Annotated in this window: 56 protein-coding genes and 3 tRNA genes (1 of these 59 running past the window's edge); 30 read left to right on the top strand and 29 right to left on the bottom strand. The window is 50.6% G+C overall.

The genetic code is table 11. From position 1 onward, the window contains the following. The 6 genes from ccrA to PsAD37_RS00540 all read left to right on the top strand — a co-directional run. On the top strand, positions 1 to 457 hold the end of the coding sequence (gene ccrA, locus PsAD37_RS00565) for a crotonyl-CoA carboxylase/reductase (RefSeq protein WP_063294523.1). 839 nt of this gene lie to the left of the window's left edge; 457 of the gene's 1296 nt are visible here — the last part of the coding sequence; its start codon lies off the left edge, out of view; the stop codon is at positions 455 to 457. Between the two features lie 576 nt (positions 458 to 1033). Beyond that, positions 1034 to 2059 (top strand): ABC transporter substrate-binding protein, encoded by a 1026-nt coding sequence (locus PsAD37_RS00560; protein WP_063294497.1) that lies wholly within the window; start codon positions 1034 to 1036, stop codon positions 2057 to 2059. Between the two features lie 108 nt (positions 2060 to 2167). Further along, positions 2168 to 3025, top strand: a complete 858-nt coding sequence (locus tag PsAD37_RS00555) for a proline/glycine betaine ABC transporter permease (RefSeq protein ID WP_084407617.1) — start codon at positions 2168 to 2170, stop codon at positions 3023 to 3025. An 11-nt stretch (positions 3026 to 3036) separates the two neighbouring features. Further along, positions 3037 to 4302, top strand: a complete 1266-nt coding sequence (locus PsAD37_RS00550) for a glycine betaine/L-proline ABC transporter ATP-binding protein (protein ID WP_063294495.1) — start codon at positions 3037 to 3039, stop codon at positions 4300 to 4302. A gap of 145 nt (positions 4303 to 4447) precedes the next feature. Continuing rightward, a complete protein-coding gene (locus tag PsAD37_RS00545) occupies positions 4448 to 4960 on the top strand; it encodes a CAP domain-containing protein (protein WP_063294494.1) in 513 nt (170 codons plus the stop codon). A 108-nt stretch (positions 4961 to 5068) separates the two neighbouring features. Further along, the gene (locus PsAD37_RS00540; RefSeq protein ID WP_063294493.1) at positions 5069 to 6712 is read left to right on the top strand and encodes an AMP-binding protein; all 1644 of its coding nucleotides are present in this window, start codon (positions 5069 to 5071) and stop codon (positions 6710 to 6712) included. Positions 6713 to 6716: 4 nt separating this feature from the next. On the opposite strand, the gene PsAD37_RS00535 is transcribed toward PsAD37_RS00540, so the two are convergent. Both PsAD37_RS00535 and PsAD37_RS00530 read right to left on the bottom strand, forming a co-directional pair. Further along, entirely contained in the window at positions 6717 to 7844 is a 1128-nt protein-coding gene (locus PsAD37_RS00535) for a GNAT family N-acetyltransferase (RefSeq protein ID WP_063294492.1), read from the bottom strand. Then, positions 7831 to 9252, bottom strand: a complete 1422-nt coding sequence (locus PsAD37_RS00530) for a lipopolysaccharide biosynthesis protein (RefSeq protein ID WP_063294491.1) — start codon at positions 9250 to 9252, stop codon at positions 7831 to 7833. Before PsAD37_RS00530 ends, PsAD37_RS00535 begins: the two co-directional genes overlap by 14 nt. A 224-nt stretch (positions 9253 to 9476) precedes the next feature. Between PsAD37_RS00530 and PsAD37_RS00525 the strand changes: the two genes are divergently transcribed. Further along, complete coding sequence (locus PsAD37_RS00525) at positions 9477 to 9704, top strand: hypothetical protein (protein WP_063294490.1); 228 nt, start codon at positions 9477 to 9479, stop codon at positions 9702 to 9704. Further along, positions 9694 to 10053 carry a TfoX/Sxy family protein gene (locus tag PsAD37_RS00520; RefSeq protein WP_063294489.1) on the top strand — a complete coding sequence of 120 codons (360 nt, stop codon included), beginning with the start codon at positions 9694 to 9696 and terminating at the stop codon, positions 10051 to 10053. Before PsAD37_RS00525 ends, PsAD37_RS00520 begins: the two co-directional genes overlap by 11 nt. A gap of 77 nt (positions 10054 to 10130) precedes the next feature. Here the strand turns inward: PsAD37_RS00520 and PsAD37_RS00515 are convergent, their stop codons facing one another. Then, on the bottom strand, positions 10131 to 10559 hold the full coding sequence (locus PsAD37_RS00515; protein WP_063294488.1) for a hypothetical protein: 429 nt from the start codon (positions 10557 to 10559) through the stop codon (positions 10131 to 10133). Positions 10560 to 11132: 573 nt separating this feature from the next. Then, positions 11133 to 11612: a YchJ family protein gene (locus PsAD37_RS00510; RefSeq protein WP_208991599.1), complete on the bottom strand. Its 480-nt coding sequence runs from the start codon at positions 11610 to 11612 to the stop codon at positions 11133 to 11135. Positions 11613 to 11714: 102 nt separating this feature from the next. Between PsAD37_RS00510 and PsAD37_RS00505 the strand changes: the two genes are divergently transcribed. Then, positions 11715 to 12827 (top strand): NAD(P)/FAD-dependent oxidoreductase, encoded by a 1113-nt coding sequence (locus PsAD37_RS00505; RefSeq protein ID WP_063294522.1) that lies wholly within the window; start codon positions 11715 to 11717, stop codon positions 12825 to 12827. Between the two features lie 75 nt (positions 12828 to 12902). On the opposite strand, the gene PsAD37_RS00500 is transcribed toward PsAD37_RS00505, so the two are convergent. Both PsAD37_RS00500 and PsAD37_RS00495 read right to left on the bottom strand, forming a co-directional pair. Further along, a tRNA-Gly gene (locus tag PsAD37_RS00500) sits at positions 12903 to 12977 on the bottom strand. 48 nt (positions 12978 to 13025) lie between these two features. Next, positions 13026 to 13100, bottom strand: a tRNA-Gly gene (locus PsAD37_RS00495). Positions 13101 to 13875: 775 nt separating this feature from the next. Between PsAD37_RS00495 and PsAD37_RS00490 the strand changes: the two genes are divergently transcribed. From PsAD37_RS00490 to PsAD37_RS00470, 5 genes are all read left to right on the top strand, one after another. Next, positions 13876 to 14940, top strand: a complete 1065-nt coding sequence (locus tag PsAD37_RS00490) for a cytochrome-c peroxidase (RefSeq protein WP_063294486.1) — start codon at positions 13876 to 13878, stop codon at positions 14938 to 14940. A 141-nt stretch (positions 14941 to 15081) separates the two neighbouring features. Then, entirely contained in the window at positions 15082 to 15609 is a 528-nt protein-coding gene (locus tag PsAD37_RS00485; protein WP_063294485.1) for a prolyl-tRNA synthetase associated domain-containing protein, read from the top strand. Positions 15610 to 15729: 120 nt separating this feature from the next. Beyond that, a complete protein-coding gene (trxA, locus tag PsAD37_RS00480; protein ID WP_063294484.1) occupies positions 15730 to 16728 on the top strand; it encodes a thioredoxin in 999 nt (332 codons plus the stop codon). A 43-nt stretch (positions 16729 to 16771) separates the two neighbouring features. Beyond that, a complete protein-coding gene (locus PsAD37_RS00475) occupies positions 16772 to 17452 on the top strand; it encodes an LON peptidase substrate-binding domain-containing protein (RefSeq protein WP_063294483.1) in 681 nt (226 codons plus the stop codon). A gap of 33 nt (positions 17453 to 17485) precedes the next feature. Then, on the top strand, positions 17486 to 17677 hold the full coding sequence (locus tag PsAD37_RS00470) for a Trm112 family protein (RefSeq protein WP_057463533.1): 192 nt from the start codon (positions 17486 to 17488) through the stop codon (positions 17675 to 17677). Positions 17678 to 17742: 65 nt separating this feature from the next. Here the strand turns inward: PsAD37_RS00470 and PsAD37_RS00465 are convergent, their stop codons facing one another. The 3 genes from PsAD37_RS00465 to PsAD37_RS00455 form a co-directional block, all read right to left on the bottom strand. Beyond that, a complete protein-coding gene (locus PsAD37_RS00465) occupies positions 17743 to 18063 on the bottom strand; it encodes a DUF167 family protein (protein WP_063294482.1) in 321 nt (106 codons plus the stop codon). Positions 18064 to 18066: 3 nt separating this feature from the next. Then, positions 18067 to 18357: a YggT family protein gene (locus tag PsAD37_RS00460; RefSeq protein WP_057463531.1), complete on the bottom strand. Its 291-nt coding sequence runs from the start codon at positions 18355 to 18357 to the stop codon at positions 18067 to 18069. A gap of 245 nt (positions 18358 to 18602) precedes the next feature. Continuing rightward, a complete protein-coding gene (locus tag PsAD37_RS00455) occupies positions 18603 to 19721 on the bottom strand; it encodes an FAD-binding oxidoreductase (RefSeq protein WP_063294481.1) in 1119 nt (372 codons plus the stop codon). Positions 19722 to 19790: 69 nt separating this feature from the next. On the opposite strand from PsAD37_RS00455, the gene mnmD reads away from it, so the two are divergent. Further along, positions 19791 to 20492 carry a tRNA (5-methylaminomethyl-2-thiouridine)(34)-methyltransferase MnmD gene (gene mnmD, locus PsAD37_RS00450; RefSeq protein ID WP_063294480.1) on the top strand — a complete coding sequence of 234 codons (702 nt, stop codon included), beginning with the start codon at positions 19791 to 19793 and terminating at the stop codon, positions 20490 to 20492. 4 nt (positions 20493 to 20496) lie between these two features. Here the strand turns inward: mnmD and PsAD37_RS00445 are convergent, their stop codons facing one another. Further along, entirely contained in the window at positions 20497 to 21912 is a 1416-nt protein-coding gene (locus PsAD37_RS00445) for an L-serine ammonia-lyase (RefSeq protein ID WP_063294521.1), read from the bottom strand. 440 nt (positions 21913 to 22352) lie between these two features. Between PsAD37_RS00445 and PsAD37_RS00440 the strand changes: the two genes are divergently transcribed. Both PsAD37_RS00440 and PsAD37_RS00435 read left to right on the top strand, forming a co-directional pair. After that, positions 22353 to 23135 (top strand): MipA/OmpV family protein, encoded by a 783-nt coding sequence (locus PsAD37_RS00440; RefSeq protein WP_063294479.1) that lies wholly within the window; start codon positions 22353 to 22355, stop codon positions 23133 to 23135. A gap of 313 nt (positions 23136 to 23448) precedes the next feature. Continuing rightward, positions 23449 to 23883, top strand: coding sequence for a L,D-transpeptidase (locus tag PsAD37_RS00435; protein WP_063294478.1), 435 nt, complete (start codon positions 23449 to 23451; stop codon positions 23881 to 23883). Positions 23884 to 24454: 571 nt separating this feature from the next. On the opposite strand, the gene PsAD37_RS00430 is transcribed toward PsAD37_RS00435, so the two are convergent. Both PsAD37_RS00430 and PsAD37_RS00425 read right to left on the bottom strand, forming a co-directional pair. Beyond that, positions 24455 to 25495 (bottom strand): patatin-like phospholipase family protein, encoded by a 1041-nt coding sequence (locus PsAD37_RS00430; RefSeq protein WP_063294477.1) that lies wholly within the window; start codon positions 25493 to 25495, stop codon positions 24455 to 24457. A gap of 53 nt (positions 25496 to 25548) precedes the next feature. Next, positions 25549 to 26331, bottom strand: coding sequence for a 3-hydroxybutyrate dehydrogenase (locus PsAD37_RS00425; RefSeq protein ID WP_063286084.1), 783 nt, complete (start codon positions 26329 to 26331; stop codon positions 25549 to 25551). A gap of 371 nt (positions 26332 to 26702) precedes the next feature. Between PsAD37_RS00425 and ispG the strand changes: the two genes are divergently transcribed. The 3 genes from ispG to PsAD37_RS00410 are packed head-to-tail and all read left to right on the top strand — an operon-like array spanning position 26703 to position 29637. Then, a complete protein-coding gene (ispG, locus tag PsAD37_RS00420; protein WP_063294476.1) occupies positions 26703 to 27980 on the top strand; it encodes a flavodoxin-dependent (E)-4-hydroxy-3-methylbut-2-enyl-diphosphate synthase in 1278 nt (425 codons plus the stop codon). After that, on the top strand, positions 27981 to 28898 hold the full coding sequence (gene pdxY, locus PsAD37_RS00415; protein WP_063294475.1) for a pyridoxal kinase: 918 nt from the start codon (positions 27981 to 27983) through the stop codon (positions 28896 to 28898). It begins immediately after the preceding gene. Next, entirely contained in the window at positions 28891 to 29637 is a 747-nt protein-coding gene (locus PsAD37_RS00410) for a DUF429 domain-containing protein (RefSeq protein ID WP_063294474.1), read from the top strand. The genes pdxY and PsAD37_RS00410 overlap by 8 nt, the downstream gene beginning before the upstream one ends. On the opposite strand, the gene PsAD37_RS00405 is transcribed toward PsAD37_RS00410, so the two are convergent. From PsAD37_RS00405 to PsAD37_RS00390, 4 genes are all read right to left on the bottom strand, one after another. Beyond that, on the bottom strand, positions 29634 to 30458 hold the full coding sequence (locus PsAD37_RS00405; protein ID WP_063294473.1) for an FkbM family methyltransferase: 825 nt from the start codon (positions 30456 to 30458) through the stop codon (positions 29634 to 29636). The two genes, PsAD37_RS00410 and PsAD37_RS00405, sit on opposite strands and share 4 nt — an antisense overlap. Positions 30459 to 30532: 74 nt before the next feature. Further along, complete coding sequence (locus tag PsAD37_RS00400) at positions 30533 to 31702, bottom strand: murein L,D-transpeptidase family protein (RefSeq protein ID WP_063294472.1); 1170 nt, start codon at positions 31700 to 31702, stop codon at positions 30533 to 30535. 242 nt (positions 31703 to 31944) lie between these two features. Then, positions 31945 to 32901 carry an acetyl-CoA carboxylase carboxyltransferase subunit alpha gene (locus tag PsAD37_RS00395; protein ID WP_063294471.1) on the bottom strand — a complete coding sequence of 319 codons (957 nt, stop codon included), beginning with the start codon at positions 32899 to 32901 and terminating at the stop codon, positions 31945 to 31947. Positions 32902 to 33078: 177 nt separating this feature from the next. Beyond that, positions 33079 to 33942: a DUF3108 domain-containing protein gene (locus PsAD37_RS00390; RefSeq protein ID WP_082827102.1), complete on the bottom strand. Its 864-nt coding sequence runs from the start codon at positions 33940 to 33942 to the stop codon at positions 33079 to 33081. Positions 33943 to 34281: 339 nt separating this feature from the next. On the opposite strand from PsAD37_RS00390, the gene rpmB reads away from it, so the two are divergent. Both rpmB and PsAD37_RS00380 read left to right on the top strand, forming a co-directional pair. Beyond that, entirely contained in the window at positions 34282 to 34569 is a 288-nt protein-coding gene (gene rpmB / locus PsAD37_RS00385; protein WP_057463517.1) for a 50S ribosomal protein L28, read from the top strand. A gap of 69 nt (positions 34570 to 34638) precedes the next feature. After that, on the top strand, positions 34639 to 35241 hold the full coding sequence (locus tag PsAD37_RS00380; RefSeq protein WP_063294470.1) for a VUT family protein: 603 nt from the start codon (positions 34639 to 34641) through the stop codon (positions 35239 to 35241). A 104-nt stretch (positions 35242 to 35345) separates the two neighbouring features. Here PsAD37_RS00380 and PsAD37_RS00375 read toward each other — a convergent pair whose 3' ends face one another. From PsAD37_RS00375 to PsAD37_RS00360, 4 genes are all read right to left on the bottom strand, one after another. Next, a complete protein-coding gene (locus PsAD37_RS00375) occupies positions 35346 to 36467 on the bottom strand; it encodes an esterase-like activity of phytase family protein (protein WP_063294469.1) in 1122 nt (373 codons plus the stop codon). Further along, positions 36464 to 38353, bottom strand: a complete 1890-nt coding sequence (gene cobT / locus PsAD37_RS00370; RefSeq protein WP_063294468.1) for a cobaltochelatase subunit CobT — start codon at positions 38351 to 38353, stop codon at positions 36464 to 36466. The genes PsAD37_RS00375 and cobT overlap by 4 nt, the downstream gene beginning before the upstream one ends. 10 nt (positions 38354 to 38363) lie before the next feature. Continuing rightward, positions 38364 to 39350, bottom strand: a complete 987-nt coding sequence (gene cobS, locus PsAD37_RS00365) for a cobaltochelatase subunit CobS (RefSeq protein WP_063294467.1) — start codon at positions 39348 to 39350, stop codon at positions 38364 to 38366. A gap of 86 nt (positions 39351 to 39436) precedes the next feature. Beyond that, the gene (locus tag PsAD37_RS00360) at positions 39437 to 40057 is read right to left on the bottom strand and encodes a J domain-containing protein (RefSeq protein WP_063294466.1); all 621 of its coding nucleotides are present in this window, start codon (positions 40055 to 40057) and stop codon (positions 39437 to 39439) included. Between the two features lie 131 nt (positions 40058 to 40188). Between PsAD37_RS00360 and PsAD37_RS00355 the strand changes: the two genes are divergently transcribed. After that, positions 40189 to 40452: a BolA family transcriptional regulator gene (locus PsAD37_RS00355; protein WP_057463511.1), complete on the top strand. Its 264-nt coding sequence runs from the start codon at positions 40189 to 40191 to the stop codon at positions 40450 to 40452. 182 nt (positions 40453 to 40634) lie between these two features. Here PsAD37_RS00355 and PsAD37_RS00350 read toward each other — a convergent pair whose 3' ends face one another. The 3 genes from PsAD37_RS00350 to PsAD37_RS00340 are packed head-to-tail and all read right to left on the bottom strand — an operon-like array spanning position 40635 to position 43674. Continuing rightward, the gene (locus PsAD37_RS00350) at positions 40635 to 41933 is read right to left on the bottom strand and encodes an HlyC/CorC family transporter (protein ID WP_057463510.1); all 1299 of its coding nucleotides are present in this window, start codon (positions 41931 to 41933) and stop codon (positions 40635 to 40637) included. Then, entirely contained in the window at positions 41930 to 43054 is a 1125-nt protein-coding gene (gene aroB / locus PsAD37_RS00345) for a 3-dehydroquinate synthase (RefSeq protein WP_063294465.1), read from the bottom strand. The genes PsAD37_RS00350 and aroB overlap by 4 nt, the downstream gene beginning before the upstream one ends. Then, positions 43051 to 43674, bottom strand: a complete 624-nt coding sequence (locus PsAD37_RS00340; protein ID WP_153039655.1) for a shikimate kinase — start codon at positions 43672 to 43674, stop codon at positions 43051 to 43053. The genes aroB and PsAD37_RS00340 overlap by 4 nt, the downstream gene beginning before the upstream one ends. 299 nt (positions 43675 to 43973) lie before the next feature. Between PsAD37_RS00340 and PsAD37_RS28245 the strand changes: the two genes are divergently transcribed. After that, positions 43974 to 44114 (top strand): hypothetical protein, encoded by a 141-nt coding sequence (locus PsAD37_RS28245; RefSeq protein WP_167550253.1) that lies wholly within the window; start codon positions 43974 to 43976, stop codon positions 44112 to 44114. Positions 44115 to 44121: 7 nt separating this feature from the next. After that, complete coding sequence (locus tag PsAD37_RS00335) at positions 44122 to 45045, top strand: site-specific tyrosine recombinase XerD (protein WP_063294463.1); 924 nt, start codon at positions 44122 to 44124, stop codon at positions 45043 to 45045. Between the two features lie 69 nt (positions 45046 to 45114). Here the strand turns inward: PsAD37_RS00335 and PsAD37_RS00330 are convergent. Continuing rightward, positions 45115 to 45199 (bottom strand) — tRNA-Leu (locus tag PsAD37_RS00330). Positions 45200 to 45462: 263 nt separating this feature from the next. Between PsAD37_RS00330 and PsAD37_RS00325 the strand changes: the two genes are divergently transcribed. Beyond that, a complete protein-coding gene (locus PsAD37_RS00325) occupies positions 45463 to 46041 on the top strand; it encodes a YqaA family protein (protein ID WP_063294462.1) in 579 nt (192 codons plus the stop codon). 113 nt (positions 46042 to 46154) lie between these two features. Then, positions 46155 to 46682 (top strand): disulfide bond formation protein B, encoded by a 528-nt coding sequence (locus tag PsAD37_RS00320; protein ID WP_063291163.1) that lies wholly within the window; start codon positions 46155 to 46157, stop codon positions 46680 to 46682. A gap of 86 nt (positions 46683 to 46768) precedes the next feature. Here PsAD37_RS00320 and ppa read toward each other — a convergent pair whose 3' ends face one another. Beyond that, entirely contained in the window at positions 46769 to 47305 is a 537-nt protein-coding gene (ppa, locus tag PsAD37_RS00315; RefSeq protein ID WP_057463505.1) for an inorganic diphosphatase, read from the bottom strand. 135 nt (positions 47306 to 47440) lie between these two features. Between ppa and PsAD37_RS00310 the strand changes: the two genes are divergently transcribed. The 3 genes from PsAD37_RS00310 to PsAD37_RS00300 all read left to right on the top strand — a co-directional run bounded on the left by PsAD37_RS00310 (position 47441) and on the right by PsAD37_RS00300 (position 51349). After that, positions 47441 to 48037, top strand: a complete 597-nt coding sequence (locus tag PsAD37_RS00310; protein ID WP_063294461.1) for a hypothetical protein — start codon at positions 47441 to 47443, stop codon at positions 48035 to 48037. Positions 48038 to 48508: 471 nt separating this feature from the next. Then, on the top strand, positions 48509 to 48913 hold the full coding sequence (locus PsAD37_RS00305) for a DUF2794 domain-containing protein (RefSeq protein WP_063294460.1): 405 nt from the start codon (positions 48509 to 48511) through the stop codon (positions 48911 to 48913). A gap of 270 nt (positions 48914 to 49183) precedes the next feature. After that, positions 49184 to 51349 (top strand): hypothetical protein, encoded by a 2166-nt coding sequence (locus PsAD37_RS00300; protein WP_063294459.1) that lies wholly within the window; start codon positions 49184 to 49186, stop codon positions 51347 to 51349. Between the two features lie 271 nt (positions 51350 to 51620). Here the strand turns inward: PsAD37_RS00300 and PsAD37_RS00295 are convergent, their stop codons facing one another. From PsAD37_RS00295 to PsAD37_RS00280, 4 genes are all read right to left on the bottom strand, one after another. Further along, on the bottom strand, positions 51621 to 52745 hold the full coding sequence (locus tag PsAD37_RS00295) for a cystathionine gamma-lyase (protein ID WP_063294458.1): 1125 nt from the start codon (positions 52743 to 52745) through the stop codon (positions 51621 to 51623). A 232-nt stretch (positions 52746 to 52977) separates the two neighbouring features. Next, a complete protein-coding gene (locus PsAD37_RS00290) occupies positions 52978 to 54258 on the bottom strand; it encodes an MFS transporter (protein ID WP_063294457.1) in 1281 nt (426 codons plus the stop codon). A 109-nt stretch (positions 54259 to 54367) separates the two neighbouring features. Next, entirely contained in the window at positions 54368 to 55225 is an 858-nt protein-coding gene (locus tag PsAD37_RS00285) for a CPBP family intramembrane glutamic endopeptidase (RefSeq protein WP_063294456.1), read from the bottom strand. Between the two features lie 183 nt (positions 55226 to 55408). Then, a complete protein-coding gene (locus PsAD37_RS00280; RefSeq protein ID WP_063294455.1) occupies positions 55409 to 55777 on the bottom strand; it encodes a group 1 truncated hemoglobin in 369 nt (122 codons plus the stop codon). Between the last annotated feature and the right edge of the window lie 439 nt (positions 55778 to 56216).

Genomic DNA, 56216 nt, shown 5'->3' with positions numbered 1-56216 from the left:
GTATGATACGTGGACCAAGGAAGCGCGTAAGTTTGGTAAGGCGATCTGGAACATTACCGGTAAGGGTAATGACGTTGATATGGTGTTCGAGCATCCAGGTGAAGCAACGTTTCCGGTATCAACACTGGTTGCCAAACGTGGTGGTATGGTTGTGTTTTGTGCGGGTACCTCCGGCTTCAATCTGACCATGGATGCTCGCTACGTATGGATGCGCCAGAAGCGTATTCAGGGTTCGCATTTCGCGCATTTGAAGCAGGCGAGTGAGGCGAACAAGTTCGTGATTGATCGCCGTATCGACCCTTGTATGAGTGAAGTGTTCTCATGGGACCAGATTCCGCAGGCTCATATGAAGATGTGGAAGAACCAGCATGCCCCAGGAAACATGGCGGTTTTGGTATGTGCACCAAAGACTGGTTTACGCTCACTTGAGGATGTTATTGAAGCCACTGAAAGCTAAGTAGGATCACGAAAGGAAGTTGGCGCTTTTATGCTGTCAACTTCCCGGTTTCCTTAAGTTTCTCACTTATATTTTTTTATTGAACGATGATTCAATATTATTAAATGAGCGCAGATTTTCTCTGCGCTTTTCTTTTTGTAATCTACGTGATTATTCGACATCATTTGACGTTATTTTTTTATTTCAATTTACTGTGAAATTACCTGAATTTTCCGTGGGGATTACCTGTAAAAGAAAGTTTAAAATAGTAGTTTTGCTTCAGTAAATTTTTTTTCTCTTATTTTGCGTTTTAAATGGTGGTACTAGGGAGTTGTGAAAGCTTTATAACTTCATATTCAGTGTATTCACATAGTATATCTTTTTATATTTATTTTCGGAAAATATCTTGAGCAGATGTCTAAGTTGACAGAAAATTGAATTTATCTATTTTTAACGGTGCAGTTGATGTGCTCAACCTAGTGTGTCCTGCAATTGCTGAGTTTTTGACTTAGCATTACGGCCAGAACGACAAGCTGTCCTTGGCGGCTTTTCTCTCTGACCGAACAAAAAGTATGTTTTGGTTGTTTGGAGGCATCCGTGTTGAATTTTAAATCTGCTCTCGCTGCATGCGTAGTTGCATTCCCTTTTGCTGTGTCTACAGCAGAAGCTGCAGATCCTGTTTGTGAAGTTGACCGTCCTATCGTGTTTGCTGGTTTGGATTGGGACTCCAATGCTTTTCACAACTCTGTAGCTCAGTTCATTGCTGAAAAAGGGTACGGCTGTGAAACGGATGTCATCCCAGGCTCCACTATTCCGCTTCTGAACGGTATGGCGCGTGGCGATATCGATGTGACCATGGAAATCTGGCCAGACAACGTGACTGAAGCTCTTGCTGAAGGCAAAGCGAAGAACCAGTTTGTTGATCTTGGCGTGAACTTCCCTGATGCGACACAGGCTTGGTTTATTCCAAAATATCTGGTTGAAGGCGATGACGCGCCCGCAAAAGGTCTGAAGTCTGTATCTGACCTGCCAAAGTACAAAGACGTGTTTTCTGACCCAGAAGAGCCAGAAAAAGGTCGCTTCTACAACTGTATCGCTGGTTGGGGCTGTGAGGTCATCAACTCCAAAAAGCTCAACGCTTATGGCTTGCTTGATAGCTTTGTGAACTTCCGTCCTGGTACAGGTGCAGCGCTTGCAGCTGCGATTGAATCAAACGTTCGTCGTAAGAAGCCAATCGTGTTTTATTACTGGGGTCCAACCTGGGTCATGGGTAAGGTTGCTGATGATCTGATTCAGCTGGAAGAGCCTACCTACAGCAAAGAAGCTTGGGATAAGCTGTCTGCAGAGACAGATCCATCCAAAGTGACCGAGGCGGTTGCGTATCCTCTGTCTGCGACGCACGTCTTCGTCAACACAGAGTTCCATACTTCTGCGCCTAAACTGGTTGAGTTCCTGACTGCTTATGAAACCACCAGTAATGACGTTTCCAAAGCTCTTGCTTACATGCAGGACACTGGCGGAACCACAGATGATGCTGCTGCTGAGTTCCTGAAAAACAACGAAGAACTCTGGACCGGTTGGGTTCCAGCTGATGTCGCTGAGCGTGTGAAATCTGCTCTGTAATATCAAAGACAGCTGACTGTTTTTGAAAATTAGCGAATGAAAAGTGATCACGGAACTTGTTTCCGTGATCCTTGCTATGAAGAATAAGAGGATCACATGGCTTTCGACGTGTTTCCCAACTTTGGGAAACCTATCCGGACTTCCACAAACCATCTGGTTGATTTTCTCGTCGTGAATTACGGCGATGGATTTGAGGCCTTTTCCAACTCCATCCTATTTTTGCTGGTGCGGTTAGAGCGACTTCTCCGAGGTGCCGACCCTATCGTTATTTTGATCTGCATCGGCCTGATTACCTTTGCTGCGAGCCGCCGGTGGGGGCTTAGCCTGGTTATGATGGGGGCCATGTGGTTCATCGGCACATTGGGGCTTTGGGAAAAGTCTATGCAAACAGTGGCGATCTTGCTCGTTGCCGTGCTGATCTCCGTGGTGATCGGCGTGCCGCTTGGCGTTATTTCTGCTCGTTCAAACCGTTTCAGAGCTTTGCTCAATCCGGTATTGGATTTGATGCAGACTATTCCAAGCTTTGTTTATCTTATTCCTGCGGCCATGCTGTTTGGTCTGGGTAAGGTGCCAGCTATTCTGGCGACTGTGATTTATGCTGCTCCTCCGCTTATTCGACTGACGGATCTTGGCATCCGTTATGTGGATGAAGAGGTTGTTGAGGCGAGCCGGGCCTTTGGTGCGACGCGCTGGCAGATCCTTAAGGGCGTTCAAATCCCACTTGCGCTGCCTTCCATCATGCAGGGTATTAACCAGACTATGATGATGGCGTTGGCTATGGTGGTGATTGCGTCCATGATTGGCGCACGCGGCGTGGGCGAAACCGTTCTGCTTGGGTTGCAACGTAATGATGCAGGACAAGGTTTGCTCGGCGGCTTAGCGATTGTTGTTCTTGCCGTTGTGTTTGACCGTATCACACAATCAGCCGGACAACGGATGCAGGCGCATCGCAAGATAACAGGGTGAGGCGCTAACACATGGCATTGATCGAAGTACAAAACATTACCAAGATTTTTGGCAAGGCGCCTGGCAAGGAGCTTGCCAAGGTCAAAAACGGTGTGGGCAAAGATCAGCTGCTTGCTGAAACTGACCATACTCTTGGCCTGCATGATGTCTCCCTTAGCATCGAGAAGGGCGAGATTTTTGTGATCATGGGCCTTTCCGGTTCTGGTAAGTCTACGCTTATTCGTCACTTTAACCGCTTGATTGACCCAACAGACGGGCACATTCTGGTTGATGGCGAGGATGTTATGGCTCTTTCTGATAAAGAACTGGAAGACTTCCGCCGTCATCGTATGTCGATGGTGTTTCAACGCTTTGGCCTGATGCCGCATCGGACAGTACTTCAGAACGTTGCTTACGGTCTTGAAGTGCAGGGCATTACAAAAGCAGACCGCGAGACTACTGCTCGTGAGTGGATTGAAACGGTTGGGCTTGGTGGTTTTGAACACCAGTACCCGAGCCAACTTTCCGGTGGCATGCAGCAGCGTGTTGGTCTTGCCCGTGCGCTTGCAACAGATGCTGATATTCTGCTGATGGATGAAGCGTTTTCTGCACTTGATCCGTTGATCCGCTCTCAGATGCAGGATCAGTTGGTGGAGCTGCAGGAGAAGCTGCATAAGACCATCGTGTTTATCACGCATGATCTGGATGAAGCTTTGCGTATTGGTGACAAGATCGCGATTCTTAAGGACGGTGTGCTGTCACAAGTTGGTACGCCGCCAGAAATCCTGCTTGAACCAGCTGATGATTATGTGCGGGCGTTTGTGCGTGACGTGAACCGTGCTCGCGTGTTGACCGTTGATACCGTTATGCAGCCACCTGCTGTGCGTATTACCCATGACAACATGGAAAAGGCGCTGGCCGATATGCGTCGTCATGACGAAGACTTTGGTTATGTGGTTGAGGACAAAGAATTCCGCGGCATCGTTACGCAAGAAGGTCTTGCAGAGGAAGTTGCTAAGCCAGGTGATAGTCCATCCCTTTATGCTTTTGCTGATGACAGCAACGCAGTAGAGCTGGAAAGCACTTTGGAAGAAGCTCTTCCAACAACATTGGAAGCAGATTATCCAGTTCCAGTTGTTTGTGAGGATGGACATCTCATGGGCGTGTTGAGCCCAGAAGAGATGGGTAGCGTGCTGACACCTCCAGAAGAGCAAACCGATGCTGAGACTGAAGGTGCTGAAGAGAAGAATGAGACGGCTGAAACAGCCAAGCCTCATGCTTTGAAAGAAGCGTCCTAACGTTTTTACCAAGAAGTTTGAAAGGCCGGCTTTGTCCGGCCTTTTTTAATTCACTTATACGTGTGCTTTTAGTTTGAGCTTGGTTTGCCTCATTTAGTCGGTAGTGTGTCCGAGAGATTCGAAATTTGCCGAAAAGTGATTTTGTATGAAGACGTTTCGTAGTGGGAGTATTGCTCTGGTTCTTGCTGTTGGACTGATGCTCACTGGTTGTGTCAGCCCTGATGAAACGCCAAGCTACTATCAGAACTTAGAGAGCCACTCTGCGCAGATTGATGCGAGTGTTGTGGCCTCAATGATCTCCAGCTATCGTTCTCAATCAGATTTATCGCCGGTTACGGTTGATCCAGCTTTGATGCGTGTTGCTCAGGCACAGGCAGATGGAATGGCTCGTGCAGAGGATGTTAACGCTGCGCGCAAGGGCGATCTTAAGCTCGCTGTCTTGATGAAGGGGGCCGGGCAGGGTGATGCTCATGCGGTGGGTAATCTCAGCGCTGGTTATCGCCGATGGGCCGAAGCCTTTTCCGGCTGGCGTGACTCGCCAAAACATAATGCAGTGATGCTGGATGCAAACGGAACGCGCATTGGTATTGCAACGGCTTATGCGCCTCGGTCAAAATACAAGGTTTTCTGGAGCCTTGTCGTAGTCGGACCGCGTTAACCCACTTTCCTTTGGAGGCTAAAAGAGCGACCAAAGGCCAGTATCTCGTTGTGCGCTGCAGCGATAAACTCTCTTCACTAATGAATTTGGGTTTAGGGGATTTCTGGTGTGCTGCCACCACTGACTTCATACGAGGAATTGCGAGCTGAGTTTCGCTGGACTATTCCTGCGCGCTATAACATTGCGCATGATGCTTGTGATCGTTGGGCGGATGTTGAGCCTAAGCGCACGGCTTTGCTGCATGTGCTGTCTTCTGGTGGTGTTGAAGCGTGGAGCTATGGTCAGCTCAAAGGAAATTCCTGCCAGCTTGCAAACTCGCTGCAGTCTTTGGGTGTAGCCCCGCGCGACCGTGTGGCATTGTTGCTGCCGCAAGCGCCTGAAACTGCCATCTCTCATCTTGCGATTTATCGGCTCGGAGCTATCGCAGTTCCATTGGCTGCTTTGTTTGGTCCAGATGCGCTAAGATACCGGCTGGAGAACGCTGGTGCGAAAGTGGTGATTACCAATCAGGCAGGACTTGAGAAACTTTCTGCACTTCGTGAGCAGCTCCCGCTTCTTGAGCATGTCATTTGTGTCGACGGTGCTGGGGATAGAGCTGTTGGTTTCTGGAACTTGCTTGAACAAGGCTCTGACAGCTTTGAGAGCTATGCGACTAGCCCTGATGATCCAGCTTTGATGATTTACACCTCAGGCACAACAGGACAGCCTAAAGGCGCGCTGCTGGCGCACCGCGTGTTACTTGGGCATTTGCCGGGTATACAAATGGCACATGAGATGCTGCCGCAGGCTGGAGATGCATTTTGGACACCTGCTGACTGGGCTTGGGCGGGAGGTTTACTGAATGCATTGCTGCCTTCGCTGAAGTTCGGGGTGCCAGTGGTAACTGCCCGGATCGACAAGTTTGATCCGGAAGGTGCATTTGACTTGATGGCTCGACATGGCGTTCGTAACGCGTTCATTCCACCTACTGCACTCAAGATGATGCGAAGTGTTGACCATCGTAAGTATTCTGAAAAACTCCAGCTACGTTCTGTTTGCTCAGCGGGAGAAGCATTGGGACGTGAAGCATTTGCTTGGTGTCATGAAGCGCTCGGTGTTGCGCCAAACGAGATGTACGGTCAGACTGAGTGCAATCTCGTGCTGGGCTCTGGGGCGGGGATAGGAGTTTCACGTGCGGGCGCAATTGGTAAAGCTGTGCCGGGACATGATGTTGCCGTTATCCGACCAGATGGATCTGTTTGCGAACCAGAAGAGCAAGGCGAGATTGCAGTTCGGCGTGGTACGCCTGTTATGTTTCTGGGGTATTGGCGGAAACCTGAGGCCGATCAGAGCAAGTTCCTTGGTGGTTGGATGCTGACAGGTGACCAAGGTGTTGTTGACATGGATGGATATGTCAACTTCGTCGGTCGCAATGATGATGTCATTACTTCAGCTGGTTATCGCATTGGGCCGACTGAGATTGAGGATTGCTTGATCAAACATGAGGCGGTTGGACTGGCTGCTGTGGTCGGTAAGCCAGATCCGATACGGACGGAGATTGTGAAGGCTTATGTTGTTCTGAAAGATGGCTTCGAGCCAAGTGAAGGCTTGGTTGATGACATTCGCCAATATGTGCGGGTGGGGCTTTCTGCTCATGAATATCCGCGGGAGATTGAGTTTGTTTCTGAAATGCCTTTGACGACCAGCGGAAAGGTTATTCGCCGGATTTTACGAAATAGAGCGCAGGAAGAGGCTGAGCTGGTTGAAGGCTAGGCTACTATTTTCGACCAAGCAGTTTCTTAATTTTGCCCTTTAACGCCAATTTTGCACGAGCTCCTGCTTGCGCCTCCCACATTGCAAAGCGTGCAATTGGGCCTGTGCCAATAAAAAGCGTGGCATATGGGAACCTTGAGGTCCAGGCTTTGTTTGCCATCTGATTATCCGGTGTGGAGAGGGAGTCGGCACCTGAGAACGCGGGATCTTCGAGAAGTTTTTGAGTGCTGAAATAGATGAGAAGCTGACCGGGGGAGAATTTTGCGAGGTTCTCGTCGAAGGTTGTTTTCCAGCCAAATATGCGGCCCTGTTCACGGAGCAAGATGTTGGTCGCAATCAGCTTATCGTCGAGCCGCAAGTGGCCAATACGAATGTTATCTGCTTCGCCTGACTTTGATACCAGCTCACGCGTGAAAGAGGCATCAGACGCTCTGGAAAGGAGTGCCGTGCCTTGCTTGCCTTTCCAGCCAGCTGCCTCGAGTTTCAGAAAGTCTTCAAGGCCTGCCTGAATGTCCTCTGAGGTTTCCAGCATACTAAAGGAAAGCGATCCTTCTTTTTCCAGCCGGCGCTGGTTTTTAAAGGCACCTTTCCATGAGGACCGTTTTTTGAGGGCGTCAAAATCGGCGTGACCTTCACTGCCAGATAGTTGGAAGGCGCGATCTTCTCTAGAAGCAACTTGTTTCTCCCATCCGTGGGCTTTAAGCGTGCGCTCAAGGCATTCATAGGTGGGCCCATCGGTTCCATGGAAAGGGAGAATTAGCGTCTTAGTCCAGCTCAAGTTACAGGCGGTTTCGAGCAGTTTGTTGAGTGTTGCTGGCGTCGCTTCCTCAGAAAGCAGCAGAGTGCCGAGTGGCCCATAATCGCCTGCTAAAGTGCTCGGCAGCTTGAAGAGTAGGCCGCGTCTTACCCTTATGACCGGCAGTGCCGCGAGCGCTTTTGTGCCGGAAGGATCGAGTGCCAATAACAGCTTGATTGAGCCGTTTGCCTTGTGTGCGTTGAATGCACTGACGAAACTGCTGGAGAAGAACGGGTTGGGCTCCAGTGCCTGTTGAGACAGTTGTCGCCACAGGTGTTCCGCTGTTTTATCTTTGCCGGGTGTCAGCAGTTTTATCGTGGTGCTATCCTGCTTCATTGACTGGAGTTTCCCGTCTCTTCAATGGCAAAATGAATGTGTGCAACCCAAGGCGTTTGTAGGCAACGTGATAAAGAATGCATGCTTCAAAAAATATGACCAATGTGGTCGCCAGAGCGGCTCCATACAGGCCCAGTGTTGGAATAAGTGCTGTGTTGAGAATAAGGTTCACTACAAAGACACTGGCATAGATCTTGGCGCAGGTGTTCTGATGTCCTGATAGGGTCAGTAATGCGTCAACCGGGCCAACGGATGCGCGTGCCAATACACCAACGACAAGGATGTAGAGGATTGGTGTGCCTTGAGCAAAGTCCTCTCCAAACAAGGAGAGCAGGAATGGTCCAATTGCCATAACAAAACCGGCCATGAGCAGTGTTGGCCAGAAGGTCATTTTAGCAGCGCTGGCTACGAAATCCTTGAGGCCATCTCTGTCTCCAGAATGGTAGAGGCGGGCCATGCGCGGTGCGCTTGCGGCGCGTACCGCGTAATAAACAAAATGCATCAGTGCGAGGGTGCGTGATGCTGCGAAATAAATTCCGACTTGGTCTGGCGGGAGCCAAAGGCCGATTAAGATGACATCAGAGCTGGTGATGAGCTGGAAGAAGCCATCAACTGCCAGCATGGGAACCGATACAAGCAGCCATGACTTTATTTGCAGTTTACGTGGAGCAGCGTGGCGGACTTTGTTCAGCGAGACTTCCATCATAATTGTCTGAAAGAAGGTGATCGTCCAGACGGCTGCTATGGTGACGATGCAAGCTGTGACGGCTGTTGGCGGATAGCCCAGCATCAGTGCAATCAACATGAATGCGAGCACTAGAAGGGGGCGGCCTATAAAATCTGGCAGCATTGCCTTGAGCTGCCAGTCTTGCGCACGGGCAATGCCTTCCAGCATGCCCGTGTAGGTGTGCATGGGCAGGCAGATTGCGATGAGATAAAGCGGCAGGATGTATGCATTGCCAATGAAATCAGAGAAAGTCCAGGCAATGGCTACGCCAATTACTGCAATGGTTGTTGAGCTAAGCAATACAAGGAAACGGGCACTGAAGAGCAAGCCATTGAGGAGCTCGTATTGCTTCTTCTCCAGATACTCTGGAATGAAACGCAGAAGCGAAACAGAAAACCCAAGCCCTGAGAAAACGCTCAGTATGATGACGACCGTCCAGACAACAATGAAGATGCCGTATTCCGAAGCGCCCATCCAGCGGGCTAAAAAGACCTGCATGATGTAGGCGAGTGCCGCGCTTCCGATGCGTACTGCAAAAACAATTAGCGCAGAGCGCTGCGCTCCTCCAGCTTCGCCTTTGCTGAAGAGAATGTCGAATAGTTTTTCCAAAATCGGCAGCAGTTTTGCATGGGTGCTGTAGGGCAAAAGCACTGCTGACCATTTGAGGAGGAGTTCTTGCACGCGGTACGCCTTAATTATTTCTGGTCAATTATTACTAGTATGAAAATTAATATTTTCGGAATGCTGTTCTGTGGTGTTGTCGTGTTGATTTGTCCCTGTGTTAAAACAGAGGCTTAGCTGGATCTTGAAGTTTTTGAGATTCTTGTTTTAATACTCTCGCAGTTTTTGATGCTTGACTCCTGTGCGATTTGACGGAATCAATATAAGAACATATAGAGAACAAAATGAAATTTACCGAGAGTGATATGAACGCGAAAACATCGCAAATTGCAGAGCTGCGCCGCCGCCTCGCGGTGTTAGAGGGACGCCTCCCTTCTGCCGTGCAGCTTGCGCCGGTCCCTGCATCCGCCCAAACTGAGCAGGGACCGGCTCCTCTTGGTGAGGTGCTGACTGTATTAGTCTGTAAAATGGCTAAGACAATCACGCTGGAAGGGTGCTCTAGTGGCTTATGATGAGGAACTTGGTGATTGGCTTCGTGAGGAGTTGGAAGGCATTATGGGGATTTCGGAGAAGCGGATGATGGGTGGGCTGTGCTTTTTTCTGGATGGGAACATGCTGGCCGGGGCGCACCGTATTAAGAGTGAAGAGGCTCGCTTTATGTTTCGTGTTGGAAAAGACAATGAAGCGGAAGCGCTCGGCCGAGAGGGGGCTGAGATTGTTGAGCTTGGTGGTCGCCGAATGGGAGGATTGGTGTTTGTGGCTGCTGAGGTGTGTGATCAGGCGGCGCTTAGAGAATGGATTTCGCTCAGTATGAGTTTTGTCGCTGGACTGCCAGCCAAACAGTTGAAAGGAAAAGGCTGACGCAGGTTGATCATAATCTGATCGCCTTCAATGTCAGCGCCTTCATATGAGCGTCACAGCTTTGTCGGTTGCTGATCTTATAGACGCGGGTCTTCGCAAATTTGGGCGTCGCCCTTTAGTACTTTTTTGATTTCGTTGAAGGCTCGTTTCATGGTCGTGCCCTTGACCCAGCCAACGACCAACAACCGTAACCCGGGGTTCTTAGGGTGTTTCCCAGCGATGACTTTAACAGCCCAGTATCGCCGTCCTCCAAAGCCTGGTTCAACGAGTTTGTAGGCGCGGAACTGCAAGTACTGGATTTCTGAAAGATCTTTCTTAGAGAAATTTTGTAATATTGTTGTGCAATCTTGGTTGGGTTTGCTAATTAATACTAAAGATCCATCATTTAGGTGGAGCTCCTTAGTAGATTCATAAATTTCACACCCAGATCCTACAGTATTAGGTGTGTTCTGTATTATTGATCGCCACTTCATAAACTCCGCTCTGTTAGCGTGAACTACGTTCATTTAGTTACTTCCTAGCCGATACTCATATTTGTGTGACATACACATATGTGTAGATACTTTGAAATGGTTTTTTTCTAATTTTAATAAATTTGGATGTAACGAAGTTTGTCTGAATCTTGTCGGTATTCGACTAAACCGTTACGCAAAGGGCCTTTTCCCTGCGGAATGCGGCTATTAATGAAGCAACCTAAAGGTGTGGGAAACTCGTGCTGGTGTACTGGGAACGTCGCGGAAATATAGGGAAACGACGTTTTCATTTATTGGCATCTTATGCTACCAACTGTTGTAAAATATCTTGGCAAGCCTCAGTTTTGGTTCGGTCATTGGTATGATGAGCTGAGGGAAGGCTTGTGCGCCGTCTGAAGATGAGCAGTCCGAGACCGCTGTTTTTAGGCGTTGGCAGAGCAATTTGCAGACTTGGGTGGGTATTGAAGTTGGCTTGCAGGGCTGAGCTTACGCCCTTGCTTGCATCGGGGAGATGGTCGCTGCCGATGGAGGCGCAGAGAAGTTGACGGTAGCTCTTATCGCGAGCCCGTTTTTATGATCGGCCTTTTCTGGATCAGGCTGTAAGGTTCAGAGGCGGGCGCCTTCTTCCATTGGTTCAACGTAATACCAATGGCCTTTACGTTTTTTGAATAGGCTCAGTTCTCTCTGTTCTCCGACTTGGCCATGGGCAAGGTATTTGGCGCAGAAGAGGACGCTGCCTTTTGCATTGCCTAGCTGCCCCTTATCAGTGTCCAGAATCTCGAGCCCTATCCATTGAGTTTGAGCAGCATATTCTGCGACCTCAATTGAGTTGAAAGTTTTTTGGTAGCGGGGCCACAATGTGTCTTTCAGGTAATCAATGCTTTTTGTGGCATAAGCGCTGTAACGTGAGCGCATGAGCTGCTCTGCAGTTTCAGGCAGGGCCTTGCCTTCCAGAAAAGGCTGGCAACAGATTTCAAAGTCTTTTCCTGACTTGCAAGGGCAAGGTGTTGTCATCGAATACCATCCTATAGAGCTTGGAAGGCAGCTAAACGACAATTTTGAAGCCAGGTCAAGAAGGGCAAACAAGCTCCTCCAAGAGTGATTAAAGTTCGCCTTACTGGTTCAACGCTCCAACAGCGTCTTTTGCATAAGCTTGCAACAACAAGCCCTGTGTACGGTAGGATGGCAATGCAAAGAGGACGCATTCTGATTGTTGGGGCAGGGCCCAGTGGGCTGACTGCCGCAATTGAGCTGAAGCGGCGCGGCTTTACGCCTCGTATCATTGATAAGAACTCGCGCCCTCACGCTCAATCTCGCGCACTTGCCATTAATCCCCGAACCCTCCAAATCCTGCAGCCATCTGGAGTGACAGACAAACTGTTGCATAAGGGATGGCGGATGAACCATGTCCACTTTCGTGGGCCAAGCGATGAGCTTTTGGAAGTTGATCTCTCAGATTTAGATGGGCCATTTAATTTTATGCTGGCCCTGCCGCAATATGAGACTGAAACTGTTCTTGAACGACATCTGACAGAGCTGGGAGTACCGGTTGAGCGGGAGTGTGAACTGGTCAAGCTGGAGCAGGAGGATGAGGTCGTCACTGCAGTTATACAAACTAGTAGCGGTGATGAGGAGGTGTTTCACCCACCCATGGTGATTAGTGCAGATGGCGCGCATTCAATTGTTCGCTCACAAATAGGGCTCACCTTTTCCGGTAGTTCGTATCCGCAAGATTGGGGGTTGGCCGATGTGGAGTTGGAGCCGACCCTGACGATGGATGGGCCGACGATGTTTGACAGGTCACCAAATATCTTCGGTGTCATTCCATTTTCTGCGACACGGGCGCGCATTGTTGCCGATCACTCTGATCCACTTGAGACTATGCCGCCGATTTTGAAAGTTATCAAAGTCAATTGGAAGTCTTCTTTCCGGATCTCTCACCGACTGGCCAATCTCTATCAGAAAGGGCGGGTCTTTCTGGTGGGAGATGCTGCGCATGTGCACTCTCCCTTTGGAGGTAGAGGGATGAACTTAGGGATTGAGGATGCTGCGTGGCTGGCGTGGCAAGTTTCTACCGGGCATACGCATCAATATATGTTGGATCGACGACCTGTTGCCGCGGAGGTTTTGAAAACAGTTGATACCGGCACACGGTTTTTGGCGTCAAACAACACAGCGATCCGTCTGTTCAGGCAAAAGTTTCTACCGGTGTTGGGACGCACAGATTATTTCCAGGCCCGGTTCATGAATATCATGTCTGCTGAAAACACACCATTTCCTCCTTGGCTTGAAGAGGAATAATTTGCTTAAGGCTTTGAAAGGGATGGAGAAGTGCAGATAACAAAAAACCGCCTTGCGGCGGTTGTTTTGTTTTTTTGGAGCGGGCGAGGCGATTCGAACGCCCGACCCTAACCTTGGCAAGGTTATGCTCTACCCCTGAGCTACGCCCGCATATCCAAAAAATTCCAACTTCGCGAAAACTCAGTTTCTTAGAGAAACTGGAGCGGGCGATGAGATTCGAACTCACGACCCTAACCTTGGCAAGGTTATGCTCTACCCCTGAGCTACGCCCGCATCTGTTTCGCTAGAGCCGTTTGTTGCGGCCCCGTCGGTGAGGTGGGAGCTATATGACAAAAGCTCGGGGTGAATGCAACAAGGAATTTGAAATTCATTGTGGGGTTTCCCAAAGCTTGTGGGTGTGGAGGTTGTGAGGTATCTCATAAAAAATGTTATATAACAATAAGATAGATTGTTTTATGGAGTTGTTCGATCGTTGTGGAAATAATTGCACTCGAGTAAAATAACCTATGTGATTTTGTCCGAGGCAGTGGATGGGATGCATGAAAAAGAAACAGGTTCCCTCATATATCTCAATAAGATCAGGATTTTTTTAAATCACATTCAGAATGGACATTAGCGAGGATGGCTAAGAACAACATTCAGACGTCGTCAGGATCACAATTTGTAATTGGGGGCAGTATGTCGCAGTCGTGCATTAGTATATTCTAAGAGAACGTTTTGAGGGAGAAGTACATGCCCTTGAGAAACATAAGTTGCACACGGCCAAAGCCCTCAATTTTTTGTCTATATTAGAGTTATTCTAAGTGTAGGGAAGGCTGCTTCGTGTATGTCCCCTAATTATAATTTGCAACTTTTATAGTATTAATAAGTATTGTTAGAATTCATATTTCAAGTATTTTTTGTATATCTAAATATATTCGATGGTATCTACGCGTTATAACCTGACGAAAATTTTGATATTACCATAGTAAATGTCAAGCGGTTGCATCAATGTGCTTTTGTTTGTAGTGGTTCTAAACTCCATTATCTCGTGATGATGGAGGATTTCATGCGAGCAATAATTAAGACATTGATTGGCGCATCTGTTTTCAGCATGGCTGTTCAGGGAGGAGCTTTTGCTCAATCTGAGTTGCTGGAAGAGGCGCGTTCTTACTTCAAGCCGATCCCGCACGCTGTACCTAGTGTTAAAAACAACACGATTACCCGCGAAAAAATTGATCTTGGGCGTCAGCTCTTCTTTGATCCGCGATTGTCGCTTTCGGGATTGCTGTCGTGCAACAGCTGCCACAATCTCGGCATGGGTGGGGATGATAATCTGGAAACATCCATCGGCCATGGATGGCAAAAGGGGCCTCGTAACGCACCCACCGTGTTGAATGCTGTGTTCAACCTTGCCCAGTTTTGGGATGGTCGTGCAGAAGATTTGAAAGAGCAAGCCAAAGGCCCGGTGCAAGCTGGTGTTGAAATGGCCAGCACGCCAGAGCGGGTTGAAGCTGTTCTGAACAGTATGCCGGGATACACCGAGCAGTTTTCAAGAGCATTCCCGGGTGAGGAATTGCCGGCGAACTTCGACAATATGGCGAAGGCAATTGAAGCGTATGAGGCTACTTTGATTACGCCTGCTTCCAAGTTTGATCTGTTCCTTGAGGGCAATGAAAACGCTCTCAATGCGCAGGAAAAGCAGGGACTGCAGGTATTTATGGACACCGGGTGTGCCGCTTGTCATGGCGGTGTGAACATTGGTGGTGAGGGGTACTATCCATTCGGCGTGGTTGAAAAGCCGGGTGCAGATATTCTTCCAGTCAACGACAAAGGCCGGTTTGCTGTTACTCAAACTGCCGAGGAGGAATACGTTTTCCGTGCTTCACCGCTGCGCAATATCGATCTGACTGCTCCTTACTTCCATTCTGGCAAGGTTTGGGATTTGAAGCAGGCGGTTTCTATTATGGCCAGTTCTCAGCTTGGCGCTGAGCTGAGTGAAGAAGATATTGATGCAATTACTGTTTTCCTGAAGACCCTTACAGGAGAGCAGCCAAGCGTGGAGTATCCAATTCTGCCAGTTCGGACCAACACAACACCACTCCCTGATCCGTCAGCCATGACGGCTCACTAAGCAAACTATTCGCCCTCGGTTTGCTAGAGGCAGGCGGCTCTTATGGATCGCTTGCCTTTTTCTATAGGTGGCTTAAAACGGTGCAGTATTTATGTGGCAAACACTTGGTTTGCCTCAGAGACTTGGGAGAGGTCGTTCTACATGCCAGCAAGCCGTTCGCAACTGATATCTTTTTTGGAAGACTTGAACATACCGGTTTCTACAATTGATCATGAACCGGTTTTTACGGTTGCTGAATCGGCTGATCTGCACGACCGCATTCCAGGCGGGCACACTAAGAATCTCTTCCTTAAAGACAAAAAGGGAAATCTCTTTTTGGTCGTGGCCCTTCATGATACTACGATAGATCTGAAGAAGATTTCGAGCATCATTGGTGCATCTGGTCGTGTTTCTTTCGGCAAAGCTGATCTGCTTGAAGAGGTGCTGGGTGTTACTCCAGGGTCCGTCACGCCGTTCTCTCTGATCAATGATCGGGAAGCACAATGCGTGTCAGTGGTGTTTGATGCAGATATGATGGAGCAGGAGGTTTTGAACTTCCATCCGTTGCTAAATAATGCTTCAACGGCGATTTCAGCGGAAGGTCTGATGGTGTTTGCCAAGGCATGTGGGCATGATGTCAATGTGCTTGCGGTTTCTGCGGAGGCGCAGAAAGTCACTGAAGATCTATAAAAACTGGGTGATCGCCAATTGTAATTGGTCTCATCTAAGACCATTTTAGGCAGCAGTTAGAGATTTTGATATGAGGAGCGCTGATATGAGCAGCTCCCGGTTCAGTAAAGGGTCAAAATAATGAGTGGATCCGGTTATTCCGTAGGTGGCAGCTTTGGTGGCTCCCTTGGCGGTGGATATGGAGGGGGTTACCAGACCAACACACAGGCTGGTGCGGCATCTCCATCCGCAGCTCCAGCAGTTAATGCTGCTGACTTGATTGTTGATACGACCACTCAGACCTTTGTGCAGGACGTTATTGAGGGCTCCCGTAATCAGGTGGTTCTTGTTGACTTCTGGGCGCCGTGGTGTGGTCCTTGTAAGCAGCTTACACCGACGCTTGAGAAAGTCGTCAAGGAAGCGAATGGTGCTCTCAAGCTGGTGAAGATGAACATCGAAGATTATCCGGAAGTTGCCGGTCAGATGGGTGTTCAGTCGATCCCTGCAGTGTTTGCGTTTAAAGGTGGCCAGCCTGTTGACGGGTTTATGGGTGCGCAGACCGAAGGTGAAATTAAAAAGTTTCTCGATCGTATTGGCGTAAACATTGGTCCAAGTGATCTGGAAGTGATGCTTGAGAAGGCTGATGAGCTTCGTGATGCTGAAGGGTATCCAGAAGCTGCGCAGCTTTACGGTAGCGCGCTTTCTATCGACGCTGGCAACGTGCAGGCGTTGTGTGGGCTTGCTATGTGCTATCTGGCGCTTGGTGAGAAAGACCATGCAAAACAGATGCTCGATATGATTCCGGAAGATGAGCAGAACTCCCAGCATTTTGCAGCAGCGAAGGCTGCGCTTGAACTCGCCGAGCAATCTGAAGGGCTTGATGACCTTGCAGAGTTGCGTGAGCGTGTAGAAGCCAATGCTGATGATCATCAGGCTCGTTTTGATCTTGCGCTCGCTTTGGGCGGTAAAGGGGACAAGACTGGTGCTGTTGATGAGCTGATTGAGATTATTCGCCGTGACCGTGAGTGGAATGAAGATGGCGCGCGCAAGCAGTTGCTGCAATTTTTTGAAGCATGGGGCTTTAAAGATGCGGGTTCTGCTTATGGTCGCCGTAAACTCTCCTCAATTTTATTCTCGTAATCTTGGCCTAATGATAAGAGCGGAGAGCACTTAAGTGGCCTCGATGACTGTTGGAAATGCGACCTACGCAGGTCTGGATGATCTGCCGCAGGTTGTGCCGTTGTTTGTTTTGCCGGGAGCTATCTTGCTCCCGCGCTCCCACATGCCTCTCAATGTATTTGAGCCGCGCTATACGTCGATGATCGACAGTGCTTTGCGTACTGATCGCATGATTGGGGTAATTCAGCCGCAGTTTGAAACTAGTGATGAAGAGTTGGCCGGTAGGCCAAAACTTTGCACTGTTGGCTGTATGGGGCGCATTACAGGGTTTCAGGAAAGTGGTGATGGACGCTATCTGATTACATTGTCTGGCGTTTCTCGCTTTGTGTTTCGTGGTGAGCTGGAAGAGCGTGCCCCATTCCGTCGTGGTCATGTTGATGCGACCCGCTTTGCTGGTGATTTGACGACCGGTATCGGAGAAGATGATGTCGATCGAGATCTGCTGCTTTCAACGCTCAAAGAATACTTGAGTGTGAATGACCTTGAAGCGGACTGGGATAGCGTCAATTCTGCCTCGACCGAGGTATTGGTCAATGCATTGTGTATGATGAGTCCTTATGGACCAAAAGAGAAGCAGGCTCTGTTGGAAACAGAGAATCTGAAAGTGCGCGCGGATACGCTCATTGCGCTGGCTGAAGTTGAGTTGGCACGTGGCAATGGTGGTACTGGCAGCACGCTTCAGTGATGCAGGTAACGACAAAAGATGAATGAGGGCTCTATGAGCGAATTTGAAGCGCCACAGCTGGACCGTCGGCTTTTGGAGCTGTTGGTTTGTCCTGTGACGAAGACAACGCTTGAGTACAATCCTGAGAACCAGGAGCTGGTCTCCCGCGCTGCGAAGCTGGCCTATCCAATTCGGAATGGAATTCCGATTATGTTGGAAGAAGAAGCGCGCAAGCTTGAAGACTAAAACGTATCCCTGAGAGCTGAATTTGGTTTTCTGATCAGGGTACGCGCAGAATTTATCTTTGAAGGCTAGGAGAGATGATCTTCTAGCCTTTTTTGCAGCTCTTGTGGTTCGCTGTAAACACGTAGTGTTTTTATGCGGGCGGTGGAACCTGCAATCACTTCTGCTAATGATTTGGGAACAGAGAGTGCTTTCGCAAAAAGGGCTGCAACGGCTTTGTTTGCAGCGCCTTTTTCTGGCACTGCGCGAACGCGCGCCATCACGAGTGGTCGGTCATCGGACTGCTCGCCTATCTTTTCAATTTGATCTTTGGAGGATCTGGGGGTGAGGCGGACGGTAATGAGAATTCCGTCAGCCTGCAGTTTCCAAGGGCGTTCTTGTTCAGCCACTACTTAAAATACGTAGGGATAAACGTAGAGGCCGATGATGCGCTCAATAAGGAAAATGCCGAGCAGCAGCACAATCGGAGAAAGATCCAATCCACCCATTGCTGGTAGGAACCGGCGGATAGGGCGCAGGAGCGGTTCGGTCAGATTGTAAAGTGTCTGCCCGATCATCGCGATGAACTGATTGTTTGAGTTCACCACGTTGAACGCATAGAGCCAGGAGAAGATCACATTCGCAATAATGACCCACGTGTAAAGATTTAGGATGATGAAAACGACATCAAGAATAGCGCGCATGGACTGGTTAAACTCCAAGTTTGCGAAGATGAACTAGCTGAATTGCTTCCCTGAAGACAGAGCTTGGGAAACAGAGTTGTTCCTCATGTAACTTTGAACTGAGGCACCTGCAAGGTCCAGCATGCCTCATTTTTCTATATTTTGAGCTAATTTCACGAAGTGGTACCTGAAAAAGTACCAATTAGCAGGGGGCGTTTGCCCTGAAACTGATAGGGCAAACAATTTTTGTTCTTATCTCGCATGCTTTAGCCAAAATGGAAGGCTGGCTTAAAGCTCTCTGGCAAGTGGATTGTCTGGTCTTGTTCAGGGAACATTTCCTGCATGAGGCAGGCGGCTATGCGGTGAGAAATGGCATAGGAAATTTTGAAGCCACCAGTTGCCACCCATGTTTTGTCTTTGCCTGGAATGAGGCCGACCAAAGGGTCTCGTTTCTTACATTTTGGGCGGATGCCTGCCCATCGGGTGAGGATCGGTGCGTCTTTCAATGAAGGGCAAAAGCCAACTGCCTTGGAGAGCATGGTCTGAATGTCTGCTTCTACTGGCTCTTTACTGGTCCACTCCTGCTCGGAGGTGGAGCCGATAGCAACAGTGCCATTGGCATGTGAGACAACATAAATTCCGTTGTCATAGATTACTGGAAGGGGCTTGTCGGCCTTATATTCGAGCAAAAGGGATTGACCTTTCACACCCATGCCGATGGGTTTACCTGCGATCTTACTGAGTGGTTCGAAACCTTCATAACCTGCTGACAAGACAACGCGGTCAGCACTCAGGCTTTCACCATTGCCGAGTGAAACGGTGCCTTTAGTCTCATCAAAGCCGAGATACTCGGTGTGTTCCATGATGTCGATGCGTGTTTCCAGCAGGGTTTTGAGACCTGCAGAGACAAGACGCGGATTGGCCCGTGCTGCCAAGGTGTCCCAAATGATGCCAAGTGGAGCGGCTTCTGGTGTGAGCCAGTCATTGAACGGTGTTTCTTTCACCACATTGAAGGTGAAGCCAGTTTCATCACTTCTCCAGCGTTGCTTGCTTTCTTCAACGCGGGAGAGAGCATGTTCGAGTTTAGGTTCGGTGTAAAGCGGGATCAGGCGACCTGCACGGCTGTAGCCGACAGAAAGACCAGTGGCTTCTTCCAGCTCCTCCACGATATTGGAGAGTTCGATCAGTGCATCCAGCTGGAACTGCTTCTTGTCATTCCATTTACTCGGTACATGGGGCATCAACGCACCAACAAGGCCAGCGCTGGCGCCTGATGCGATGGTGTTTTTTTCCAGAAGAGCAACTTTCAAGCCTTTTCCGAGTGCGGCTTTGGCGACGCTAAGTCCGAAAATTCCCCCTCCAACAACAACTATATCGTAGGTCATGTTTTTTTATTTCCCAGGTTGGGGTATAAGCCCAGACCGATTTTTACGTTAGAGATTTGGCTTAGACATATGACAGAGCGCCCAAAATTGGAATGGGATGATGCGAATGTGCCTTATGCGTCGCAGTTTGGAGATACTTATTACTCCAAAGCCGGTGGATTAGGCGAAACGCGCTACGTATTTCTGCAGGGTAATCAACTCCCTGAACGCTGGGTGGGTGCACAGTCTTTTACTATTGCTGAACTGGGATTTGGAACCGGGCTTAATTTTCTCGCCACGTTGGAATTGCTTCTGAGTTTGCCGGAAGCTGAGCGGACCAAGCTGACTTACGTTTCGTTTGAGCTGTATCCGATGGAAGCTGCTGAGATTGAGAAAGCGCTGTCGCAATGGCCCGAGCTCAAAGGGCTTAAAGACAAGCTGTTGGCTGCATGGAAGCCTCAACCGGGTTGGAATCCAATCACCATTGATGGTGTGCGACTGCTGCTTGGTGTTGGGGATGCTCGTGAGATGCTGCCAATCTTGTCCATACCCGTCGATGCCTGGTTCCTTGATGGCTTTAATCCGGCACGAAACCCAGAGCTGTGGGGGCGAGATCTTATGCTTGCTGTCGGAGAGAAAACCGCTGTTGGCGGGACTTTTGGGACCTACACCGCGGCAGGTTGGGTGCGCCGAAACTTGCAGACAGCGGGTTTTGAGGTTGAGCGTATCAAAGGCTATGGCACAAAACGCCAGATGATGGTGGGGCAGAAAACTGCCGCCACCGAAGCCTAAGTAATCAGCATTCTGGCAGGTTGACTGCAAGACCGCCCTTGCTGGTTTCTTTGTATTTGTCGTTCATCTCCACGCCAGTCTGGCGCATGGCTTCAACGCAGTTGTCCAGTGGCATGTAGTGAGAGCCATCTCCACGCAGAGCCAGTGAAGCTGCTGAGACGGCCTTGATGGCGCCGAGGCCGTTGCGCTCGATGCATGGCACCTGAACAAGGCCTCCAACCGGATCACAGGTCATGCCAAGGTGATGCTCCAGAGCGATTTCAGCTGCGTTCTCAATTTGCTCGTTGGTACCGCCAAGAGCTGCGCAGAGGCCTGCTGCCGCCATTGCAGCGGCGGAGCCAACTTCGCCCTGACAACCAACTTCAGCGCCGGAAATAGAAGCATTGTGCTTGATGATGCCGCCAACAGCTGCTGACGTGAGCAGGAAGGTTTTGATGCCTTCATCGTTGCTGCCCGGACAATGCTCGCGGTAATACTTGACGGTTGCCGGGATAACACCTGCTGCACCGTTTGTTGGTGCAGTGACAACTTTGCCGCCCGCTGCGTTTTCTTCGTTTACGGCCATTGCATAGACTGAGAGCCAGTCGTTGGCGACGTGCGGCATGCTCATGTTATTGCCGCGTTCGTCTTCCAGCTGTTGTTTGATTGCAGCTGCGCGACGCTTGACTGTAAGGCCACCTGGTAGCTCGCCTTCAGTATTCAGGCCGCGCTCCATGCATGCGTTCATCACATCCCAGATCTGCCAGAGCTTGCTGTCCAGTTCTTGCGGATCCAGAGAGGTGATTTCGTTGGCGCGCTTCATCTCAGCAATAGTCTTGCCGGATTTTTGTCCCATCTCCAACATTTCTTGTGCTGTAGCAAATGGATAAGGCATGCCTTTAATTTCGTCGGGAGCCTGATCACCTGACGCTTCTGCTGCTTTCAGGCGGTCCAGTTCTTCTTCGGTCAATACGAACCCGCCACCGATGGAATAGAATGTTTCCTGAAGGTGCAGGCGGTCTTGGGCGTCGTACGCTTCGATCACCATGCCATTTGCATGGCCTGGCAAGTTTTTCTCAAAGTCGAAGATCACGTCTTTATCTGGATCAAAATCTAACTCTGGCAGGTCAGGAAGATGGAGCTTCTTTTCTGTCGCGATCTGTTTTTCGAGCGTCTCCGCTTCATCCGGGTCCAGAGTTTCAGGCGTGCAGCCAGCAAGTCCCAGAATAACAGCTCTGTCTGTGGCATGGCCTTTGCCTGTCCAGGCGAGTGAGCCATGAAGCGTGCAGCGCAATCTCTTTGGTGCACCTGCGCCAGGCCATATGCGCCGGCCGTCTCTCAATTCATCTAGGAAACGTGCGGCGGCGGTCATCGGTCCCATTGTATGGGACGAAGACGGACCTATACCGATCTTGAAAATTTCAAAGACGCTGAGAAACATGTGTTTGGCACCTTTCAGATGGCTGGGGCGTTGTTTTTGTTTCATTAGGATAGAGAACAGCCACTATCACTGAATTTTCTAGGAATAATCGTCATAGCCTCTGAAACCAAGAGGATTATTTTTCCGGATATTTGAAATTGACGTCGCGTTTGTCCAGATGCCGCAGAATTTATCTGTTCTGACTGGAGGCTTATTGATTCAAAAAGATTTTTTAACGCCGATTTACTGAAAGGATTGAAGAAAACGCTTTGGTTTCACGGGGAATTGATGGACTTGTTTTACTCAGTCAATGTGAATTGAGATGAAAAAACTACCATTTGTTCAGTTTTATGATGCCAATGGGCAACAGTCTGTAGAAAACTCCTGAAACTGCAGGTCTTCAAAGTGACTTAAAACGTATATCATAGGTGGTAATTACTTTTCCGATCAAGGCTGCACCTATGACCGCCTCTCTTCGTATTCTTGCAGGCTTAGCGCTTGCTTCCGTTTCCAGTCATGCACTGGCAGAAGATAATTTTACGCCTGGTGATTTGACCGAGGAGCAAGCCAGTAAGAGGTACGTCGTTGATATTGGCGTGGCTGGTTTTGTGAACCCCAAGTATGACGGCGCGGATGAATACATCATCTATCCGCTACCGTTGATCGCGTTTTCGCGGTTTTACCTGCCGGGCTTTGGTCAGGTGAAAGAGGGCGAAACACAGGGCTTGTTCATTTATCCGTCTTTTGGTTTTGTGGGTGAGCGTAATCCTTCCGATTCCTCTTCATTGACAGGGACAACTCGTGTGCCTTGGGCTGGTGAGGTCGGGCTTGGCGGTGGCTTCCGTCATGATTGGTTCCGCGCATTCATCGAAGTGCGCCACGGCTTTAACGGTCACCGCGGTTTTGTCGGGCGTGCGGGAGTGGATGTGATCACTGAAGTTACAGATCGCTTGACGTTTGTGTTCGGTCCGCGCGTTGATGCTGCTGATGGTTCATACATGAACACCTATTTCAGCGTTGCAGCAGGTACTCCATCCGGCCCATACACCGCAGAAGGCGGTTTCAAGAGCGTTGGTGGAGTTGTGCGTGCGAGTTATGCGCTGACTGACAGCATTGGGCTGCACCTACAAGGTGGCTATGACCGTCTGATTGGTGAAGCTGCAGATAGCCCGATTACGCAGAACGACAATATGTGGTCTGTTGGATTTGGTGCGACCTATCGGTTTGCTTGGGATATGTTCTAGGCAACCAGAGTGTCGGATAAATTTGATGAGTGAAGCCCGGAAGGATTTCCGGGCTTTTTTATTTACTGCATGCACTGTGAGTTCTCATTGACTGTGCCGTGAATAAAGCGGTGTTTGAAGTGAAGCTTTGTGTATATTCATGAATAACAAGGTATGCATGATGTATTGGTATTGAGAGTTATATTACCTCAGTATTGAAGTATCCTCTTCTGAGAGGTCGTTAATAATACCCTTAGAATAAGTCGATGACAGACTCCTGCTGGTGCGCATGCTAATTCACCTTAAGTATAGCGTTGAGTGAGGGGGCTTCAGTATGCGTACAATTATTACTATATCAGGACTTCTGTTTATCTGTTTATTGCTTATGGTTCCGGCCAAGGCATCCTCCACTAAAGTGTTGGCGAAGATTGATATTTCCGAGCAAAGGATGCGAATCTTCGTGGATGGGAAGGTTCAGCATTCGTGGCCTGTTTCGACGGCCCGGCGGGGATACAGAACGCCAGTGGGCACCTTTAAGCTAACGCGAATGCACAAACGGTATTTCTCCCGCAAGTATAACGGGGCACCGATGCCTTACTCTGTGTTTTTCTATAAGGGGTATGCCATTCATGGAACGGATGTGGTTAAGCGCTTGGGTGCGCCTGCTTCACACGGATGTGTGCGGTTGCATCCGAAAAACGCCAAGAGATTGTTCAGTTTGATTCAGGCAAATGGCCGATCAAACGCAAAGATTGTAATTGTGAAATAATGAACACGCTTTACGTGCAGCTCTGAACATGATGTGATATCGGTCAAATAAGGCCCTTTACCCTTGCGAGCGCGTGGGTTCCTTACTAAATCAAGGGCTAAGAGATGTGCTTGAAGGCTTGTGAGCGGAAGAAGCAAGTCGGGTCGCAAACGCCTGCTCCTTCCGCTGTAGCGCTGAATACGCATAACTCAACAATCAGCGTGTCTTTCCTAACGCTAAAATCTTGCCAAAAGGTTGGCACGCTGATTTTTTTGAAAGACTTTTTTAGGGATAAAACGATTTTTTCTGAGAGCTGTGTGTTGGGAGGATGTATTGCCCAAAGAAAAAGAGGGCTTTGAATACACGCTCAAAAACCCTCTTTATATTCTCTAAAGCTGATTACGCAGTACCTTGATATCAGCTGCTTATTTAAAAGCAAAAGCTGTGCCAGTTTTGCGATAAATTTTTGGCACAATATCTGGGGTGGCTGCGCTTCTTCTCTCCAACATGCGGGTTAATTTAACAGGTTGCTTACCTATGCTGCGTCGCAATTTGCAATGCGGTTTGGGAGTGTTAACCTTTGCGTTCAGATCTAGTTAAATTCGTGGTCCAGGTTCAGTGTGCTGCGTTTGCCAATGCTGTCGTAATTGTCGTGCGCCCACTTCTTTGCAGCCTGGCGGCCAATGTCGTGCAAAAGTTCTACAAATTCCCACTGGGCGTTTACCTTGGATGAAGCTCCGAAAGGGGCGAGATCTTTTGTTGCTTCTATTCTGTGCATGTAAACACGGGTGTATTCGTTCGAATCGAGGCGGCCTTCATCAATGAGCCGTGTCACAAACTCAATCGCGCGAAGCTCACGCAGCAGAGTTGAGTTGAAGGTGATTTCATTCATGCGCTCAGAGATTTCCTGAGCTGTGTGTGGAAGTTCAACCCTCTCAACCGGATTGACTTGAATAAGAAGTACATCAGTCGAGCCACCGTGTCGGAATAGCGGGAACAAAGGCGGGTTGCCCATAAAGCCACCGTCCCAATAGGCATCGTCACCAATTTCTACCGCTTGGTACATGTGCGGCAAGCAACCTGATGCCATGAGTGAATCAAGGGTGAGCTCTTCTTTTGCGAAAACTTTGATTTTTCCGGTTCGAACATTAGTCGCGGCAACATAGACCTGCATCTGGTCGCAGCTTCGTACGCGTTCGAAGTTGATTTGCTCGGCGACGAGGTCGCGGAGTGGATTATAGTTAATCGGGTTTAGTTGGTAGGGAGACATGATACGGGAAAGCAGGTCCCATGCCAGGTATGTTGGAGAATTGTCCATGCTCCAATTTCCGCGATAGACATCCATCGGGCTACGCTGGAACGGACTGGTTTCTGCTGCGGCACTGACGGATTTCCAAAAGCGGGCGAGGGCATCTCTTGCGCCTTGCTGCCCGCCTTCAACGAGGCCATCGGCCATGACGGCTGCATTCATGGCACCTGCGCTTGTGCCTGAGATGCCAGTGATCTCCCAATCTTCGTTTTCAAGGAGCCAATCCAGAACGCCCCAGGTAAAGGCGCCGTGTGCGCCTCCACCTTGTAAGGCCAGATTGATTTTCTTTCGTTCTTTTTTCGCTGTCTTCCGAGTAGTCGCCATATGGACCTCCATGGGCCGCTTGGAAAAGAAAACTCCGGGAAATCATCTGAGCGTTATTGTGCTGTCCAGCCGCCGTCCATTGGCAAGAGAGTGCCGGTGATTGAAGCGGCTGTATCAGAGCACAAGAACACGGCTAGGCCGGCAACCTGATCGACTGTCACGAACTCTTTGGTTGGCTGAGCAGCGAGCAGGACTTCTTTTTTCACCTGCTCTTCAGTCATATTGCGGGCTTTCATGGTGTCAGGGATTTGCTTTTCGACGAGCGGTGTCCAGACGTAGCCGGGGCAAATGGCGTTCACTGTGATGTTGTTTTCTGCAACTTCCAGTGCAACGGTTTTGGTCAAGCCTGCGATGCCGTGCTTTGCAGAAACGTATGCCGACTTGAATGGAGATGCCACCAATGCGTGAGCGGACGCGGTGTTGATGATGCGACCCCAGCCTGCTTTGCGCATGTAAGGCACGGCGGTGCGGATTGTGTGGAATGCGGAGGACAGGTTGATCGCGATGATGGCATCCCATTTGTCGACCGGGAAATGCTCAATGGCTTCAACATGCTGAATGCCTGCATTGTTGACGAGGACATCGACTGAACCGAGAGATTTAACCGCATCGTGGATCATTGCGTGAATTTCATCAGGCTTGGTCATGTCGGCTGATGAGTACACGCATTTTACACCGAAGTCGGCTTCGATCGCAGCGCGCTCTTTCTCAATGGCATCGGCATCGCCAAACCCATTGATCATGATGTTGGCGCCTTGCTCTGCCATTGCGCGAGCGTAAGCAAGGCCGATGCCTGATGTGGACCCAGTGATTACAGCGGTTTTTCCTGAGAGCATTTCGAGTCTCCTGCCCAAATGTATTGAAAAAAGAGTTGGTGTGAGCTTGCGCCACTTTTTAATCTGGTTGCATTAGCAAAAAGCATAGTTGTTTAGCGTGCAGTGCAAAAAGGTCAAAACTGACCACCGATCTGTCTTTTGTCCTTAATGGAAGGTTAGAGATGAGTGCATTGCGTCAAAAGTCGCTGGCTATTTTCAGTAGGCTGATGATGGAGTGGACCTAGCATCATTCTGAGGAGAGGTTTACTGTGAAAACTTGGGGTGCATGATGGCGTCTTGAGATGACATCAAACTGAATTGAGCGTGCGCTAAAAAGTTGACAGCGCGGGCTGCATGCTGCACTTGCTTGCCTAAAGATTTATCCCAGTGGAATGATCATGACTGACAAGAGCCAAACCTATATTTCTTCCCCGTTTCCGCGCCGTCGTTCTGTGGCTGTAGACGTTGGTGGGGTTATTGTTGGCGGCCAAGCGCCTGTTGTTGTTCAGTCCATGACGAACACCGACACCGCTGACATAGATTCAACGGTTGCGCAGGTTTCTGCTCTGGCGCGTGCCGGGTCTGAGCTGGTTCGTATTACGGTTGATCGTGATGAAGCTGCTGCAGCCGTTCCGCGTATCAAAGAGCGTCTGGACCGGATTGGGGTCGATGTTCCGCTGGTCGGGGATTTTCACTACATCGGACACAAGCTGCTGGCAGATCATCCTGATTGTGCTGAAGCGCTTGATAAGTACCGAATTAATCCGGGCAATGTTGGTTTCAAGACCAAAAAAAACAAGCAGTTTGGCCAGATCATCGAAATGGCGATGAAGTACAATAAGCCTGTACGTATTGGTGTAAACTGGGGCTCTCTGGATCAGGAACTGCTGACACACCTGATGGATAGAAACCAGGAGGAAGGCTCTCCGCTGACAGCGCAACAAGTGATGCGCGAAGCGATTTGCCAATCTGGTCTGTTGTCTGCTCAGCGTGCTGAGGAGTTGGGGCTTGGTCGCGACAAGATCATTTTGTCTGCGAAAGTCTCTCAGGTTCAGGATTTGATTGCCGTTTATACAGATCTGGCGCAGCGTTGCGATTATGCTCTTCACCTTGGTTTGACTGAAGCTGGTATGGGCACAAAGGGCATTGTGGCGTCTTCTGCTTCCATGGGCATTCTGCTTCAGCAGGGCATCGGCGATACCATTCGTATTTCGCTGACACCTGAACCGGGTGGGGATCGCACGCGTGAAGTGCAGGTTTCTCAGGAACTGTTGCAGACAATGGGTTTTCGCAGTTTTGTGCCGATTGTTGCTGCGTGTCCGGGGTGTGGACGTACAACTTCCACAGTCTTTCAGGAACTGGCTCAAGACATTCAGGCGCATATCCGCGAGAGTATGCCGAAGTGGCGTGAGCAATATCCAGGTGTTGAGGAACTCAACGTTGCTGTCATGGGCTGCATCGTGAATGGCCCGGGTGAATCCAAGCATGCTGACATCGGTATATCTTTGCCTGGTACCGGTGAAACACCTGCTGCACCTGTGTTTGTTGATGGCGCTAAAACTGTTACTCTGCGTGGGTCGAACATCGCTGATGAGTTTAAGGTGATGGTTCTGGATTATATCGAGAAACGTTTTGGTACTGGCGTTTCATCTGAACACGAGATTTCCTAGATGTCGCTTGAGCGGTTTGTCAAAAAAGTAGAACACAAAATCAGAGAAAGCGCTCCGAAGGAAAAGCCTTCGGTTCTGGTGATCTCTTCGCAGGTTGTCAGCGGATGTGTTGGCATGCGTAGTGCTGTTTTTGCACTGGAGCGCATGGGCTTTCATGTCTGGATGCTGCCTACGATTGTTCTGCCATGGCACCCTGGACAAGGTGCTGGGGAGCGTATTTCGGCCAGTGAAGAAGCTTTCAAGCATATCGTTGAACAGATTTGCGCCAGTGATCGTTTGAGCACTGTGAAGGGGGTTATCTCTGGCTACATGGCAAATGCGACTCAGGTTTCTGATGTTGCAAAGATTGTGCAGGAAGTGAAGGCTCGCAATGATGATGCGGTCTATCTGTGCGATCCGGTAATTGGTGACAAAGGTGGTCTTTATGTTGCCGAGCCGATTGCTGAAGCTATTCGTGACCAACTGTTGCCGCTTGCTGATGTGATTACGCCAAACCGTTTTGAGCTCGCCTGGCTTAGCGGGTTTGGTACTGAAATGGAAAATGAAGCTGTTGCGGCAGCGCGCACCCTGCAAGTGGAGCGGACGATCATTACATCGTCGCCAGCAATCCGTCGCAATTCCATTTCCAATTTGCTGGTTGGGCCGCGTGGTAGCCTCGCAATTGAACATGCGGAAGTGCAGGGCGCACCGCATGGCACTGGTGACTTGTTGGCAGCGCTTTATCTGGCTCGCAGCCTGAGTGGGCAGAGTGATGAAGAGGCATTGAAGAAAGCAACAGCTTCAACGTTTGAGCTGGTCGCGCGCTCTGTCAAAGTTGGTTCTGATGATTTGCTTTATGCTGAGCACCAAGACCCGCTTATCCAGCCGATGGCGCTTGTGAATACCCGCCGCGTGGTAGAGGCGCCTGAACGTGCCTGAAGCAGTGGCTGTTGATCCCGTCTGTGTGGCTGGGGTTGACGGTTGCAAGGCAGGTTGGGTTGCTGTTTTCCGCTGGGTTGGCTCAAGCCGTGCAACTGAAGTGCAGATCTTTCCTCATTTTGCAGATTTGCTGGCCTCTGAGCATGATCCGCATAAGATTGCGGTCGATATGCCGATCGGGCTGCCGGAGAAGATTGGCAGCAATGGTCGTGGGCCTGAGAAAGCGGTTCGTCCTCTTTTAGGTATGCGACAGTCAACGGTGTTTTCCATTCCCGCGCGGGCTGCGATCTATTGTGAGGATTATCGCGAGGCTTGCTCTGCTGCACTGGCGCATTCAACACCACCCAAAAAAGTATCCAAGCAAGCGTTCCATATCTTCCCAAAAATTAGGGAGATTGATCAGCTCATGACTCCTGAGTTGGAAGCACAGGTGTATGAAGTTCATCCTGAAGTGGCATTCTGGCGCTTAAACGGGCAGGAGCCCATTGCTATTCCTAAGAAGGTCAAGGGAAGCAGCTATCCTGCGGGCTTGGACGCACGGAGAGATTTACTTGTGCAGTTTGGCTATGTAGCGAGCTTTCTGGACCAAAAACCGCCTAAAGGTGCCGCGCGGGATGATCTGATGGATGCTGCTGTGAATGCAGTTATTGCTGAGCGGTTGCTGTATGGCCACGCGGAGCCATTTCCGGCTGACTTCGGGCGAGATGAACGCGGTCTGCGCATGGCAATCTGGGCTTAGGTGTCGTCAGGTTCACGGCTTGCCAGTACGTCCAAACGTGGTTCATGGCCAACTCTCCTGAAGCTTTTGAAGCCTTGCTCCTCCAGAAGGTTTTTGAGCATGTTTGGATCAGACCATCTGACATCTCTCTCATAGAAAATTGATTGAACTCGAGGAAAGAAGCTTGTCTTGATGAGCTCTTTAATCACGGTCTCTTCGTGCCCTTCGGCATTGAGTTTGACCACGATGTCGATTTCATCGGTGATCATCTCATCTAACTGCTGGGCAGAGATGGTTTGAATCTCTTCGGTTTTTTCGTCTGAATGCACGGTGTTCTGGCTGAGGGATGCGCCGCCGCTATGGGTTTTGCTGAGGAATATCTTAGCTTGACCAGTGTGATCGGAGACTGCTGCCTGTACTGCCTTTATGCGGGATGTAGCAAGGTTAAGCTCAATGTTTCGTTTCAGTAATTGGAATGTGCTAGCGACGGGTTCGAAGGCTATGACTTGCTGGCAGTTTGTGTTTTGAGCTGCAAGCAGGCTGAAGAGGCCTTGATTTGCGCCGATATCCAGCATGATGAAAGGTTTTTCATAGTCGACGAGATAGCTGGTGAGGAATGTGCCGTAACCACCTTCGCAGCACATGCGGAATGTGGCGTCGAAGACATTGGGTGTGAGTTCAACACCATACCTTGTCAGAATGCCGGAGGAGAGGCCTAGTCGCACACCCCAGGACATTGGAATGTACTTTATGTAATAGCCAAGGAGCCCACGTAAGTGGCGGCGTTCGTTGATGTACTCTTTGCTGTGGTACTTTCCAAAGAAGGTTTTTGAGCCTGGCATTTGCCTAACCTGACTTGTTGATCTTCATTGAGACCAGCGTACATAAGTCAGGCTAGGTTTTGATTAACACAACGTCACAATTGCGGTTTGATGCGTGGTGCAGGGGCGGCTGGGTATGGATTTACGACCTCTGCAACGATCTTCTTCTCTTCACCAACACGACTGTTAGAGAACAGGGATGTGAAGTAGCTGAAAGCACGTTCTGATTCAGAGGCTTTTTGCGGTGCTGGGGATGGTTCCTCAGATGCCAGCGCCAAAACTTTTGCAGCTTCTACATTCACAGGCGTTGCGTTTGGTGTTTCTGCTTTTGCGACGTCAGTTGTTGAGGTGCCACCAAAGAACGCTGCAATCTTTTCTTTGCGGCGTTTACTGCTTTCCATAGCGATCTGGATCTCAGCGGTTTCGCGTGCATCCCGGGTTTGCTTTTCTGCTACTGCCACTGCGATGTGCTCAGGCACTGTGTAGGCAGGGCAAGCGCCGCGCGCGTTGAATTTGGTTCCGCGTGCGACTGCCTTCGCGTTGAAGACATATTCTTTTTCACAGACTTCAATGGATGGTGGGCGTTTGGTGACTTCAAAGTGGTCATAGCCACGCTTCAGCATGCGCCAGAATTCATAATGCTCGGAACTTGCGTTCTTGGCCATGTTGTCCGGTGTCATGCGGAATGGGAAGGCCTGAACCTGAAACTTTCTCTGACCGCCAAGGAAGCTATCGCGACCAAGAGAGTAGATATCTGCAATCTGCTCGTCTGTCATGGCGTAACACCCACGAGAAGAGCAGGCACCATGGACCATCAAGTTTGAGCCTGTGCGGTCATGAGCGCGGTCAAATTTGTTCGGGAAACCAAGGTTGAATGCGAGATAGTAAGAGGAGAACGGGTTCATCAGGCCTGGAGTGACTTCGTAGAAGCCTTCTGGTGCCTGCCGGTCGCCTTCCTTAATCTTCGGGCCGAGTTTGCCAGACCATTTGCAGATCTCATAGGTTTCCAGCAAAGCATACTGGCCTGATTTGGTCTGTTTCCAGATCTCCAATTCAGACTCTTGCTTGAACAGACGAACCATGATTGGAGACTTGAGCTCCATATCCTTGGATTTCATTCTGTTGGAAAGGCTTTTGCTCACAGGTTGCTGATGCTTCTCAGCGCCAAACTCTGTTCCCTGACAAGCGGCTAGCGTTAAAGCCAGCGCAAGCGCAGCAGCACGCTTTACGTTCTTGCCAGTCTCTCCCTGAAACACTCTAATCATGTGCTTGACCCACCATGCTGGGGCTAGTTTGCCCGAACCCCAATCTCGACTCGATACTAAGACTATCTGGGTTAAGGTTGATCGAATCTTACCACAGATCATTCTCTCTGAGATTGTGGGGTATTCCCCAAGATGCACTTTCCCCCGAGTTTGATTGGATCAAACAAAAAAGGCATCAGATATACTTCTGATGCCTTTTATAAAAAATTTAGTGGATACCCACAATAAATCCTAGGTTCGAATCAGCCGAGTTCACGACCTATGCGTAAGAACTTCTCGCGACGCTGCTTCTTGAGCTCGTCTGCAGATTGACCGGCCATCTTACTCAAAGCAGTTTCAATCGAGTTGCCAGCGCGATCAATTACGATCTCTTTTGCGCGGTGAGCACCGCCGATTGGCTCTTTGATGATCTCATCAATGACGCGGAAGCTGGAGAGGTCTTCTGCAGTGATCTTCATGTTAGTTGCCGCGTCTTGTGCACGGGTGCTGTCGCGCCAAAGAATGGATGCGCCTGCTTCCGGTGAGATCACGGAATAGATGGAGTGTTCCATCATTGCAACGTGGTTGGTGGTTGCAATTGCAATTGCACCGCCTGAGCCACCTTCACCAATGACGATGGAGATGTTTGGAACGCCAAGACCGAGGCACATGTCAGTTGAGCGTGCGATCGCTTCTGCCTGACCGCGCTCTTCAGCACCGATCCCTGGGTATGCACCTGCAGTGTCCACGAAAGAGACAACAGGGATGTTGAAACGATTTGCCAGTTCCATGATGCGGACGGCTTTACGGTAACCTTCCGGACGTGCCATGCCGAAGTTATGCTTCAGGCGGCTTTCGGTGTTGTTACCTTTTTCCTGGCCAAGAATAGCGACTGATTGTCCACGAAAACGACCAAAACCTGCAATAATTGCGCAATCCTCGGAGAATTTACGGTCACCAGCAAGAGGTGTGAAATCTGAGATCAAAGTGTCGATGTAGTCCAGCGCATGCGGGCGATCTGGATGGCGAGCCACCAGAGTTTTTTGCCAAGGCGTCAAGCGGGAATAGATGTCGCTGAGTGCCTGATCTGCTTTTTCCTGAAGACGAGCAATCTCGTCTTCCACATCAACCGCTTCTCCACCTTCAGCCAGGATTTTCAATTCCTGTACTTTACCTTCAAGGTCAGCAACTGGTTTTTCGAATTCGAGGTAACTGCGCATATTGGATATTCACTCGTAACAATCTGCGGGCTAGACCCGCCGACTAAAAGACGTTGGACCGCGCTATAATTTTGGCGCGACACTGGCGACAGCTGGGTCATCTGTCAAGGCTTTGCATCACAAATGTGGGTGTTTGAACCCCTTCAGACAAGAAGGTTTGGGATTAAAGTGCAAATCCTACCTGGAAGCTGTTTTTTTGCGAAGTCCTGACGTTTGAGGCATATTGAGTTCTGCTGCTTCCAGGACAAGTGTACCTGTCGATGTCGGAATGGAGACCCTGTAAGGAATAAGAATACGGGTGTTTCCGATTGGTGCGAGCCATGTCTCAATGTTTGCGTTTTTGGCCAGATACTGAACAGCCTTTTTCTCTGGACGGTGTCCAGCAACGGGTTCCCAGCGAGCGGAACAGACGACAACCGGACCGTTGTAGCCTTTGCCTGAGACTTCACGCACTTCTTTGAACTTCATATTGATATTGAAGCGCGCCCAACCATCATAGATTGGCAGTTTGCGATTACATACTGATGGATCAAGTACTTTTGAGCGGGACGGTGCGCGTACAATCGCTGCACTTAACGGGTCCATCGCATTGAGCTTGTGCTCGCCAGTGACCTTAACGCGGGTCTTGGACGGTTTGTATTTTGGAGTGACCTGGGTTGTACGGACATGGCCAGATCCCTGACCGAGATTGACATAGAAATCTCGGTTGGATGCACGAGAGGCCATGGTGTAGGTGCTTGGAAGGACTTTTGCGCCTTTCATCCACCCGGTCGCGTGTGCGCCGCCTTTGCCTGTGGAGAAGAGGGTTCCAATACCAGCTGGCTCCATACCCACTTTTGCGGAATAGGCGTTCTCTCTGAGGATAAGCGATAAGGAGCCTCTTGCCACAGTGAAGCCTGCATAAGAAATATTGTAGACGCCGCCGAGGCGCTCTGTTTTCCCCAGAGCAGCTGTGGATAGTGTGCCTAATGAAAGTGCTGCGACGGCTATTACGCTCGATTTGCCAAGAAAATTGCAAACCTTAGAAACTGTTACTTGCACGATACTGTACCTCCGCAGCCGCAGACATTCGCGCCTGACAGCCTGAGAACTCAGGAAACTGAACAAAAAATTCAAACTCATTGAAATATGAAACTACCTAAACATGGTAACACGGTGGTTAAGAGATGTGAGTTTGTTCGAGTTTTGATTGAAAAATGGGCTTCGAACAGGCAAATAGGCAGCAAAGCCTTGACGAATTCTGCTGTACTAATTATAGCAAGCCAACTTTTCCGTACAGGGCCGGAGGTGGTTCCGCGTGACCGTGGTGTCCGCGACCTGCCGGTTTTAACAGAATGCGCCCAAAAATGAGGGCGCCTACAAATTAAAAGGGTGACCCTCATGGCACGCCGCTGCGAACTTACCGGTAAAGACGTGATGACCGGCAACAACGTGTCTCACGCAAAAAACAGGAGCCGTCGTCGGTTCTTGCCAAACCTTTGCAATGTTTCCCTGATGAGTGAGACTCTCGGCGAAACTTACAAACTGCGTATCTCTGCACACGCTCTGCGTTCTGTTGAGCACCGCGGTGGTTTGGACGCATTCTTGGCGAAAGCAGTTGAAGCTGAGCTTTCTCCTAAAGCGCGTTTGCTGAAGACCGAAATCAAGCGTCGTCAGGCAGCTGCTTAATCACATCATTCTTGAAAGGGATTGAACGTGACTAAGTCGAATACTGCTCGACCACTGGCTCTTGCTATTATGGCAATGACCACAGTGGTCGTTGCTTCGAATTACCTTGTTCAATTCCCTGTTCAGGGAATGTTCGGGGCTGTTAATCTAGCAAACCTGCTTACTTGGGGTGCATTCACTTATCCAGTGGCATTCCTTGTAACTGATTTGATTAACCGACAGTTTGGTCCTGCTGCTGCACGCAAAGTCGTGTACGCTGGCTTTGCTGTTGCAGTTGCTCTTTCTATTGTTTTGGCAACACCACGCATCGCAATTGCGTCAGGAAGTGCATTTCTGATTGCTCAGTTGCTGGACGTGACTGTGTTCCATCGTCTTCGTGATGGTCGTTGGTGGAAGGCGCCTGTCGTCTCTTCTACACTCGGTACCATGCTCGATACCGCGCTGTTCTTTAGCCTTGCTTTTGCTACACAGTTTGCGTTTTTGGGTTATCACGATGCGTTTGCGGTAGAAGTTGCACCATTGTTTGGTGTGTTTGCTCTGGAAGTTCCTCGTTGGGTTTCCTGGGCGATTGGTGACTTCAGCGTAAAGATCATCGTTGCGATGAGCATGCTTGTTCCATACCGCATCGCATTGGGAGTAATCGGCGCGGTACCTGCTTCGCAGCGCGGATAAGCTGTTCGTTTGAAAAGAATTTAAAGAGGCATCGGATTTGGTTCCGGTGCCTTTTTTTGTTTTTGGGATTGAATGTCGGTGCAGCTCACAAAGACAGTAGTCGTTTACCGAGGCTTCGGTTTTGGCGCTGGGACGATCTTTGCTTCTTTGGGTGCTCGAACGAATGGCTCTCTGAAAGGTTCGTTGTCCGTCAGGATGAAGCGCAGCAGCAAGGTGCGCTGCAAGAATGAGCGGTTATCATCTGACATGAGGGATAAGACTGTCTCTCCAAAAGCGTTCATGTGAACGCTCAGAGCTTCCATATTATCAATCTGATAACTGAAATCAGCGGTCAGGAGCGTTTTGCCTGTATGGAGATGGTCTGGCCGCAGGTTGGAGCCATCCAGCTGCCTGATGCGCATCCCAAGGCCTTCTGAGAGGTTGAACAAACGCTCCAGGATCAAAAGGTCGCCATTGGGAAGGAAGGCAGCATCCGTAACATCGTAGTTGCCTTGTTTTCCTATCCAGAACTTCCCCGGACGCGGGCCACCGATGATCCACGCTGGCCTGTTGTGCTTCAGAGACTTCCCGCGTTCGGCGATCGTTATGATCGCGCCCGAAAGTGGAGAATTGGGAGGGGCAACAGCAACAGATTCAAGGCTCTTGTTCTTTGCTAAACCTCGGATCTCTTTGGGAATCAACAGGTGCTTGGCGCGTTCTTCGCCTGTTTCCAGGTTAAGCGGGTATGTCATGATCCCGCCTTTTCCTTCATGGCTGACGAAAATACGAGGTGTGTTGGCTGAGCCGCCAATGCTCAGACCTTCTGTGTCGGCCCTGTAGGTGCGTTTGAGCTTTCTGCCCTTGCTGTCCAGCAGGGTTGCTGTTTCCGCACCCAGCAGCTTGAGAGGCTTTCCTCGGCTGGTCTGGGATAGTTCGCCGCGCAGCCAGTGGCCGCGATCTGAGACAGCAATGATGTCTGAGCCATTGTTGAGCGTTAGCAAGCCGGAATAGCCGCCGAAGCGACTGTTTGAGCTGCTTAGCTCAAGACCTCCGAGAAACATGAGGGGGCCGTATTGCTCTGCTCGGGTACCAGAGAACTTGAAGCGGTTGATTTCCTTGGAGCGGACTTTCATTGGCTGAAAGCCGCTCTGCTGTGCGGTGCTCTCGCTGAAAGGCAAAGAAGCAGCGACTGCGGTTGTTACCGCTGCCGCTGCTCCTGTTAGCAAAATGCGTCGTGTTAATTTCATCGGCGCCCGTGACGTCTACCGCGATCCTGACTGCTGTTTTCATCAAACAAATCAGCAAGCTGATCAGTCATCGCGCCAGCCAGTTCTTCTGCATCTACGATTGTTACCGCACGTTTGTAGTAGCGGGTCACATCGTGGCCGATACCGATTGCGATCAACTCGACCGGAGATCTGTTTTCAATCTCAGCAATCACGCTGCGCAGGTGCTTCTCCAGATAGTTGCCTGGGTTCACTGAAAGCGTGCAGTCATCTACTGGTGCGCCATCGGAGATCATCATCAGGATGCGGCGACGTTCCGGACGTGCAAGCAAACGCTTGTGTGCCCAGTCTAAAGCCTCTCCGTCGATGTTTTCCTTTAGTAGACCTTCTCGCATCATCAGGCCGAGATTGCGTTTGGCGCGGCGCCAAGGGGCATCTGCGGATTTGTAAATGATGTGGCGTAGATCGTTCAGGCGTCCCGGATTAGACGGTTTGCCATCCTTGAGCCATGCTTCGCGGGACTGACCGCCTTTCCACGCTTTGGTGGTAAATCCAAGGATCTCCACTTTCACGCCGCAACGCTCAAGTGTACGTGCCAGAATGTCAGCACATGTGGCTGCTACAGTGATCGGACGACCACGCATAGAGCCGGAATTGTCGATCACCAGAGTGACTACGGTATCACGGAACTCGGTGTCGTTTTCCCATTTGAACGCAAGCGGTTGTAGTGGATCTATGACTACGCGATGGAGGCGGGCGCTGTCGATGATGCCTTCTTCCAGATCGAAGTCCCATGATCGGCTCTGCTGCGCCATCAGCTTACGCTGCAGGCGGTTGGCTAGTCGGGACACCGCACCAGACAAAGAGGCCAGCTGCTTATCGAGGAAGCCGCGGAGACGATCCAGTTCTTCCTGATCGCAGAGGTCTTCTGCTGCAATGATCTCGTCGAATACCTGTGTGAAGATGTGATAGGCATCAGCAGACGGCTGATTGCTGAAGGGATGGTCCCGGCGTTCCTGTTCGCCCGGCTCTTCAGCCTGATCGGACATATCCTCTTCGGAGATATCCTGCATCTCGCTGTCGACGCCTTCGGTTTCGCCGCTTTCCTGCTCTTCGCCGGAAAGTTCCATCTCTTCAGGAGCGCCTTCCTGATCACCTTGATCTTCCTGCATGTCACCAGAGGTATCGGAGCGATCCTCCTGATCCTGCTGGCTTTCGTCGTTGTTCTCGTCGTCGTCCTCTGGTTCTTCTCCCAGCTCATCAGCCATATCGAGTGAGGTGAGAAGATCGCGCATCTGCTTAGCAAATGCGATCTGGTCATCCATGCGGGTGACGAGTTTGTTCAGATCATGATCAGCTTTTTCTTCAACGAAAGGTCTCCAGAGGTCCACCATGCGCTGTGCGCTTTTGGGGATCTCGCGGCCCGTCAGACGTTCGCGTACCAACAAAGCGATGGCATCCTGCATCGGAGCTTCGTCTTTGGTGGTGACTTCTGCGAAGTTGGCTTTGAAGTAACGATCCTCAAGCATGGCGTCGATGTTATCGCCAGCGCCTGGCATACGGACGGCGCCAAGGGCTTCAACTCGGGCTTGTTCGACCGAGTTAAAGATAGCGCGTGCGTTTTCGCCTTGAGGAATGTGCTTGGTGTGAACAGCTGGATCATGACAAGCAAGGCGCAGAGCCATGGAGTCGCCCAAACCGCGAGTAACGGCGACTTCTTCCTTTGTCATCGTGCGGGAAGGTTCCGGCAGACGTATACGTCCGCTGGTCATTCCCGGTTTATCCGGTGAAAAAACAACCTCCAGCTCAGGCTCGCCTGCGATGGCTCTGACTGTAGAGCCCATCGCTTGCTTGAATGGCTGGCTGGCAGGTTTGTTCTTGGCTGAGGAGTTGCTGGTACCTGCCATGTAACTCCCCTTAACTCATGACGATGTTTGCCGCTGATTCAGGGAGGTCTTCCCCGAAACAACGCTGGTAGAACTCAGAGACCAGCGCTTGCTCGGTATCGTCACACTTGTTCAGGAAGGTCAGGCGGAATGAAAAACCGATATCGCCAAAGATTTCAGCGTTTTCTGACCATGTGATCACTGTACGTGGGCTCATCACAGTGGAGAGCTCGCCGTTCATGAAAGCGCTACGGGTCATGTCTGCGACACGAACCATCTTGGAAACGATAGAGCGACCTTCTGCGCCACTGTAGTGTGGAGACTTCGCCAGAACGATCTCGACCTCATTGTCATGAGGCAGGTAGTTCAGTGTGGTTACAATAGACCAGCGGTCCATCTGGCCCTGGTTGATCTGTTGTGTACCGTGGTAAAGGCCGGATGTATCACCAAGACCGACGGTGTTCGCGGTTGCGAACAGGCGGAATGCCGGGTGCGGATTGATCACGCGGTTCTGATCGAGGAGGGTCAAACGTCCGGAAACCTCAAGAACACGCTGGATCACGAACATCACATCTGGACGGCCTGCGTCGTATTCATCAAATACAAGCGCCACGTTGTTTTGAAGAGCCCAAGGAAGAATGCCGTCCTTGAACTCGGTGACGGTGTGACCGTCCTTCACAACAATTGCGTCTTTACCAACAAGGTCGATACGAGAGATGTGGCTGTCGAGGTTTACGCGCACACAAGGCCAGTTCAGGCGGGCTGCGACTTGCTCGATGTGGGTTGATTTACCAGTACCATGGTAACCGGAGACCATCACACGGCGGTTCTTTGCGAAACCTGCCAGGATTGCGAGAGTCGTTGCGCGATCAAACAGATAGTCTGGATCGATGTCAGGAACATGTTCGTTTGGTTCAGCGAAGGCTTGCACTTCCATGTCGCTGTCGATGCCAAATGTCTCACGTACAGAAATTGTTTCGGTCGGCAGGGTTTGAGCGGTTTGCATCGTATCTATCATTTTTCCTCCGCGGCCCCACGTCGAAATCGGGGTAATGAAAATCTAAAAAAATTCTAAGAGATCCGGGAACTGGTCAAACGTATGACCTAGCAATAACCGGATTTCTTGAGCACGTTGTAGGCCTGAATAATCTCGCGCAAGCGGTCTTCCGAAGAGCGGTCGCCACCATTGGCATCAGGGTGATGAATCTTTACCAGCTCTTTATAGCGAGTTTTTATCTCGGCGCCACGGGCGGTTACCCGAAGGTTCAATGTTTCAAATGACCTTTTCTCAAGTGCCAGCACCTTCCGTTGTGGTTCCTGAGGTTGGCTGCGTGCTCCTGTGGCGCTAGCGAAGAAGTTGTGCGGATCGTTAACGTCTTCACCACCGATGTTTGTGCGGCTTCCATCGCGGGCATTTGCGGCGTCTGCCTGCGAGTTTACGCCCATTTTCCAGGTTGGGCGATGTCCTGTCATGCTGTCGCGCTGGTAGCTGCGAACACTGTCGTCGTCCATGCCGGAAAAATAATTATACGATTTATTGTAGGCCTTTACGTGGTCTACGCAAAAATGAAAGTACTGGCCTTCCCGATCGCGACCTTTCGGTGCTTTATGGGTGCCAGGCTGGTCGCAACCGTCCCATTCGCACTTTGGGCCTTTTGAGCTTGTTGTGCGTTCTTTGCCGGGTTTTACGCGAATGCTGTCGAAAATGGAGGATGCTTGCTTCATTTTTCGGTTTTCAGTTGCCTTGCGATTGGGTTAGCACCTGCCATAAAGCAGGTAGCCGACATAAATAGAAAAAAGTGACCCTGTTAGGCAAGGCCTTGACGACGGTTTCCTACGTGAGAGATATAGAAAACATGAGCACAAGAGACATCATGATCACTAAACTGGAAGCCGCGTTTAAGCCGCAGCTTCTTGAAGTCACCGACGAATCCGAGAGTCACCGTGGTCACGGCGGCTGGCGCGAGGGTGGACAAACCCACTTCCGGATCAAGATCATATCCACAGCCTTTGAGGGTATGTCCCGCGTCGCTATGCATCGTGCAGTAAACGAATGCGTGGCTGAAGAGATCGCCGGAGGCATTCACGCGCTTGCCATTGAAGCCAAATCTCACACGTAATTGGTTCTTACAGTAATTGGTACATTGGCACAGCTAAATCAATGCGGCAAATGGCTAGTACGTTGCAGGCGCTCGTGTTTTACCCGTTTGCGTTGTTATGTGCGTTGATTTGAGCGTTTTACGATAATTTTGCGTTCTTTAAGGGACTGCAGAAAAGGAAATGGGCCCGGCTGGGCCCATTTTTATTTGCTGGCTTTTTTCGCATCCTGAAGCGGGCTGAGCGCCATCATGCGCAAGCGCGTGATGCGGTTCTTTTCCCGGCTCAGGACTGTGAAGCGGAATCCGTGGAAGGTGAAGATCTGACGTTCCTCGGGGATCATTTTTGCTTCGTGAATAACGAGACCTGCGATGGTTGTCGCTTCGTCGTCTGGCAGGTTCCAATCAGTCGCTCTGTTGAGGTCGCGAATCGGAACTGAGCCTTCGACGATCACGGAACCATCTGCCTGTGGTTTGAGGCCGGGCAGTTCGATGTCGTGTTCGTCTGCAATCTCACCGACGATCTCTTCCAGAATGTCTTCCAGCGTGACGAGGCCCATCACTTCGCCGTACTCGTCTACCACGAGAGCGAAGTGGGTTTTGCGCTTCAGGAAGGCGTTGAGCTGGTTCTGAAGGCTGGTGGTGTCCGGTACGAACCAAAGCGGGCTCATGACCTTATCCAGCTCGAACTTCTCCATATCGCCTTTGAGGTTTGCGATTGCGCGCAGAACATCCTTGGCGTGGAGCAGGCCGACCATATTGTCGGGATCATCACGCCATAGCGGAATACGGGTGAACGGGCTGGCCAGCACTTCTTCCACCAGCTCTTCCGGTGGCAGGTCGGCATTGAGTGCGAACAGCTTGGTGCGATGAACCATCACGTCCGACACTTCAAGCTCAACCAGATCCAGCAGGCCGCCAATACGGTCTTTATCCGCTTTGATCAGGCCGCCTTCTTTATGCTGAAGGTCCAGTGTGCCGCGCAGCTCTTCGTGTGCTGACAGGACGGCTGTGGAGTCATCAATGCGAATGCCGAAGATGCGCAGGACGAGGCGTACAATTACCTCGATGGCGGCAACGATCGGTCCAAAGACAATCACCAGCACGCGAACAACAGGTGCAACGCTGAGTGCGAATTTCTCTGCGTTTGCGATTGCCCAGGTTTTTGGCAGCACTTCAGAGAAGATCAGGACCAGAAGAGTCATGACCAGCGTTGCGTAGGCGACGCCTGCGTCTCCGAAGAGCTTCAGGAACAGGGATGTTGCGAGTGCAGAGGCCAGAATGTTGACAAGGTTGTTGCCGAGCAGCAGTGCGCCGATGAGGCGCTCTCTGAACTCGATCAGTCTTGCAACAATAAGCGCTCTTTTATTACCGGATTTGACCAGCGCATGCATACGGGCGCGTGATGCTGCTGTCAGGGCAGTCTCCGACCCGGAAAAAAAGCCCGAAAGAACGAGCAAAATTACAATAGCGACAACGGAAGCCCAGAAAGCGTAGTCCGTCATTTGCCGAGTTTCTCCTCAAGAAACGCGCGGAGGGGTTCCGCGCTTACAGTTTTATCGACATAGGAAGTGCCGATGCCTTTTGTAAGGATAAAAGTGAGCTGACCACGACTTACTTTTTTGTCCTGTGCAATCAAGTCCATAAAAGTGTCGATTGGTGGTAGCTGACCGGGGATCTGATCAATGCGCGTTGGCAGGCCGACGGCTTCCAAGTGCGTGATGACACGCTTGGTGTCTTCTGCCGGGCACAGGCCAAGCTGCTCAGAAAATTCATGGGCCAATACCATGCCGATGGAAACGCCTTCTCCGTGCACCAGTCGTTCAGTCTCATAGGCAACGGCACCTTCCAGCGAATGGCCGAAGGTGTGACCGAGATTGAGCAGTGCGCGGTTGCCGGATTCCAGCTCGTCTGCAGCAACAACAGCTGCTTTGGCGCGACAGGAATGGGCGACTGCGTGTTCTCGTTCAGGCCCGCCAGCGAAGATACCTTCCCAATTGGCTTCCAGCCATTCGAAGAAGTCCGGATCATTGATCAGGCCGTATTTGGCAACTTCTGCATAGCCAGCGCGGAAGTCACGCGGGCTGAGCGTATCCAGAACGGATGTATCTGCCAGTACAAAGGCAGGCTGATGGAACACACCGAGCAGGTTTTTGCCATGGCGGGAGTTGATGCCGGTTTTGCCGCCGACAGAACTGTCGACCTGAGCGAGTAGGGTGGTCGGGATCTGAACGAACTTCATGCCACGGCGAACAACACCGGAGACGAAGCCGGAAAGATCGCCGACAACGCCGCCGCCTAAGGCGACAACAGCATCGCCGCGCTCAAGGCGCAGGGCGAGAATATCATCGCAGAGGCGCTCGAAGATCTCAAAACGTTTGGTTTTTTCGCCTGCAGGCACGACAAGTGTGCTGAACTCAACACCTGCGGATTGGAAGCTTTCTTCCAGTGCCTTCAAGTGGAGTTTCTTGACGGTCTCATCTGTGATGATGACTGTTTTGGCACCTGGGAGGCGGGTGGAGACTTCTTCTCCAGCGCGTTTGATCAGGTTGCGGCCAATGAGGATTGGATAGCTACGGTCGCCCAGATCGACATTGACGAGCGTGGCGTTATTTTCTTCTGTCACTTTCCAACCTCGTTATTTTCAGGTGCCTCATCAGAGAGAGGCGGTAGTCCTTTTTCCAAAGCGATCAGGATTTCTTCCATAACTGCTTCATGGGTCACATCACGCGACCAGATTGCCATGTCCGCTTCTTCATAGATCGGATAGCGCTCATCCATCAGCTTTTGCATGGTTGCCTCAGGATCCGCAGTTTGCAGCAATGGCCGGGTAGGGCGCTTGCGCACGCGGGTCATGATGACAGACAGCTCAGCCTTCATCCAGATGGAGATGCCCTTTTCCTTGATGCGGGAGCGTGTCTCTTCATTGATGAAGGCACCGCCACCTGTTGCGAGGACTTGTGGCCCTTCGTCTAACAGGCGTGCAATGACACGCTTTTCACCTTGCCGGAAATAGCTTTCACCGTGTTCAGCGAATATCTCTGAGATAGAACGATCTGCTGCTTTTTCAATCTCTGAGTCTGCATCAATAAAATTGAGAGCGAGATATTGAGCCAAACGGCGACCTACTGTGGATTTGCCACAGCCCATAATGCCAACAAGTACAATTGGCTTAGTGCCGAGGCGCTTCAAAATATCTTGCTGTCGTTGACGTTTTTTGTCTGACTTTGTGTCGTTTGCAGTCACGCCACGCCCTCGCCGATTCATCTACTCTTACTTACGCTTTGACATTATCACACCTTGTCCTGTCAAGGTTCTAGACCAAGAGTGTTTGCCAGCATTTAACTGCTAATTTTCTACAGAAACCGTAGGTGCCCCTTCACAGGCCTGGAGGATATCGCAAAATACGCGGTACACTGGGTGCCTTCGGGTTGAATCTTCACAGTGAAACGGTCTATTTTTGATTGTGAAGTATACTGCTACACCCCACCATCTGCGGGTGATTTAGGGGTATCCAGATTTATACGGGAGCATCCGGTTCTGCCATGCCAACATTGATGCGATTGCTGTCTATCATAGGTTTGATCGTTACTGGCGCTGTGCTGAGCATGTATCTGCTTGTCAGCTACGTTGAGCCGGAGCCACGTGAAATTATCGTCGAAATCCAAAAGGAAGGCTTCGAATAGGCTTTTTATGCGTCGAACTCTTGAGACTGAACGCTTTTTTGAAATGTTAAGCGTTGAGCGCGTCAGTGCGTTCAATACGTTGGAAAGCTACCGAACTGACCTGGAAGATTTTGATAGTTTCCTGAGTACGCAAGGTGTGGACCTGCTTGCTGTGCAGGTCACGGATGTCCGTGCCTATCTCTCTGACCTTACTGACCGCGGGTTTGCGGCCTCCTCTCAGGCGCGGCGTCTTTCGGCTCTTCGGCAGTTCTACCAGTTCTGTTATGCCGAGGATATTCGTGATGATGATCCAACCCGAACCGTTGCTTCTCCGCGTAAAGTCTCAACTCTTCCCGGTGTGTTGAGTGAGGAAGAAGTGGATCGGTTGATCGGCAAAGCAGAACAGTTGGCTACTATCACACATGATAGTGATGCGAAGCAGATCAGAGCGGCACGTGTCTACACACTGCTGGAAGTGCTTTATGCGACGGGCCTGCGTGTTTCTGAACTTGTGTCCTTGCCAGTGTCAGCGGCGATACGTGACAGTCGTCTTATCACCGTGAAAGGGAAGGGTGGTAAGGAACGGGCTGTTCCTCTGTCTCCTCGTTCACAAAAGGCCATGGTTGAGTATGTGCGGCTGCGCGCATCTTTAGGGGCCTATGCGGACAGCGTTTGGCTGTTTCCCTCTCACGGAGAGAGTGGGCACTTTACGCGTCAGGCGTTTGGGCGAGACTTGAAGGCACTTGCGCTGGAAGCGGATATTGACCGCAACAAGGTTTCTCCGCACGTACTCCGCCACGCCTTTGCCTCCCACCTGTTGCAAAACGGTGCTGATCTTCGTGTGGTGCAGCAGCTGCTTGGGCATGCGGACATCTCAACAACGCAGATTTATACCCACGTGCTGGAAGAGCGCCTACAGAAGCTGGTGGAAGACCATCACCCGCTGGCGTGAGGTCACAATCAACTCAAGACGCATGTGTAGCGTTGGATGAAAGCGCTTAAATTTTGGGGAAGAGAAGAGTGGTGCCCCCGGCCAGACTCGAACTGGCACTTCCGAAGAAATCGGATTTTGAATCCGACGCGTCTACCAGTTCCGCCACGGGGGCAACGGTTGGTAAGGGCGGAATATATCGAGATGGGGTGCGACGTCAATATTTTGATTCAGCTAACCACAGCATTTGTCAGCCTATACTTATATATATTTACGGGGGAAAAGCGCGGTGAGGTCATATTTCCACCCATAATCCTGTGATTGCTGCTGATGATTGAGGTAGGACTCCAGCGTGGGGCTGCTATTGAATGTTACCGCATTGTGAAATGAACTGTATTCTTCACCTGAATGATCGATTGTTTGGAGCACTGCTGACTTATGCTGCGTCGCCTTTATGACTGGACCCTTTCTCTTGCTGCCGGACCGCGTGCACCCCATGCGCTGAGCGCAGTCGCTTTTGCTGAGAGCTCTGTGTTTCCGCTTCCGCCGGATCTGTTGCTTATTCCTATGTGTGTGAGTAAGCGCCATCGGGCCTGGTTTTATGCTGCGCTTTGCACTGTTGCCTCTGTACTGGGCGGTTTGCTGGGGTATCTCATTGGTGCTGTCTTGTTTGAGGAAGTGGCGAAACCGATCCTCGCGTTTTACGGTTACATGGATAAGTTTGACCAGTTTAAGCAAATCTTTGAGGACTGGGGCTGGTGGTTTGTGTTTATCGCTGGTTTGACGCCATTTCCGTACAAAGTAATAACTATTGCGAGTGGTGTTTTTGCTCTGAATCTCCCAGTATTCATTGCGGCGAGCATTGTCTCTCGTGGAATTCGGTTTTTTGCGGTCGCAGGGCTTTTGTACCTGTTTGGACCAGCAATTCGGGATTTCATCGAAAAGCGGCTGGGGCTGGTGTTCACTGTGTTTGTGGTGCTGCTGGTTGGTGGTTTCGCTCTGATCAAGTTTCTTTAAAGCGGCTGTCGTTTCTTTGAGAATGGGACAGTTGCTTTAATCTGTTTTGTGGCGCGTGTTCTTTGGAGTGCTGGTTTGGAGCCTCGGGAATGCGCAGGAGAGGTTAATTGGAAATGCTAGGACGCTTTTTTGCGCTGCTTCTGAAAGATCCGCTCACCTCTGGTGCTGCGCTGGTGACACTGGGTAGTGCCACTGCGTTGGCGACCGCGTGGGGTTTTGAGCTTATTGGTGGTTTCAAGCCATGTCCGCTGTGTCTCATTCAGCGTAATCCGTACTACGCTGGTCTGGTGCTGGGTATTCTGGCGTTGATCTTTACCCGGACCGAGAAGCTGCGCTGGGTTTCTGTGCTGGCGCTGCTGGGTGCGGCTGGTGGTTTTCTGTATGGCGGCGGTGTTGGCATCTATCAGGCTGGCGCAGAGTGGGAACTCTGGCTTGGCCCTAATGATTGTGCCGCTGGTGGCAGCATGGAGTTGGGATCTGCTTCCAACATGCTGCAGAGCCTTGCGACCACAAAAGTTGTGAGCTGCTCTGTTGCGCAGTTCCGCATCTTTGGTCTGTCGTTTGCCGGATTGAATGCGATTTATGCGAGTGTGATGGTGTTTATTACGTTGTGCGGTCTGGTGCTTCCTCGTAAGAGCTGAGGTTCCAGCGCTTTGTTTTGATATGAAAAAAGCCCGGGGCTCTACGCAGCTCCGGGCTTTTTTGTGTCAGTCACAAAGAGAGGGGTTTAGCCTTCTTCTTTGTTGTAGCGCTCGATGCTTTCTACGATCAGACGCTTTGCTTCGTCCGCACCGTGAATGCCGGTGATCTTCACCCATTTGTTTGGCTCAAGATCTTTGTAGTGCTCGAAGAAGTGCTCAATCTGCTTGATGGTGATTTCAGGCAGGTCTTCGATGTTGTGTACGGATTCGTAACGACGGGTCAGCTTGCTGCTTGGGACAGCGATGATCTTCTCATCCTGACCGGACTCGTCTTCCATGACCAGAACGCCGATCGGACGGCAGCTCATGACGGCGCCTGGAACGATTGGGCGCTGGTTCACAACAACTACGTCGATTGGGTCGCCATCACCGCACAGGGTGTGTGGAACGAAGCCGTAGTTGCCCGGGTAACGCATAGGGGTGTAGAGGAAGCGATCGACGTACATTGCGCCGGATTCTTTTTCCATCTCGTATTTGATCGGCTCACCGCCAACTGGAACTTCAATAATGACATTGACGTCCTCAGGTGGGTTCTTACCGACAGGAATACGATCGATACGCATTTATGTATACTCCAATTTCATTTGCTGCCTGTATTACAGGGGCATCGGCCTGTTGCAAGATATATTTCGCAGTCGAGCTTGCGTAATTCGTTCAAGTAATTTCTGACGAATAACTCTGGGATAAGTGGGTGCTTAATGTTGAAGAATTTTCAGTTTCTCATTGTTGCCATGACCGGAATTTTTGTTTGCACCACCGCTTTGGCCGAGAGTGTTTATTCCACGCTGGATTTAAACGAGACATGCGAGCTTCAAGACACCCCCGAAAATGCAGTGGGCTCTGCCGTGTGGGTGTGTCAGGGGTATAACGGTATCCCCGTTTACGTGGCTGAGGGTGATTTGCGGTTCTTCGTCAGTTATGGCGAGCAGGCGCGCGATGAACCTGCGGCGACGCAAGGCCTGAGTCCGTGGAACCGGCTTGGCTCCACCATTGAGTGGGTGCTGGAAGGTGGTGAGCCTGTGGCGACCATCTTGCGGTGGCATACGGACATTCCGGCGGATGTTGCGGGGGATGATAAAGCGGATGCTGATGGGTATTATCGCGGGCAGGTGCTGGTGATCACTCAGCTGGGACAGGGTAAGACCTGTCACATCGGCTACGTGGATGCGCGTGCGACCAAGAATGCCAATAAGCTGGCGCGGGATGCTGCGGGGCTTTTGGCCGGAATATGGGATTGTACCAGCCAACCGAAACTACTTGGGGGTGGTGGCCTGTCCCTTGGTCTCACTGATTAAGAGCCAGCGGTTTATCGCAGCGATAAGTTGTAGGGGGAAGCGGTTCGGTTCTCCTTCAGCACTGTGACGAGTGGGTCAACGGGGGGTAGGGGTGAGAGTCTTCACCACAGCTCCACAGAACCGAACCTGCTTGGGCAACAACGATAATTTGGCTGGCATTCGTGGCTCCTCAATGACCCAATTGGGGCGAAATAGAGAAACTACTGTGACAATTTTAGCGTGTACTCTGAATTCTCACGGGGTCCTTTGCCGGGCAACAAAAGGAGGTTCCCTTGCGTTCTTTCAGGCTTTGCCGCAGGATGGGCGGATTATGTGGTAAAATGGGGTTGCCGATGGCTTAGCGTGCGTCGCGGATTTTCAAATTCACGCTGCGTGCTCAACCAGATTGCCTCGGCGCATCCGCGATGCGAGAGCCGATATTCTGCTTTCTCCGGGATGCCCAACCACAGGATCTGAACGCAGGAGGCCTTCATGAGTGAAGGGGATGATATTGCAATAGTGTCTGGGAGCGTTCGCTCTCTTGATGGCGGTTCCAACAGTGCTGCCGTTCATCGAAAACCGAACCTCCCGAAACCGATAGTTGCTTTTCATCGAACGGAACTCGATCAGATCCTCAGGCTTTACGGGCGCATGGTTGCCAGCGGCGAGTGGCGTGATTACGCCATCGGCCATGGGACAGACAAGGCGATCTTCGCCATTTTCCGCCGTGCTAGCGAAATGCCGCTCTACCGCATTGAAAAAGACCCCAAACTTGCCCGCAAACAAGGCGCCTACTGCGTTGTTGGTACTGGCGGCGTGATCCTCAAACGCGGCCACGAGCTGGCCAACGTGCTCAAGGTGCTTGAGAAAAAGAAGCATTTGCGCGTGGTGGAGTGATCGGCCTTTCTTTAGGCTGCGTCTATACTAACTAAGTATTGAGAATGAGACTGGCCGTGTTTTTGATCCACGGCTAGGAAAACTGCCAGGCGCAACTCTCAGTTTTAATTGTACTTCATAAAACGCGTTGATAAGGAGATGCAGGATCTAAGCTGCGGCTATCTCTTGCCACAACGAATTAGTTGAGATTTACTTCGTTGAGTAATTAGTCATTTGCTGGATATCTAGGTATAAGCTCTTAAAGAACAGTCGTATTTTGAGGCAAACCCCATGCGAGTTTTGAAATGTAGCTTTGGTCAACATTATAATGAGTACGTTGATGTTTTAAACGATGACATGTCGCGTAGGTTTTTGCTTCGCCCTTTCGATAAGATATCGGTTTATGATGTTGCAAAAAGTAAGGCACAGCTCTTCTGCCTCGCCCGATCGTACAGAAAAGGGTCCCAAAACCACATAACCGAGTTAGCGGTCTTTGATATCAATAGCGGTGCAGAGATTAAGCGAGTAAAGCTACCGTTTCAGGCATACACCGTAACCTATCTAGAGCATAATAAGGTGCTCGCGATTCAGTTTTTGGAACGAGAACTTCATTTTTTAGATGCAAACTCGCTGGAAGTGATGTGGCAAACTGAACCATTTTATGTGCCTGAACTGAAGCAGAAAAAGAGCTTCTTCGGGAGCCAGTATTATGCGCAAAGTTACAAGAGTACAGCAAACAAATCGTATCCTTACCCGCCCGGGTGTGCTTACCTCAAAGATCGCGTATTTGAAGACACTGCCGGCAGTATCTGGGGGCTAGTAGCATCAAGTCACGGTGAGCGGAAAGATGAAATTATAGGAACAAGTGCTGGAGTGTTGTCCTTCGACTTGGCCGCACAAAAGCACACTTTTTATCCCGTGGAGTTTTCCCCATGGAGTGCTCCTGCTCTATTTTCACCCAGTCCGGATGGAAAACTTGTTCTCAGGCATTCTCCTCAGGAGGAGTTTGGCCCATCGTATAGAACAAATCGAGATACCAAGGATGAATACTGGCTGATAGAGCGAAAGCATCTTGATTTATGGTCAGTGCCTAACCAAACGCCGCTTTGTCGATTGCATGTATCAGATGTGCCTGTTGGCAATTATAAGAGCAGGCACGATAGCATTACTGAAAAGCAATTTCGCAGGTTGGCGGCTTGGACAAAGCAAAGTCGTGACCAATACCGTCTGCCATTTAAGCATCCTCCAAGAGTCAAGAAAGTTCACGAAGGGATCCGAGTTCTATCAAAACTAGGAGGTGCGCTCGGAGGGCAATCTATTCGTTCGGTTTATTGGGAGCCGGACAGTAAAGCGTTTTGGGTCGCGTGCCGTGGTAGTTTGCGAAGAATATGTATAGATGGGACACGTGGCCCATTATTGTTCTTTGAACGATACTTGAACGATGAAAATCGCGCTCTTCTAGATCACAGGCCTGCTGGAACGGATATTGGAAATGGCGAAGTCTATCCAATGATGCAGAACCTATTTGTCTCATCTGTGAGTTCTACTGAAAAAGACATCAGTATTGAGTTTTCTCATGAGGTTGTATCCATCCCGAAAAGCATCGCGATGTCAAAAGCTCCAATGCTTATTGTTCAGGACGACATGATTACTATTCAAGCTAACCTATCAGTTACGGCTGCTGATATTGCGCCATTTACTCCAGGGCTAGTTCAAATCAAATCATGGGAAGAAGTGGATGTTCAAGAAGGATTGTTACAACTCGCTCACACTTTAAGGAGCGATCTTCTTAGCCTTACTTCTCAAGGGATTAGCCTTATTTTCCAGGTTGGCCCAGATTTCTTCGAAGAGAAGCAGTTTGTTGAAGAGCTAGGAACAAAGGACATTGCTGTAACTAGTGGCGTCAAAGCTGTTATTGATGCTTGGTGCGACTCACTACGTCAGCACAAACTAACATTTAAAGGGGGGGAAGACGCAGCTGGTCCGCTTGCTCGCTTCCTAGAATACCTAGCTGAGCGAGATGATTTTTGCTCAGATCAACTTCGAGCTTATTGTACCTTGCGCGATGGAGAGTTCGAAAGATACTCGCGCGATACTGTTTTGAATGAGTATCTCGAGCGGTTGGAGTTGAACCGTCCTGATCTGTGGCAACTCACGATCTTATATACAATGCTCTTTGGCCGTGATGGTTCGTCATTTGTTGAAGACGGTGGGCCTTTATCAGCTTGGGTCGTAACTGGAATTTTGGAGAAAGCCAGAACAAAGCTCACGCCTGAAGAGTTTATGCGAATGATTCAGGAAGAGTTTGAATACTTTGAAGCTCAACCAGATGTTTTTGCGGCATTTGGCACGCATAAGCAAGCAGTAGAAGAAGCCAGACAAGACCTCCTAATGCAGTTGGGCCAAAGCTCATGGGACAAAAGGTTTGCAGAAGCATTGAGTGTTGTGAGCAGCTGAGCGTTTATTAATCCAGAACTCATCGCCTTATCATACCCACCGTTTGCTCTTACCGTGTTGGCGATTGAAAAGAGTATCATTGGCCGCAAAATAGCGCTTTCAAGAAAGCGATGGTGCTTACTTAGGATACTCACTGACGCCAGAGTGCTATTCAAGTGAGTCTCAGCAGTCGATTTTGGGAGGCACTAAATGATCGGGGGGGAGACGAGGACTGTGATGAGGGTGTGAGAGAAGGGCAGTCTATAAAACTGCCCTTTTGAGTACATGCCCTTTAAGTCCGCTCTTTCGAGACCCGCTCCAGTGCTTCTGAAAACGCCTGCCAGAGCTCTTCTACCGGCTCACACCCCACAGACAAACGAATAAAGGCCGGATCTACTGCATCACCCCAGCGTGCACGCCGTTCTGCTGAGCTATGAACGCCGCCAAATGAGGTGGCAGGGCGCAAGAGGGTGCATGAATTGATGAACTGTTCAGCCTGGGCTTCTGTTTCAAGCGTGAGGGAGATCAGGAACCCAAACCGTGTTTGCTGCGCTTTGGCCAATGCGTGGGCTGGGTCCGTTTCCAAACCAGGGAAACGAATAGACTTTACGGCTGGATGATTTGCAAGACGCTCTGCGAGCAGGGCTGCAGACGTACACATTCGATCATAGCGCACATCCAGTGTTTCGAGGCCTCGATGCAACAGCCATGCTTCTTGTGGGCCGGGGATGCAGCCGGAAAACTTACGCCACTCTTCGACGGCCTTTAAAATCTCATGGTTTCGGCTGGCGACATGACCCATCAGGGCGTCGGAATGGCCTGCCATGGATTTAGTGTCTGAGGAGACGACAAGATCTACACCAAAATCTAATGGTCGCTGACCAAGCGGTGTCAGGGTTGTATTGTCACAAATCGTGATGCCACCTGCGGCGCGTACAGCAGACGCAATTGCTGTTAGATCCAGCAGGTCAAGGCCCGGATTTGAAGGTGTTTCCAAGAACACAACGCTGAACCCATCAAAGCCGCCTGTGGTAAACTCAGCGGTGTCCCGCTCAACGACTTCAACGCCGAACTTAGCCAGAAACTGGCTGGAGAGGATGCGGGTTACATAATACCCATCTGCCGGGACCAGTAGCCGATCTCCCGCTTTGAGCGTTGCGAAAAGAGCCGCAGAAATTGCAGCCATTCCGGAGGGAAAACAAAGGCAAGGCGCTGCTTCGAGATGAGCGAGCGCATGTTCAAGCTGGGTCCATGTCGGGTTGCTGACACGACCATAGTTTGGGAAGTCTTCAGGCAATCCTGGAAGATGGTACATGGAGCTTTGCACCAAAGGTAACGCAATCGGTTCACCCTTAGACAGGTTCTGACCGCGCAGATGCAGGAACTCGCCCATGTTTGGTGAAGTGCGTTGTGTCATGCGGAATCTCCCATTGGATCGTATCAGCGCGCGCTCCGCACTGAGATGTTGTTTATGCTGGCCTTTATGAGGGGGGCTCAACGGTCATTACAGTGATGGTAATGTACGCGTAACGGAGATGTCTATCTTCCTATCAAATAGGAGAAAGTATCCTTTTGATGAGCAGCGTGTTTTCAGCTTAACACATTACTTTTTGCATTAGGGAGCTCGCTTAAACATGAGGTGCTGAGGGTTATGCCAATGCGTTTTGCAGCCGTGTTGTTGCGATCAGTTTGGGCAGACGCCAGATGATTGGGAGGGAGATGAGGACTGCGATGAGGATATAGTAGACGGGGGCGTAGTCCTTGCCGGTCTGGGTTACCAGATATGTGGCGACGATTGGGGTGGTGCCGCCGAAGAGGGCCATGCTTAGATTGTATCCGAGCGCGACAACGCTGCAGCGTAAGTGATCCGGCGCCATTAGGGTGAGGGCTGTGATGGAGAGCGCCCATCCGACTGTGCTTGTTAAGGTGAGACCGAACTGCCCAAGAAAAACGGATGTGATGTCCTCTTGAAGCATAAGCCACCAGCAAGGGCCCGCAAGGATGAAGGTTGCCAAGGCCCCAGCGAGAAAAGCTGGCCGCAACCCAAACCGGTCCGCCGCTAGTCCGCAAACCGGAATAAACAGAGCCATAACAATCAGGTTGAGTGTTGTGACATTGAGAGCCGTGGATGCGCCAAAGCCTGGCTCCGCGCTTAAATACGAGACTGCATAGACGTAAATTACAAAGTAAATCACAGCGGTTGGAATGAGCAGCAAAATCATTTGCCCGATCAAACCAGAATGATCTCGCAGGCTTTGCCAGACAGGTGATGAGTTATCTGCCGGGTCTTCGTCCAGCACTGTATCGGTGATGTTTCGCCTGATGACTGCGCTGAAAATTGCGACCAGCGTGCCGAAACCAAAAGCCAGACGCCATCCCCAATCCGCCATCTGTTCGGCAGAAAGAAGGAGGCTGATGCCGGCTGGAACAGCCGAGCCGACGAGGCAGCCGGATATCATGGCACATGCAATCCATGCTCCTGTTAATGCCCGGCGTTCCGGCTCTGCTTGTTCCACCAGAAGGACGCCAGAGGCTGTGTATTCTCCGGCCACGGCAATGCCCTGAACAATCCTCACCAAGACAAGAAGTATGGCTGCGGCAATCCCGATTTGATCATATGTGGGTAGCACGGCAATCGCGAGAGAGCCTCCGCCCATCAGCAGGACGGAGATCATCATGGCCGTCTTTCGGCCCACACGGTCTCCAATATGGCCGAAGATTACACTGCCGATAGGGCGCGCTGCATAGCCGACAGCCAGCACGGCGAATGCAGAAAGCAGTGAAGCCACTCTGTTTTCTAACGGGAAAAATTGGGTGGCAATTGTTGCCGTGAGAAAGCTGTAAACGGTGAAGTCATACCATTCCAGAACGTTTCCACTCGTTGCAGCGATGATTGAACGTGGTGTTAGCCTCGTTTGCGATCTGGACATTCAACCACCCTTTGTTCCGAGAGCTCGAGGCCTTGAAGTGCGAGCACGTGACAGAGCAATGATTAGCAGCATTCCCTTACGGAAAAGGTATCGTGGGTGGTTGCCTGCCTTACTTCGCCAACATGGGGTAGGTGAAGAAGAAGATATGGGTGAGGTTGACGAGGAAGTGGACGCCTATGGCGGCTTCTACACGACCTGATTTCCAGAAGGTGGCGCCGTAGAAGAGCCCGGCGACGAAGGCAAAGGCTGCGTAAGGCAGGCCTCCATCCAGGTGGTAGTAGGCGAAGTGGAGCGAGGAGATCACGAGTGCCGCGGTGCCTGCCCAAAAGCTGCGCCCGAGCTTTTCCATCAGCTGGCCCATGATGAACTGGCGAAAGAAGACCTCTTCTGCCACGCAGGTGAACAGCAGGTTTGCGAAGATCCAAATTGGTAAGAAGGGCACCAGTTTCGGGTCGAACACCACCAGCCCTGCGGCGTAGGTTGCGCCGATCAGTACTGCCGCCGCTGGGAAGAAGAACAGCAGTGTTATGCGCAGGCTGCGGAGCCAGTCTTTGGCTGTGCGGATGCGGGGTGCTGCAAAGAGAAACAGCAGGAAGCCCAGAGCCGCCTTATCGAAATTGAGGTAAAGCGAGTATGGCACAGCATCCGGGCTGGTTTTTGCACCAGACAGGACCTGAAGATTGTGAAAGCCGGGAGCTTCATGCGTCATCACCAGATGCCCTGCCAGCAGCAGCAGACCAACCATCAAGTAATAAAGCCAGACAGGGTGCTTTTGCTGGAACAGGACCGCACTGACCACAGCCCAGCTGAGAACGAGCAGGAGCCCGGTTGCATTCAATACGCCTGCGGTGACTGCAAGGACCAGCGAGAGAGCGAATAAGGTGAGCGGCACCCATCGCTGTGTGATGAGCGGGACGCTTGCAATAGCTAACCCGAGACTAAGATAGGCACTCAATGAAAGCGGCATGATGAAACTTTGTGGGTGTCGCAATGGGCGGAAAAACGAACTCTCTGAAACTGTGAGGTAAAGCTGCCGCTAAGTCAAATGTGCAATGGTTGGGTTGCGCGGAAGGAAGCATCACCCGGCCTGAACTAAGCGGCCAGATACCGGGGGATGCGCGTTTAAATGCTCTGGAAAATAATCGGGGTGCTAAACCAGAATTTCCTCTTTCAGGCTGCTCACGAACCCAACTGTGTCGTTGAACTCAGCTTCTGGCAGGCTGAAGGCTTCCAGCGTGGCTTTCAGGTAGGCTAAAAATACGTCCCAATCTGCTTCGGTGATGCCCATGCCGGTGTGTGTGATCACCATGTCGCGGCCTGTGTAGTACAAAGGTCCGCCGGCGCTGTTTGCCAGATAATCAATCAGGAGCTGCTTTTCTCTGGCGATCCCATCATCACCGCGGTTTTGCCAGAAGCGTCCAAGCAGCTCATCGCTCTGTAGGCGTGGGAGGAGATTATTGACGACTGCAGAAATCGCGTCATAGCCGCCGAGGCGTTCGTATAAAGTTTTTTCGCTCATAATTCAGACCTTTTGTCTTAGGGGTTAAAGGGCTGAGGCTAAACATCATTTAGGTAAATCTACTTGATGAATGTTAAGTCTGCATATTTCATGGATAAACAGGCTAAGGTCATTCATGTGGTTAGAGTGAATAGTGTTAACCTGTTGAAATTGATGGTGTTTTGTGTGTGAGGGAAGGGTGTTTTGAGGTGATATGAGTACTGATTAGGAAACAGTGGGCTCTTCACGGTATTTCACAGTGTTTTGAGATTTTGGGATTGATTACAATGAGGTAGCTTTGTTGCCATCCTCATGAGTGGTTGCTAGACACTTTTGAGCCTCCCCCTTTGAAGTGGTCCACGCCTATAGTTAGGAAACCGGAGGACCATAGATGGCTATCAAGCGCCCCAAACCTGAAGATATTGTTGTGAAGTTACGGCAGGTTGAAGTTCTGATGGGG

The sequence above is a fragment of the Pseudovibrio sp. Ad37 genome (assembly GCF_001623075.1).
Lineage (GTDB): Bacteria > Pseudomonadota > Alphaproteobacteria > Rhizobiales > Stappiaceae > Pseudovibrio.
This window is presented reverse-complemented; position numbering and strand designations above follow the sequence as displayed.

Coding starts and splice junctions, on each gene's coding strand:
- PsAD37_RS00350 (WP_057463510.1), bottom strand. CDS start 41,933: ATGACGGACTACGCTTTCTGGGCTTCCGTTGTCGCTATTGTAATTTTG.
- PsAD37_RS00285 (WP_063294456.1), bottom strand. CDS start 55,225: ATGCCGCTTTCATTGAGTGCCTATCTTAGTCTCGGGTTAGCTATTGCA.
- PsAD37_RS00470 (WP_057463533.1), top strand. CDS start 17,486: ATGAGCGAATTTGAAGCGCCACAGCTGGACCGTCGGCTTTTGGAGCTG.
- PsAD37_RS00355 (WP_057463511.1), top strand. CDS start 40,189: ATGAGCACAAGAGACATCATGATCACTAAACTGGAAGCCGCGTTTAAG.
- PsAD37_RS00460 (WP_057463531.1), bottom strand. CDS start 18,357: ATGCGCGCTATTCTTGATGTCGTTTTCATCATCCTAAATCTTTACACG.
- PsAD37_RS00440 (WP_063294479.1), top strand. CDS start 22,353: ATGACCGCCTCTCTTCGTATTCTTGCAGGCTTAGCGCTTGCTTCCGTT.
- PsAD37_RS00305 (WP_063294460.1), top strand. CDS start 48,509: ATGAGTGAAGGGGATGATATTGCAATAGTGTCTGGGAGCGTTCGCTCT.
- cobS (WP_063294467.1), bottom strand. CDS start 39,350: ATGATAGATACGATGCAAACCGCTCAAACCCTGCCGACCGAAACAATT.
- PsAD37_RS00490 (WP_063294486.1), top strand. CDS start 13,876: ATGCGAGCAATAATTAAGACATTGATTGGCGCATCTGTTTTCAGCATG.
- PsAD37_RS00320 (WP_063291163.1), top strand. CDS start 46,155: ATGCTAGGACGCTTTTTTGCGCTGCTTCTGAAAGATCCGCTCACCTCT.
- rpmB (WP_057463517.1), top strand. CDS start 34,282: ATGGCACGCCGCTGCGAACTTACCGGTAAAGACGTGATGACCGGCAAC.
- PsAD37_RS00375 (WP_063294469.1), bottom strand. CDS start 36,467: ATGAAATTAACACGACGCATTTTGCTAACAGGAGCAGCGGCAGCGGTA.
- trxA (WP_063294484.1), top strand. CDS start 15,730: ATGAGTGGATCCGGTTATTCCGTAGGTGGCAGCTTTGGTGGCTCCCTT.
- PsAD37_RS00380 (WP_063294470.1), top strand. CDS start 34,639: ATGGCAATGACCACAGTGGTCGTTGCTTCGAATTACCTTGTTCAATTC.
- PsAD37_RS00325 (WP_063294462.1), top strand. CDS start 45,463: ATGCTGCGTCGCCTTTATGACTGGACCCTTTCTCTTGCTGCCGGACCG.
- PsAD37_RS00280 (WP_063294455.1), bottom strand. CDS start 55,777: ATGAGCGAAAAAACTTTATACGAACGCCTCGGCGGCTATGACGCGATT.
- PsAD37_RS00455 (WP_063294481.1), bottom strand. CDS start 19,721: ATGACCTACGATATAGTTGTTGTTGGAGGGGGAATTTTCGGACTTAGC.
- PsAD37_RS00475 (WP_063294483.1), top strand. CDS start 16,772: ATGACTGTTGGAAATGCGACCTACGCAGGTCTGGATGATCTGCCGCAG.
- PsAD37_RS00435 (WP_063294478.1), top strand. CDS start 23,449: ATGCGTACAATTATTACTATATCAGGACTTCTGTTTATCTGTTTATTG.
- PsAD37_RS00545 (WP_063294494.1), top strand. CDS start 4,448: ATGAAGACGTTTCGTAGTGGGAGTATTGCTCTGGTTCTTGCTGTTGGA.
- PsAD37_RS00290 (WP_063294457.1), bottom strand. CDS start 54,258: ATGTCCAGATCGCAAACGAGGCTAACACCACGTTCAATCATCGCTGCA.
- PsAD37_RS00445 (WP_063294521.1), bottom strand. CDS start 21,912: ATGTTTCTCAGCGTCTTTGAAATTTTCAAGATCGGTATAGGTCCGTCT.
- PsAD37_RS00300 (WP_063294459.1), top strand. CDS start 49,184: ATGCGAGTTTTGAAATGTAGCTTTGGTCAACATTATAATGAGTACGTT.
- PsAD37_RS00485 (WP_063294485.1), top strand. CDS start 15,082: ATGCCAGCAAGCCGTTCGCAACTGATATCTTTTTTGGAAGACTTGAAC.
- cobT (WP_063294468.1), bottom strand. CDS start 38,353: ATGGCAGGTACCAGCAACTCCTCAGCCAAGAACAAACCTGCCAGCCAG.
- PsAD37_RS00425 (WP_063286084.1), bottom strand. CDS start 26,331: ATGCTCTCAGGAAAAACCGCTGTAATCACTGGGTCCACATCAGGCATC.
- PsAD37_RS00515 (WP_063294488.1), bottom strand. CDS start 10,559: ATGAACGTAGTTCACGCTAACAGAGCGGAGTTTATGAAGTGGCGATCA.
- PsAD37_RS00335 (WP_063294463.1), top strand. CDS start 44,122: ATGCGTCGAACTCTTGAGACTGAACGCTTTTTTGAAATGTTAAGCGTT.
- mnmD (WP_063294480.1), top strand. CDS start 19,791: ATGACAGAGCGCCCAAAATTGGAATGGGATGATGCGAATGTGCCTTAT.
- PsAD37_RS00395 (WP_063294471.1), bottom strand. CDS start 32,901: ATGCGCAGTTACCTCGAATTCGAAAAACCAGTTGCTGACCTTGAAGGT.
- PsAD37_RS00550 (WP_063294495.1), top strand. CDS start 3,037: ATGGCATTGATCGAAGTACAAAACATTACCAAGATTTTTGGCAAGGCG.
- PsAD37_RS00405 (WP_063294473.1), bottom strand. CDS start 30,458: ATGCCAGGCTCAAAAACCTTCTTTGGAAAGTACCACAGCAAAGAGTAC.
- PsAD37_RS00525 (WP_063294490.1), top strand. CDS start 9,477: ATGAAATTTACCGAGAGTGATATGAACGCGAAAACATCGCAAATTGCA.
- PsAD37_RS00360 (WP_063294466.1), bottom strand. CDS start 40,057: ATGAAGCAAGCATCCTCCATTTTCGACAGCATTCGCGTAAAACCCGGC.
- PsAD37_RS00430 (WP_063294477.1), bottom strand. CDS start 25,495: ATGGCGACTACTCGGAAGACAGCGAAAAAAGAACGAAAGAAAATCAAT.
- PsAD37_RS00535 (WP_063294492.1), bottom strand. CDS start 7,844: ATGAAGCAGGATAGCACCACGATAAAACTGCTGACACCCGGCAAAGAT.
- PsAD37_RS00310 (WP_063294461.1), top strand. CDS start 47,441: ATGTTGAAGAATTTTCAGTTTCTCATTGTTGCCATGACCGGAATTTTT.
- ppa (WP_057463505.1), bottom strand. CDS start 47,305: ATGCGTATCGATCGTATTCCTGTCGGTAAGAACCCACCTGAGGACGTC.
- ispG (WP_063294476.1), top strand. CDS start 26,703: ATGATCATGACTGACAAGAGCCAAACCTATATTTCTTCCCCGTTTCCG.
- PsAD37_RS00400 (WP_063294472.1), bottom strand. CDS start 31,702: ATGATTAGAGTGTTTCAGGGAGAGACTGGCAAGAACGTAAAGCGTGCT.
- pdxY (WP_063294475.1), top strand. CDS start 27,981: ATGTCGCTTGAGCGGTTTGTCAAAAAAGTAGAACACAAAATCAGAGAA.
- PsAD37_RS00505 (WP_063294522.1), top strand. CDS start 11,715: ATGCAAAGAGGACGCATTCTGATTGTTGGGGCAGGGCCCAGTGGGCTG.
- PsAD37_RS28245 (WP_167550253.1), top strand. CDS start 43,974: ATGCCAACATTGATGCGATTGCTGTCTATCATAGGTTTGATCGTTACT.
- PsAD37_RS00295 (WP_063294458.1), bottom strand. CDS start 52,745: ATGACACAACGCACTTCACCAAACATGGGCGAGTTCCTGCATCTGCGC.